This is a genomic window from Streptomyces sp. NBC_01197 (assembly GCF_036010505.1).
Classification (GTDB): Bacteria; Actinomycetota; Actinomycetes; order Streptomycetales; family Streptomycetaceae; genus Streptomyces.
Genome location: NZ_CP108569.1, coordinates 3349030 through 3406700, shown reverse-complemented (window position 1 = coordinate 3406700; position 57671 = coordinate 3349030). Strand labels below are relative to the sequence as shown.

The 57671-nt window shown below is 70.2% G+C and carries 48 protein-coding genes and 1 tRNA gene (2 of these 49 only partly in view); 28 read left to right on the top strand and 21 right to left on the bottom strand.

What is annotated here, in order from left to right; all coding sequences use genetic code 11:
- On the bottom strand, positions 1–1668 hold the 5' portion of the coding sequence (locus tag OG452_RS15470) for a transglycosylase domain-containing protein (protein WP_327296179.1). The gene continues 600 nt to the left of window position 1, outside the view; only the first 1668 of its 2268 coding nucleotides appear in the window; its start codon is at positions 1666–1668; its stop codon lies off the left edge, out of view.
- Between the two features lie 412 nt (positions 1669–2080).
- Between OG452_RS15470 and OG452_RS15465 the strand changes: the two genes are divergently transcribed.
- On the top strand, positions 2081–2428 hold the full coding sequence (locus tag OG452_RS15465) for a WhiB family transcriptional regulator (protein WP_327296178.1): 348 nt from the start codon (positions 2081–2083) through the stop codon (positions 2426–2428).
- Between the two features lie 143 nt (positions 2429–2571).
- Here the strand turns inward: OG452_RS15465 and OG452_RS15460 are convergent, their stop codons facing one another.
- Together OG452_RS15460 and OG452_RS15455 are read right to left on the bottom strand one after the other, a co-directional pair.
- Entirely contained in the window at positions 2572–3984 is a 1413-nt protein-coding gene (locus OG452_RS15460; protein ID WP_327296177.1) for an ArsA-related P-loop ATPase, read from the bottom strand.
- A complete protein-coding gene (locus OG452_RS15455; RefSeq protein WP_327296176.1) occupies positions 3981–4940 on the bottom strand; it encodes an ArsA family ATPase in 960 nt (319 codons plus the stop codon). The genes OG452_RS15460 and OG452_RS15455 overlap by 4 nt, the downstream gene beginning before the upstream one ends.
- Positions 4941–5011: 71 nt before the next feature.
- Between OG452_RS15455 and OG452_RS15450 the strand changes: the two genes are divergently transcribed.
- The 4 genes from OG452_RS15450 (at position 5012) to OG452_RS15435 (ending at position 7653) form a co-directional block, all read left to right on the top strand.
- Positions 5012–5173, top strand: a complete 162-nt coding sequence (locus OG452_RS15450; protein WP_164258849.1) for a DUF4177 domain-containing protein — start codon at positions 5012–5014, stop codon at positions 5171–5173.
- Positions 5170–5637, top strand: coding sequence for a RidA family protein (locus OG452_RS15445; RefSeq protein WP_327296175.1), 468 nt, complete (start codon positions 5170–5172; stop codon positions 5635–5637). The genes OG452_RS15450 and OG452_RS15445 overlap by 4 nt, the downstream gene beginning before the upstream one ends.
- A gap of 161 nt (positions 5638–5798) precedes the next feature.
- A complete protein-coding gene (locus OG452_RS15440; RefSeq protein ID WP_327296174.1) occupies positions 5799–6668 on the top strand; it encodes an NUDIX hydrolase in 870 nt (289 codons plus the stop codon).
- 154 nt (positions 6669–6822) lie between these two features.
- Positions 6823–7653, top strand: a complete 831-nt coding sequence (locus tag OG452_RS15435; protein WP_327296173.1) for an MBL fold metallo-hydrolase — start codon at positions 6823–6825, stop codon at positions 7651–7653.
- 99 nt (positions 7654–7752) lie between these two features.
- Here the strand turns inward: OG452_RS15435 and OG452_RS15430 are convergent, their stop codons facing one another.
- Complete coding sequence (locus tag OG452_RS15430; RefSeq protein ID WP_164258843.1) at positions 7753–8427, bottom strand: Crp/Fnr family transcriptional regulator; 675 nt, start codon at positions 8425–8427, stop codon at positions 7753–7755.
- Positions 8428–8757: 330 nt separating this feature from the next.
- Here OG452_RS15430 and nth point away from each other — a divergent pair, with 330 nt between their 5' ends.
- From nth to OG452_RS15410, 4 genes are all read left to right on the top strand, one after another.
- Complete coding sequence (gene nth, locus OG452_RS15425) at positions 8758–9840, top strand: endonuclease III (RefSeq protein ID WP_327296172.1); 1083 nt, start codon at positions 8758–8760, stop codon at positions 9838–9840.
- A 158-nt stretch (positions 9841–9998) separates the two neighbouring features.
- The gene (locus OG452_RS15420; protein ID WP_327296171.1) at positions 9999–10709 is read left to right on the top strand and encodes an NUDIX hydrolase; all 711 of its coding nucleotides are present in this window, start codon (positions 9999–10001) and stop codon (positions 10707–10709) included.
- Positions 10710–10826: 117 nt separating this feature from the next.
- Complete coding sequence (locus tag OG452_RS15415) at positions 10827–12032, top strand: MarP family serine protease (protein WP_327296170.1); 1206 nt, start codon at positions 10827–10829, stop codon at positions 12030–12032.
- Positions 12033–12210: 178 nt separating this feature from the next.
- A complete protein-coding gene (locus OG452_RS15410; protein WP_327296169.1) occupies positions 12211–13668 on the top strand; it encodes a 6-phospho-beta-glucosidase in 1458 nt (485 codons plus the stop codon).
- A gap of 51 nt (positions 13669–13719) precedes the next feature.
- On the opposite strand, the gene OG452_RS15405 is transcribed toward OG452_RS15410, so the two are convergent.
- The 7 genes from OG452_RS15405 to OG452_RS15375 all read right to left on the bottom strand — a co-directional run bounded on the left by OG452_RS15405 (position 13720) and on the right by OG452_RS15375 (position 23895).
- Positions 13720–13902: a hypothetical protein gene (locus OG452_RS15405; RefSeq protein WP_327296168.1), complete on the bottom strand. Its 183-nt coding sequence runs from the start codon at positions 13900–13902 to the stop codon at positions 13720–13722.
- Between the two features lie 212 nt (positions 13903–14114).
- Entirely contained in the window at positions 14115–15041 is a 927-nt protein-coding gene (locus tag OG452_RS15400) for an alpha/beta fold hydrolase (RefSeq protein ID WP_327296167.1), read from the bottom strand.
- Positions 15038–15556 carry a phage holin family protein gene (locus OG452_RS15395; protein ID WP_327296166.1) on the bottom strand — a complete coding sequence of 173 codons (519 nt, stop codon included), beginning with the start codon at positions 15554–15556 and terminating at the stop codon, positions 15038–15040. The genes OG452_RS15400 and OG452_RS15395 overlap by 4 nt, the downstream gene beginning before the upstream one ends.
- A 186-nt stretch (positions 15557–15742) precedes the next feature.
- Entirely contained in the window at positions 15743–17209 is a 1467-nt protein-coding gene (gene nhaA, locus OG452_RS15390) for a Na+/H+ antiporter NhaA (protein ID WP_442810019.1), read from the bottom strand.
- A gap of 324 nt (positions 17210–17533) precedes the next feature.
- The gene (acs, locus tag OG452_RS15385) at positions 17534–19498 is read right to left on the bottom strand and encodes an acetate--CoA ligase (protein ID WP_327296165.1); all 1965 of its coding nucleotides are present in this window, start codon (positions 19496–19498) and stop codon (positions 17534–17536) included.
- A 323-nt stretch (positions 19499–19821) separates the two neighbouring features.
- On the bottom strand, positions 19822–22530 hold the full coding sequence (locus OG452_RS15380) for a bifunctional SulP family inorganic anion transporter/carbonic anhydrase (protein WP_327296164.1): 2709 nt from the start codon (positions 22528–22530) through the stop codon (positions 19822–19824).
- Between the two features lie 375 nt (positions 22531–22905).
- Complete coding sequence (locus tag OG452_RS15375; protein WP_327296163.1) at positions 22906–23895, bottom strand: ATP-binding protein; 990 nt, start codon at positions 23893–23895, stop codon at positions 22906–22908.
- 102 nt (positions 23896–23997) lie between these two features.
- Between OG452_RS15375 and OG452_RS15370 the strand changes: the two genes are divergently transcribed.
- Entirely contained in the window at positions 23998–24858 is an 861-nt protein-coding gene (locus OG452_RS15370; protein ID WP_327296162.1) for an oxidoreductase, read from the top strand.
- Positions 24859–25253: 395 nt separating this feature from the next.
- Here OG452_RS15370 and OG452_RS15365 read toward each other — a convergent pair whose 3' ends face one another.
- Complete coding sequence (locus tag OG452_RS15365) at positions 25254–26111, bottom strand: HAD family hydrolase (protein ID WP_327296161.1); 858 nt, start codon at positions 26109–26111, stop codon at positions 25254–25256.
- A gap of 487 nt (positions 26112–26598) precedes the next feature.
- On the opposite strand from OG452_RS15365, the gene ssd reads away from it, so the two are divergent.
- The 7 genes from ssd to OG452_RS15330 all read left to right on the top strand — a co-directional run bounded on the left by ssd (position 26599) and on the right by OG452_RS15330 (position 32130).
- Positions 26599–27702: a septum site-determining protein Ssd gene (gene ssd / locus OG452_RS15360; protein WP_327296160.1), complete on the top strand. Its 1104-nt coding sequence runs from the start codon at positions 26599–26601 to the stop codon at positions 27700–27702.
- Complete coding sequence (locus OG452_RS15355) at positions 27699–28889, top strand: TadA family conjugal transfer-associated ATPase (RefSeq protein WP_327296159.1); 1191 nt, start codon at positions 27699–27701, stop codon at positions 28887–28889. The genes ssd and OG452_RS15355 overlap by 4 nt, the downstream gene beginning before the upstream one ends.
- Positions 28850–29731, top strand: a complete 882-nt coding sequence (locus OG452_RS15350; RefSeq protein ID WP_327296158.1) for a type II secretion system F family protein — start codon at positions 28850–28852, stop codon at positions 29729–29731. The genes OG452_RS15355 and OG452_RS15350 overlap by 40 nt, the downstream gene beginning before the upstream one ends.
- Before the next feature lie 23 nt (positions 29732–29754).
- A complete protein-coding gene (locus OG452_RS15345; protein ID WP_327296157.1) occupies positions 29755–30531 on the top strand; it encodes a type II secretion system F family protein in 777 nt (258 codons plus the stop codon).
- 318 nt (positions 30532–30849) lie between these two features.
- Complete coding sequence (locus OG452_RS15340; protein WP_327296156.1) at positions 30850–31038, top strand: DUF4244 domain-containing protein; 189 nt, start codon at positions 30850–30852, stop codon at positions 31036–31038.
- Between the two features lie 34 nt (positions 31039–31072).
- Complete coding sequence (locus OG452_RS15335; protein WP_327296155.1) at positions 31073–31588, top strand: TadE family type IV pilus minor pilin; 516 nt, start codon at positions 31073–31075, stop codon at positions 31586–31588.
- On the top strand, positions 31585–32130 hold the full coding sequence (locus tag OG452_RS15330) for an Rv3654c family TadE-like protein (protein ID WP_327296154.1): 546 nt from the start codon (positions 31585–31587) through the stop codon (positions 32128–32130). Before OG452_RS15335 ends, OG452_RS15330 begins: the two co-directional genes overlap by 4 nt.
- Here the strand turns inward: OG452_RS15330 and OG452_RS15325 are convergent.
- Positions 32030–34549 carry a DEAD/DEAH box helicase gene (locus tag OG452_RS15325; RefSeq protein WP_327296153.1) on the bottom strand — a complete coding sequence of 840 codons (2520 nt, stop codon included), beginning with the start codon at positions 34547–34549 and terminating at the stop codon, positions 32030–32032. The genes OG452_RS15330 and OG452_RS15325 overlap by 101 nt on opposite strands.
- Positions 34550–34628: 79 nt before the next feature.
- Here OG452_RS15325 and OG452_RS15320 point away from each other — a divergent pair, with 79 nt between their 5' ends.
- The 11 genes from OG452_RS15320 to OG452_RS15270 all read left to right on the top strand — a co-directional run bounded on the left by OG452_RS15320 (position 34629) and on the right by OG452_RS15270 (position 51241).
- Positions 34629–34982 carry an STAS domain-containing protein gene (locus tag OG452_RS15320; RefSeq protein ID WP_003967428.1) on the top strand — a complete coding sequence of 118 codons (354 nt, stop codon included), beginning with the start codon at positions 34629–34631 and terminating at the stop codon, positions 34980–34982.
- An 84-nt stretch (positions 34983–35066) separates the two neighbouring features.
- The gene (locus OG452_RS15315) at positions 35067–35519 is read left to right on the top strand and encodes an ATP-binding protein (RefSeq protein WP_327296152.1); all 453 of its coding nucleotides are present in this window, start codon (positions 35067–35069) and stop codon (positions 35517–35519) included.
- Between the two features lie 356 nt (positions 35520–35875).
- Entirely contained in the window at positions 35876–38281 is a 2406-nt protein-coding gene (locus OG452_RS15310) for a sodium-translocating pyrophosphatase (RefSeq protein ID WP_327296151.1), read from the top strand.
- Positions 38282–38536: 255 nt separating this feature from the next.
- Complete coding sequence (locus OG452_RS15305) at positions 38537–39106, top strand: small secreted protein (protein WP_327296150.1); 570 nt, start codon at positions 38537–38539, stop codon at positions 39104–39106.
- Positions 39107–39254: 148 nt separating this feature from the next.
- Complete coding sequence (locus OG452_RS15300) at positions 39255–40766, top strand: DUF7059 domain-containing protein (RefSeq protein ID WP_327296149.1); 1512 nt, start codon at positions 39255–39257, stop codon at positions 40764–40766.
- A gap of 215 nt (positions 40767–40981) precedes the next feature.
- Positions 40982–41179 (top strand): hypothetical protein, encoded by a 198-nt coding sequence (locus tag OG452_RS15295; protein WP_327296148.1) that lies wholly within the window; start codon positions 40982–40984, stop codon positions 41177–41179.
- A 309-nt stretch (positions 41180–41488) separates the two neighbouring features.
- Positions 41489–44356, top strand: coding sequence for a type I DNA topoisomerase (gene topA, locus OG452_RS15290; RefSeq protein WP_327296147.1), 2868 nt, complete (start codon positions 41489–41491; stop codon positions 44354–44356).
- A 213-nt stretch (positions 44357–44569) separates the two neighbouring features.
- The gene (gene tmk / locus OG452_RS15285; RefSeq protein ID WP_327296146.1) at positions 44570–47902 is read left to right on the top strand and encodes a dTMP kinase; all 3333 of its coding nucleotides are present in this window, start codon (positions 44570–44572) and stop codon (positions 47900–47902) included.
- Positions 47903–48150: 248 nt separating this feature from the next.
- Complete coding sequence (locus OG452_RS15280) at positions 48151–49362, top strand: DNA polymerase III subunit delta' (RefSeq protein ID WP_327296145.1); 1212 nt, start codon at positions 48151–48153, stop codon at positions 49360–49362.
- Positions 49363–49501: 139 nt separating this feature from the next.
- A complete protein-coding gene (locus tag OG452_RS15275; RefSeq protein WP_327296144.1) occupies positions 49502–51070 on the top strand; it encodes an alpha/beta hydrolase in 1569 nt (522 codons plus the stop codon).
- A gap of 97 nt (positions 51071–51167) precedes the next feature.
- Positions 51168–51241, top strand: a tRNA-Thr gene (locus OG452_RS15270).
- A gap of 154 nt (positions 51242–51395) precedes the next feature.
- Here the strand turns inward: OG452_RS15270 and OG452_RS15265 are convergent.
- The 8 genes from OG452_RS15265 to OG452_RS15230 all read right to left on the bottom strand — a co-directional run.
- Positions 51396–52289, bottom strand: a complete 894-nt coding sequence (locus OG452_RS15265) for a peptidoglycan-binding protein (RefSeq protein WP_327296143.1) — start codon at positions 52287–52289, stop codon at positions 51396–51398.
- A gap of 101 nt (positions 52290–52390) precedes the next feature.
- The gene (locus tag OG452_RS15260; RefSeq protein WP_327296142.1) at positions 52391–52654 is read right to left on the bottom strand and encodes a hypothetical protein; all 264 of its coding nucleotides are present in this window, start codon (positions 52652–52654) and stop codon (positions 52391–52393) included.
- A complete protein-coding gene (locus OG452_RS35450) occupies positions 52641–53003 on the bottom strand; it encodes a hypothetical protein (RefSeq protein ID WP_405562073.1) in 363 nt (120 codons plus the stop codon). The genes OG452_RS15260 and OG452_RS35450 overlap by 14 nt, the downstream gene beginning before the upstream one ends.
- 125 nt (positions 53004–53128) lie before the next feature.
- Positions 53129–53992, bottom strand: coding sequence for a peptidoglycan-binding protein (locus OG452_RS15250; protein WP_327296141.1), 864 nt, complete (start codon positions 53990–53992; stop codon positions 53129–53131).
- A gap of 47 nt (positions 53993–54039) precedes the next feature.
- Positions 54040–55488: a phage tail protein gene (locus OG452_RS15245; protein ID WP_327296140.1), complete on the bottom strand. Its 1449-nt coding sequence runs from the start codon at positions 55486–55488 to the stop codon at positions 54040–54042.
- A 168-nt stretch (positions 55489–55656) separates the two neighbouring features.
- A complete protein-coding gene (locus tag OG452_RS15240) occupies positions 55657–56397 on the bottom strand; it encodes a hypothetical protein (RefSeq protein WP_327296139.1) in 741 nt (246 codons plus the stop codon).
- Positions 56398–56400: 3 nt separating this feature from the next.
- Positions 56401–57525 carry a hypothetical protein gene (locus tag OG452_RS15235; RefSeq protein WP_327296138.1) on the bottom strand — a complete coding sequence of 375 codons (1125 nt, stop codon included), beginning with the start codon at positions 57523–57525 and terminating at the stop codon, positions 56401–56403.
- Positions 57526–57535: 10 nt separating this feature from the next.
- A protein-coding gene (locus OG452_RS15230; protein ID WP_327296137.1) for a hypothetical protein crosses the window boundary here: on the bottom strand, positions 57536–57671 show its final stretch. The gene runs 1070 nt beyond the window's last position; only the last 136 of its 1206 coding nucleotides appear in the window; its start codon lies off the right edge, out of view — the gene reads right to left on this strand; its stop codon occupies positions 57536–57538.

Below are 57671 nucleotides of genomic sequence, written 5' to 3'. Positions count from 1 at the left end.
GGTCACCGACTCGACGGCGATCGGGGAGCAGTACGTCCCGCGGTTGGCGAAGGTGGCGTACACCGAGGCCATCGCCAGCGGGGTCGACTCCTGGCCACCGAGGGTGGTGGAGGGCACCGCCTGGAGTGGCTTGTTGTTGCCGCGGATGTAACCGACCTTGTTGGCCATGTTGATCGTCTCGCAGAGGCCGGTCTTCTGTTCCAGCTTCGCGAAGTACGTGTTGATCGACTTGCCCAGCGCGCTGGTCATGTCGAAGGTGCCCTTCTCCGAGGTGAGCTCGTTCCCCACGGACCAGGCGCTGCTGTCGGCCGGCTGGTTCTGGCAGTTGCGGAAGCTCGAACCGGGCAGCGAGATGTGCGAGCCCGTCGTGAAACTCTGCGCCGGGCTGATGCCCTTCTCCAGTGCGGCGGCCGCGGTGATGGGCTTGAACGTCGAGCCCACCTGGAAGCCCGCGTACGTACCGCCCATCTTGTTGTCGACGGAGAGGTTCAGCACCGTCTCGTGCTTCGAGGGGTCCAGGCCGTAGGGGCGGGACTGGGCCATCGCCAGGATCTTCCCGGTGCCGGGCTGGACCTGCACCACCGCGTCCGCGATCTTGTCGTCCTTGTTGACCCGGGAGGTGGCCGCGGCATTGGAGGACGCCTGGGCCTTGGGGTCCAGGGTGGTCTTGACGGTCAGACCGCCGACCGACCAGAGCTTCTGGCGCTCCTCCTTGGTCTTGCCGAAGGCCGGGTCCGTCAGGAACACCTTGCGGACGTAGTCGCAGAAGAAGCCCGCGCCCTTGACCGCGGTGATGCACCCGCTCTTGGGCTTGGTCACCTTCAGCTTGATCGGCTCGCCCATCGCCTTGTCGGCCTGGGGCTGCGAGATGGCATGGACGTCGGCCATCCGCTGCAGCACGGTGTTGCGCCGCTTGGTGGCCTCCTCCATGTCATTGATCGGGTCGTAGCGGGTCGGCGACTGCACAAGACCGGCCAGCAGCGCGGACTCACCGATCGTCAGGTCTTTCGCGGACTTGGAGAAGTACCGCTGGGACGCCGCCTCGACGCCGTACGCCTGCTCACCGAAGAAGGTGATGTTGAGGTAGTTCTCCAGGATCTTCTTCTTGCCGAGCGACTTCTCGACCTGGATCGCGTACTTGAGCTCGCGGACCTTGCGGCCGAGGCTCTTCTGCTGGGCCTCGGCGACCTTGGTCGGGTCGTCGCCCGCCTCCTCTACGAAGACGTTCTTGACGTACTGCTGGGTGAGGGTCGACGCGCCCTGGGCCGCGCCGCCCTCCTGCGCGTTGCGGTTGAGCGCGCGCGCCACGCCTTTGACGTCGATCGCGCCGTGCTGGTAGAAGCGCGCGTCCTCGATCGCGACGAGCGCCTTCTGCATGTACGGGGAGATGTCCTGGAGTTTGACCACCGTGCGGTCACGCTCGTAGACCGACGCGATCTGGTTGTTGTCGGCGTCCAGAATCGTGGTCCGCTGGCTGAGAGGCGGCGTCTTGAGGCTGGCGGGGATCTCGTCGAATCCGTTGACGGTGCCCTTGGCCGCGAGCCCCAGCGCTCCGGCTGCCGGCAGCGCGATGCCCGCCAGTACAGCTCCGGAGAGCGCGGCGACACCGAGGAATTTGGCGGCCTGCTGGGTCTTGGTGAGACCCCCGCCGGAGCGCTTCTTTGGCATGAGGGCAGCCTACGTTGTGCAGAAGGAGCACTTTCATTCGCCGGACACGCGGACATGCCTTGGCCTAAGCTGCACCTAACTGTCACAGCAGTGCCCTCCCGTATCAAGCCCCCCGGCGCGATGTCCCCCTTCCCGAATAGGGCGAAGGCGCGTCGGAATATGCCCCATGTGTAACCCGGTGTCCGATGTGGCCTGCATGAACGGTCCTGGTTTGCCGGGCTCGTCGGGAATGTCCCCCGCTCACTCCGTTGGGTGATCTGCCGCGTACGCATAGTCCGTTCGGGCCATTCAAGATTGGGCCCGAAGGGGGTGTTGCGCTGTGCCCACCTTCCGTAACGTCCTCAACTGGCAGCGGTGAATATGCCGCTGCCGCCGTGGGGGAGCCTCGAATTCGGGAGAGGACGGCGCCGGGATGGGCTGGGTAACTGACTGGAGTGCGCAGGCAGCCTGCCGCACTACGGATCCGGACGAACTGTTTGTACAAGGGGCAGCGCAGAACAGGGCCAAGGCGGTGTGCACCGGATGCCCGGTGCGTACGGAGTGCCTGGCCGACGCGCTCGACAACCGCGTCGAATTCGGCGTGTGGGGTGGCATGACCGAGCGGGAGCGGCGCGCACTGTTGCGTCGGCGCCCCACCGTCACCTCGTGGCGTCGATTGCTGGAGACCGCGCGCACCGAGTACGAGCGCAGCACGGGCATCCTGCCCGCGATCGTCGTGGACGACGAAGCGTTCGAGGAGACGTACGCCGCTGTGGGATAGGACCCCGTGGGCGGGCCCCTGTGGGCGGATGCCCGTGGGACAAATGCCTGTGGGTGCAGCGCGTCGTGAGACGCCGAGTGCCCCGGGTGTGCAGGGCGGACTCCCAGGGTGGACACCCAGGGTGGACTCGCAGGGTGGTGGACTCAGGCCGGAGTACGACCGGTCGCGAGGCGATCACCGATGGCCCGGAGCCCTGCCAGGTCATGGACGTCGCCGGGCAGCGCGGCCACCTCGGCCACGGCCACCTCGGGGTGGAGCGCCGTGAAACGGTCGCGGGTGCGCCGCTCACGGGCGAGCACCTGCATGCGTTCGGCGTGCAGTCGGAGCAGGCCGACGGTCAGCGCATCGACCGTCGGCTCCGGCATGGGTTCCGCCGGCTCGGACGTGGCTTCTGGTGTGTCGGCCTCCGCGGATGTCTCAGCAGGCTCGTGGGGCGCCTCGGTCGATGGTTCCAGGGATGTCTCTGCGGATGGCGCTGTGGAGGCCGCCGTAAATGTCGCCGTGAATGTCTCAGAGGTTTCAGGAAGCTCCGGGTGCTCCGCGGTTCCGGGCTCGGGGGAGGGGCCCGTGGAGTCACGAACTGCTTCATTCCCGGCCTCCTGATCCACAATGCCGCTGTCGTCAAGATTTTCCGCGGCGGCCAGCGCCCGCTCCGCCGTGAGCCGCGCGGCCCCGCTGCCGTGCACCCTGTTGAGTACGAGACCGGCCAGCGGCATCCCGTCCGCGGCCAGCCGCTCCACGAAGTACGCGGCCTCCCGCAGCGCATCCCGCTCAGGCGCCGCGACCACGAGGAATGCGGTGCCGGGCGCCTGGAGCAGCCGGTACGTGGCGTCGGCGCGGGTGCGGAAGCCGCCGAACATGGTGTCCATCGCCGTGACGAAGGTCTGCACATCGCGCAGGAACTGACCTCCGAGCACCTTGCCGAGGGTGCCGGTCATCATCGACATCCCGACGTTGAGGAACTTCATCCCGGCCCGGCCGCCGACCTTCGCCGGGGCCATCAGCAGCCGGATGAACTTGCCGTCGAGGAACGACCCGAGCCGCTTCGGCGCGTCCAGGAAGTCGAGCGCCGACCGCGACGGAGGGGTGTCCACGACGATCAGGTCCCACTCGTCGCGGGCCCGCAGCTGGCCCAGCTTCTCCATCGCCATGTACTCCTGCGTACCGGCGAAGCCCGCGGAGAGCGACTGGTAGAAGGGGTTGTTGAGGATGGCGCTGGCCCGCTCGCGGTCCGCGTGCGCCTCGACGATCTCGTCGAAGGTCCGCTTCATGTCCAGCATCATGGCGTGCAGTTCACCGTCGCCGGTGGCCTTGATGCCCGCCACCCGGCGCGGGATGTTGTCGAGCGAGTCGATGCCCATGGACTGGGCGAGCCTGCGCGCCGGATCGATGGTCAGCACCACAGCCCGGCGGCCTCGCTCGGCCGCCCGTACGCCCAGCGCGGCCGCGGTCGTGGTCTTGCCCACGCCGCCTGAGCCGCAGCACACGATGATGCGGGTGGCGGGGTCGTCCAGCAGCGGATCGATGTCGAGCAGGGGAACGCTGTCCAGGGTCATGAGGTGGTGTGCCTCCGCAGTTCCGTCGCCAGCTGATAGAGCCCGGCCAGGTCCATTCCGTCGCCGAGCAGCGGGAGTTCGTAGGCGGGCAGCTCCAGGCCCGCCAGTACGGCACGCTGTTCGCGCTCCAGCTCCACCCGTTCCGCGTGGTCGACGGCCTCGGCGAGCAGCGGGGTCACCAGCTTCGCCGCGCCGCTGACGCCCGCGCGGGTCAGCGCCTTGGCCACCTCCTTGCGGCGGTCGCCCGACACGGTCCGTACGGTCTGCTCGTCCAGGAGCGTGGGGCGGACCATGTTCACGATGACGTTGCCCACCGGGAGGTCGGCCGCGCGCAGTTCGGCGATGCCGTCCACGGTCTCCTGCACCGGCATCTCTTCGAGCAGCGTCACCAAGTGCACTGCCGTCTCCGGTGACTTGAGGACGCGCATCACGGCCTGGGCCTGGTTGTGTATGGGCCCGATCTTCGCGAGACCGGCCACCTCGTCGTTGACGTTGAGGAAGCGGGTGATGCGGCCCGTCGGCGGCGCGTCCATGATGATGTGGTCGTAGGCGAAACGCCCCTGCTTGTTCTTGCGGCGTACGGCCTCGCACGCCTTGCCGGTGAGGAGCACGTCCCGGACGCCGGGCGCGATGGTCGTGGCGAAGTCGATCGCGCCGAGTTTCTTCAGGGCCCGGCCCGCGCTGCCCAGCTTGTAGAACATCTGGAGGTAGTCGAGCAGGGCGCGTTCGGCGTCGATCGCGAGGGCGTACACCTCCCCGCCACCGGGTGCCACGGCGATCTTCCGTTCCTCGTACGGGAACGCCTCCGTCTCGAAGAGCTGGGCGATGCCCTGCCGGCCCTCCACCTCGACGAGCAGAGTGCGCTTGCCCTCCGTCGCGAGGGCAAGCGCCAGCGCGGCGGCGACCGTGGTCTTTCCGGTCCCGCCCTTGCCACTCACGACCTGAAGCCTGCTCACGTATTCGAGCCTAACCAGTCGGGCACGGTGGTACGCCCGAGGCTGTCGGTGACAGCGGCTACAGTCGCCGTATGGCCAAATGGGAATACGCGACTGTGCCGCTGCTGGTGCACGCGACGAAGCAGATTCTGGACACCTGGGGCGAGGACGGCTGGGAGCTCGTCCAGGTCGTGCCCGGACCGAACAACCCCGAGCAGCTCGTGGCGTACCTCAAGCGGGAGAAGTCCGCATGAGCGGGGCCGTCGAAGCCCGCCTGACCGAGCTGGGGCTGACGCTTCCGGATGTGGTACCGCCGCTGGCCGCGTACCAGCCGGCCGTGCAGTCCGGTGTGTACGTGTACACGGCGGGCCAGCTGCCGATGGTGGAGGGCAAGCTTCCGCTGGTCGGGAAGGTCGGCGCGGAGGTCACCGCCGAGGACGCGAGGGATCTGGCTCGTACGTGCGCGCTGAACGCGCTGGCGGCCGTGAAGTCGGTCGCCGGTGATCTGGACCGTATCGAGCGGGTCGTGAAGGTCGTGGGATTCGTGGCGTCGGCCCCGGACTTCACCGGTCAGCCGGGCGTGCTCAACGGTGCCAGCGAGCTGCTGGGCGCGGTCCTGGGCGACCGCGGTGTCCATGCGCGCAGCGCGGTGGGCGTCGCGGTGCTGCCGCTGGACGCACCGGTCGAGGTGGAGATCCAGGTCGAGCTGAAGGCTTGAGGGGCTGAGGCCCGACGGGGTGAGCGGCGGCTGACGGTCTGACGGTTCGGCTCGGGGCTTGTGGACGCGCGGGCTTGTGGGCTTAGGGGCGTGCGGGCGGGCTTGCGGGCGAACCCGCCCACCCCCTCGAACATCGGCGCGAGAGCGGTTAGCCTCCGGCCATGTCCCAAGGTCAGTGGTACCCGCCGGAATGGCCCGACCGTATCCGCGCCCTGGCGGCCGGCGAGCTCACCGCCGTCGCTCCGCGCAGAGCCGCGACCGTCATGCTGCTGCGCGACACCGCGGCCGGTCCCACCGTCCACATGCTGCGCAGACGCGCCTCCATGGCCTTCGCCGGAGGCGCGTACGCGTATCCGGGTGGCGGTGTCGACCCTCGCGACGACGACCGTCCGGTCGGCTGGGCGGGTCCGCCGCGCGACGTATGGGCCGCGCGGCTCGGCGTCGACGCGACATCCGCCCAGGCCATCGTCTGCGCCGCGGTCCGGGAGACGTACGAGGAGGCAGGGGTACTGCTCGCGGGTGAGACCGCGTCCACCGTCGTCGGTGACCTCTCGGGCGACGACTGGGAGGCGGACCGCGCCGCGCTCGTCGGCCGCGATCTCTCCTTCGCCGACTTCCTGGACCGGCGGGGGCTCGTCCTCCGCTCCGACCTGCTGGGCGCGTGGGCCCGCTGGATCACCCCGGAGTTCGAACCGAAGCGGTATGACACCTGGTTCTTCGTGGCCGCGCTGCCCGACGGTCAGCGGACCCGCAACGCCTCGACCGAGGCGGACCACACGGTCTGGGTACGGCCCGAGGAGGCGGCCACCGGGTACGACAAGGGGGAGCTGCTGATGATGCCCCCGACGATCTCGACGCTCCGCTCGCTCCAGCCGTACGCGACGGTGGCCGACACCCTGGCGGGCGCGGCCGCGCGGGAGCTCACCCCGGTGCTGGCGCGGGCCCGGCTGGAGGCCGGTGAGCTGGTGCTGAGCTGGCCGGGTCATGATGAGTTCACCCGGCGGCTTCCGGCGACCGGGACGCCGGAATGACCGGCCTGGCCCCCGAAATGACAGCCCGGGCGACGGCCGGAACGACAGCCGGAGCGAAGATCCGAGTGATGGCCGGAACGACAGCCGGAGCGAAGATCCGAGTGATGGCCGGAGTGGCGGCCCCAGTGACGGCCCGGACGACAGGAGACCCCGCGTGAGTGATGCCGCAGCCCTCCCCGGTCAGCCCAGGGGCGGGGTCCTGTCCGGGCCCGCCACCGCACGGGCGGTCAATGTCCTGGCGCCGAACGCCTCCGCGATGACGCTCGACGGCACCAACACCTGGATCATCGCCGAGCCCGACTCCGACCTGGCCGTCGTCATCGACCCGGGACCGCTCGACGAAAGCCATCTGAAGGCCGTCGTCGCGACGGCGGCGGGCGCGGGCAAGCGCGTCGCGCTGACGCTCCTGACGCACGGCCACCCGGACCACGCGGAGGGCGCTGCGCGGTTCGCCGAGCTGACGCGTACGTCCGTACGGGCACTGGACCCCGCGCTGCGCCTCGGTGACGAGGGACTCGGCGCGGGGGACGTCATCACCACCGGCGGCCTGGAGCTGCGGGTCGTACCGGCGCCGGGCCATACCGCGGACTCGCTCTGCTTCCATCTGCCGGCCGACCGGGCGGTGCTGACGGGCGACACGGTTCTGGGCCGCGGCACGACGGTGGTCGCGCATCCGGACGGCAGGCTCGGCGACTACCTGGACTCGCTGCGGCGGCTGCGCTCGCTGACGGTGGACGACGGGGTGCGGACGGTGCTTCCGGGGCACGGGCCGGTACTGGAGGACGCGCAGGGGGCCGTCGACTTCTACCTCGCGCACCGCGCCCACCGGCTCGCCCAGGTGGAGACGGCCGCCGAGAACGGCTTCACGACGGCTTCGGAGGTCGTCGCGCAGGTGTACGCGGACGTTGACCGGTCGCTCTGGCCCGCGGCCGAGCTGTCGGTGCGGGCGCAGCTGGAGTATCTGCGGGAGCACGGGCTGATCTGAGCGGGTGGTCCGAGGCCGGCTGACGTACGTGAAGGGACGCCCCACTCGCGGTGGGGCGCCCCTTCACGTACGTACAGGCAGGCAGGAACGGGCGCCCGGCTAGCGGGACCGCTTCGCGAGGCGTTCCACGTCCAGCAGGATCACCGCACGGGCCTCCAGCCGCAGCCAGCCGCGGCCCGCGAAGTCCGCGAGGGCCTTGTTGACCGTCTCACGGGAGGCGCCGACCAGCTGGGCCAGCTCTTCCTGGGTGAGGTCGTGGACCACGTGGATGCCCTCCTCCGACTGCACACCGAAGCGGCGCGAGAGGTCGAGGAGCGCGCGGGCGACCCGGCCGGGGACGTCCGAGAAGACCAGGTCGGACATCTGGTCGTTGGTCTTGCGCAGGCGGCGGGCGACCGCGCGCAGCAGCGCGGTGGCCACCTCGGGGCGGACATTCAGCCAGGGCTGGAGGTCGCCGTGGCCCAGGCCGAGCAGCTTGACCTCGGTCAGCGCCGACGCCGTGGCGGTACGCGGGCCCGGGTCGAAGAGGGACAGCTCGCCGATCAGCTCGCCGGGGCCGAGGACCGCCAGCATGTTCTCGCGGCCGTCGGGGGAAGTGCGGTGCAGCTTCACCTTGCCCTCGGTGACCACATAGAGGCGGTCGCCGGGGTCGCCCTCGTGGAAGAGGGCGTCGCCACGGGCGAGCGTCACCTCACTCATCGAGGCGCGCAGCTCAGCGGCCTGCTCATCATCGAGCGCCGCGAAGAGCGGGGCGCGCCGCAGAACGTCGTCCACGAGTTCTCTCCTTGTCGACCTGCTCAGGGAACCGGCTGGTTCCCATCATGCCGGACGGGTCAATCAGTGTGATCAGTCACAAGTTTGACGCACCGGCGCTGCGCCTTGTGCGGGAGGGGGCCGATTGGGTTGGGAATTGGCTGTGACCGGGGCGGATGTCGGTGCCTGGCTCTAGGCTGGCCGGGTGTCCAAAACGCCGGTGAGAGCAGAGGGGCAGGGGGCTGAACGGGTGTCGCCGAGCCGTAATTCTGCTGTGGGCGAACAGTCGCCCAGCCGGGCGAAAAAGGCCGCAAACGTGACGAAACCGGTGAACCGGTGAAGGGGGCCGAGATGGCAGAGGCGGCTGGACCGGCGGAGGAAGCCGCGAAGCAGGTTGCGAGAACGGCCGCGAAGAAGGCTGCGCCAGCGAAAAGGACGGCGCCAGTGAAAAAGACGTCGGCGGTGACGAAGGCCGCGGCGGTGAAGAAGCCTGCGCCCGCCAAGAAGGCTGCGGCCGTGACGAAGCCTGCGCCCGAGGCTGCGCCAGCGAAGAAGGCTGCGCCCGCCAAGAAGGCTGCGGCGGTGAAGAAAGCTGCGCCCGCCAAGAAGGCCAAGGCCGCGGCCGCCAAGAAGGCCGGGCCCGCGCCGGAGGCTGTCAGGATTCCCAGGTCCGAGTCCCACGCCGCCCTGGTCCGCCGGGCGCGCCGGATCAACAGTGAGCTGGCCGAGGTCTACCCGTACGCCCATCCCGAGCTCGACTTCGAGAACCCCTTCGAGCTGCTGATCGCGACGGTCCTCTCCGCCCAGACCACCGACCTCCGGGTCAACCAGACGACGCCCGCGCTCTTCGCGAAGTTCCCGACGCCGGAGGACATGGCGGCGGCGGACCCCGAGGAGCTTGAGCAGATCCTGCGGCCGACCGGGTTCTTCCGGGCGAAGGCGCGGTCGGTCCTGGGGCTGTCCACCGCCATCAGGGACAACTTCGGGGGCGAGGTGCCGGGCCGGCTCGATGACCTGGTGTCGCTGCCCGGAGTCGGGCGGAAAACGGCAAATGTCGTACTTGGTAATGCTTTCGGAGTCCCTGGAATTACCGTGGACACCCATTTCGGGCGGCTGGTGCGCCGCTGGAAGTGGACCGAGCAGCAGGACCCGGAGAAGGTCGAGGCGGAGATCTGCGCGCTCTTCCCCAAGAGCGACTGGACGATGCTCTCGCACCGGGTTGTCTTCCACGGCCGCCGGATCTGCCACGCCCGTAAACCGGCCTGCGGCGCCTGCCCGATCGCCCCGCTCTGTCCTTCGTACGGTGAGGGCGAGACGGACCCGGAGAAGGCGCGGAAGCTGCTGAAGTACGAGAAGGGCGGGCAGCCCGGCCAGCGGCTGAAGCCCCCGGCGGACTATCCCGGGCAGCCGGCCCCGCCGTTGGCGGCCGGGTGACGGCGGCCCGCACCGGCCCGCAGGGCCGAGCCCGTACCGGCCCGCAGGGCCAGGACCACCCCGCCGTCCGCGTGCGGGACAGCACCCGAAGTGCGGAACCACCCGTTGGTGCGGAACGATCAGGCCGGCCGCAGGCGTTGGAAGGGGCGGGGGTGCCGATGACGCGCGCTGGAGAGACACACACGGACCGGACTCAGGAGAGTCCGGTCACCGTGACGCAGTCCGGGCTGCCCGGATGGCTGGCGCCCGTGGCGCGCGCGGCCGATACGGTGCGCCCCGAGCAGCTCAGCCGGTTCCTGCCGCCAGAGAGCGGCAGCGGACGGCAGTCCGCCGTGCTGATCCTCTTCGGCGAGGGCCCGGCCGGGCCCGAGCTGCTGCTGATGGAGCGGGCCTCCAGCCTGCGCTCCCACGCGGGACAGCCCTCCTTCCCCGGCGGCTCCCTCGACCCCGGTGACGGAGATCCGCAGACCACCGGTCCGCTGCGGGCGGCGCTGCGGGAGGCCCAGGAGGAGACCGGCCTCGAACCCTCGGGCGTGCAGCTCTTCGGTGTGCTGCCCCGGCTCTACATCCCGGTGAGCGGCTTCGTCGTGACGCCGGTGCTCGGCTGGTGGCGCGAGCCCACTCCCGTACGGGCCGTGGACAGCGGTGAGACGGCCCGGGTCTTCACGGTTCCCGTGGCGGATCTCACGGATCCCGCCAACCGGGTGACGACTGTCCACCCGCGCGGTCACCAGGGCCCCGCTTTTCTGGTCGAATCCGCCCTGGTCTGGGGTTTCACGGCCGGAGTGATCGACCGGATTCTGCACTTCGCGGGCTGGGAACGCCCATGGGACCGCTCCAGACAGGTCCCGCTCGACTGGCGCGCATGACAGGGTGGCCGACGTACTGGGCCACTCGGGCGACGCCGCGAACCAATGCGGCTCCCCGACGGGCCGCACCACTGGCCGGCGGACCGTGCCCGGCGACGAAAAGCGAGGCTCCCGACGGTGAACGTGCTGGACATCCTGCTGCTGCTGGCCGCTGTGTGGTTCGCGGTCATCGGCTACCGCCAGGGTTTCGTCGTCGGCATCCTGTCGGTGATCGGCTTCCTCGGGGGCGGCATCGTCGCCGTCTACGTACTGCCCATCATCTGGGACGAGCTCACGGAGAAGTCCGAAGTCTCCACGACGGCCACAGTCGTGGCGGTCATCATCGTGATCGTGTGCGCCTCGGTAGGCCAGGCCCTCACCACTCACCTGGGCAACAAACTGCGCCGCTTCATCACCTGGTCACCCGCGCGCGCCCTCGATGCCACCGGCGGCGCCCTGGTGAACGTGGTGGCCATGCTGCTGGTCGCCTGGCTGATCGGATCCGCACTGGCCGGTACGACGCTGCCCACCCTCGGCAAGGAGGTCCGCACCTCCAAGGTGCTCATCGGGGTCTCCCGCGTGGTGCCGTCCCAGGCCGGCACCTGGTTCACGGACTTCACATCCGTCCTCGCGCAGAACGGCTTCCCCCAGGTCTTCAGCCCGTTCGCCAATGAACCGATCAACAACGTCAAGGCGCCCGACCCGGCGCTGGCCAGCAGTCCCGTCGTGACGAGCGTCAGGAAGTCCATCGTCAAGGTCGTGGGCACGGCGACCGGGTGCAGCAAGGTCCTGGAGGGTTCCGGTTTCGTCTTCGGTGACCACAGGGTGATGACCAACGCCCACGTCGTCGGCGGCGTCAGCGAACCGACCGTGCAGATCGGCGGCGAGGGCAAGCTGTACGACGCGAAGGTCGTGCTCTACGACTGGTCGCGCGACATCGCCGTCCTGGACGTGCCTGCCTTGCACGCGCCCGCGCTGAAGTTCACCGACACCCACCATGGCGCCCACAGCAACGACAGCGCGATCGTCGCCGGCTTCCCCGAGAACGGCGGGTACGACGTCCGCTCCGCCCGCGTCCGCGCCCGCATCAACGCCAGCGGCCCGGACATCTACCACCGCGGGACGGTCACCCGCGACGTCTACTCCCTCTACACGACCGTCCGCCAGGGCAACTCCGGCGGCCCCCTGCTGACCCCCAACGGCAAGGTGTACGGGGTGGTCTTCGCCAAATCGCTCGACGACAGCAAGACCGGGTACGCGCTCTCGGCCGACGAGATCCGCCAGGACATCGCCAAGGGCCGCACCGCGAGCCAGCAGGTGGACACCCAGGGGTGCGCGTTGTGACGAGAGCCGGGGGGCCGGATGCGGGGCTGGACACGGACCAGGACACGGGCCGGTCATGTGGCCGGCTGGGTACGGCGCCGTACCCAGGGCCGCCGTACCCATGGCCGTACCCAGAGCCGCACACAGCGACGTACACAGCGGGAAAGGCGTACACGGTGAGGACGGCGGGAGGCGCACGGTGAGGCTCACGATTCTCGGCGGCGGTGGATTCCGGGTGCCACTGGTGTACGGGGCGCTGCTGCGCGACCACGCGGCGGGACGCGTCACCCACCTCACGCTCCACGACCTCGACGCCGCCAGGCTGGCGGCCGTGGCACGTGTCCTCGCCGACCAGGCGGCGGACGTACCGGATGCGCCCGAGGTCCGTACCACCACTGACCTCGACGACGCCATCCGCGGCGCCGACTTCGTCTTCTCCGCGATCCGGGTCGGCGGGCTCGCGGGCCGCGCGGCCGACGAGCGGGTGGCGCTGGCTGAGGGCGTCCTCGGCCAGGAGACCGTGGGCGCGGGCGGTATCGCGTACGGACTCCGTACGGTCCCGGTGGCCGTCGACATCGCCCGCAGGGTCGCCCGGCTCGCCCCGGACGCCTGGGTCATCAACTTCACCAACCCGGCGGGTCTCGTCACCGAGGCGATGACTGCCCACCTCGGCCGCCGGGTCGTCGGGATCTGCGACTCGCCGGTCGGTCTCGGCCGCAGGGTCGCCCGGGCCCTCGGCGCGGACCCCGGGTCGGCGCGGCTCGACTACGTGGGGCTGAACCACCTGGGCTGGCTGCGCGGTCTGTACGTCGACGAACAGGACGTGCTGCCCCGGCTGTTCGACGACGAGCGGCTGCTGACCTCCTTCGAGGAGGGCAGGCTCTTCGGGGCGGAGTGGCTGCGTTCGATCCGCTCGGTCCCCAACGAGTATCTGCACTACTACTACTTCAACCGCGAGACGGTCGCCGCCTACCAGCAGGCGGGGCAGACACGCGGTGCCTTCCTGCACGACCAGCAGGCGCGGTTCTACGACGAGATGGCGCACCCCTCGACGCCCGCGCTCGCGGCCTGGGACCGCACGCGTGCCGAGCGCGAGGCGACGTACATGGCGGAGAACCGCGAGGCCGCGGGGGCGGGCGAACGGGAAGCCGACGACCTGGAGTCGGGCGGGTACGAGAACGTCGCACTGGCCCTGATGCGGGCCATCGCGCGTGACGAGAGCGCCACACTGATCCTCAACGTCCCCAATGGCAACGCAGTTGGCGGCAGCGTCGCACTCGGCGGCACTGCACTTGACAGCAGCGCACCCGATGGCGACGCCCCCGATGGGAGCGCCCTCCATGGGAACGCCTCCGCCGACGGTCGTACCCTCGCCGTGCTCGACGAGGCCGCCGTCATCGAAGTCCCGTGCCGGGTCGACGCCAACGGACCGCGCCCGCTGCCGGTTTCGCAGCTGACGGGCCATGAGGCTGCCCTTGTGTCAGCGGTGAAGGCGGTGGAGCGCTCCGTACTGGAGGCGGCGGAGAGCGGATCGGCGCGGGCCGCGGTGCGGGCATTCGCCCTGCATCCGCTGGTCGACTCCGTGAATGTGGCGGGAAGGCTGCTCGACGGCTACCGGGAGGTGCATCCGGGCCTCCGCTACCTCACGAAGAGCTGAGCGACAGTGCTTTCTCCATGCCTGCTCCGGGACTTCTCACGGCCTGACTTCTCACGGCCTGGAGTGGCGTAACCGCGCCGATACCCAGCGGGCCCGGCGGCGGATGATACGCGGAATACCGAGACGTGGATCGTCGTCCTCCCGGTCGTGTGATCCGCCCCTCTCGTACGTGCTCAGGCCCGTGGCCGAGCGGCGGTTGCGTGCTGCGTCACCGTAGTCGTGCGTCCAGCCCATACCACCGTGTTTGCCCGTGCCTCATGGTCGGTAATCGCGTCCCACGGGGCCAATTGGCCTATGCGTCAGGCATTTGGCTGTTCGTAGGACAAGCGTTCCCGTCCGGTCGCGGGACATGCGCGGCCGGCCCAGTGAACCGCGCCGGAACGCCTCTTGGCAGTACGCGCCCTTCTTGGCAGCACGCCCCCTGACAGCCGTTGAGGCCCCGGCGGTCAGCGGTCGGGCTCGGGGTCCTTCAGCCAGTTGATGAGCTCCGCCGAGAACGCCTCCGGGTCCTCCTCCTGGGGGAAGTGCCCCAGCCCGTCGAACAGCCGCCAGCGGTACGGGGCTTCGACGTACTGCCCCGACCCCGCCGCGCTGCGGGTACGCATCACCGGGTCGAGTGACCCGTGCAGATGCAGCGTCGGCACCCGCACCGGACGCTTCATCCGACGATTGAACTGAATGCCGTCGGGCCGCGCCAGTGACCGCACCATCCAGCGGTACGGCTCGACGGAGCAGTGAGCCGTGGACGGGATCGACATCGCACGCCGGTACATCTCCACGGCGTCGTCATCCGGCCGGACGGGCCCGGACCAGTCGCGTACCAGCTCACCGACCAGCGCCGCGTCGTCGGCGACGAGCTGCCGCTCCGGCAGCCACGGCCGCTGGAAGCCCCAGACGTACGAACCGGCACGGGACTGCGAGAAGTCGGAGAGCATCGCCGAGCGCCAGCGGCGCGGGTGCGGCATCGAGGACACGGCGAGCCTGCGCACCAGCTTGGGCCGCATCACGGCCGCCGTCCACGCCAGATATCCGCCCAGATCGTGTCCGACGAGCGCGGCGTCGGGCTCCCCGAGGGAGCGGATCACTCCGGTGACGTCGAGGGCCAGGTTGGCGGGGTCGTACCCCCTGGGCGTCCGGTCGCTGCCACCCACGCCACGCAGATCCATCGCGACAGCCCGGAACCCGGCGTCGGCGAGCGCGGTCAGCTGATGACGCCAGGTCCACCAGAACTGCGGAAAGCCGTGCAACAGCAGCACCAGTGGTCCGTCACCGGCCTCCGCGATGTGGAAACGCGCGCCGTTGGCGGCGACGTCGCGGTGGGTCCAGGGCCCGTCGATCCGTACAGCGGAGCCCATTTCGGCAGAAGCGGTCATGCCGACGAGCGTCCCACAGCCGGCGGCTCGCCGTTGACCGTGACGGCGGCATCCGCGGGCACCAGCACGGCCGCCTTGCCGAGGGACGGGCGGGGGTGCGGCCTGACGCCCTGGATGACAGCCGCCGTCTCCTTGGCGGACGCGACGACCTTCTGCGGGCCCTTGCCCTTCTTGGCCTTCTTGAAGAAGACCATCCCGATCAGCGCGAGGGCCCCGGCCACCAGCACATTCGCAGCGAAGGACAACACGAAGCAGATTGCCAGGTTCCAGTGGCTCCAGGTCCGGATGCCGTAGGCGAGAGCGAAGCTCAGCATCGGCAGGGAGAAGAGGAGCACGATCCCGGCCGCCGAGAACGCGGCGCTGCCGACGGCGCCCCGCTTGACGTCCTGGCGGAGCTCGGCCTTGGCCAGGGCGATTTCGTCGTGCACCAGTGCGGACATCTCGGCGGTCGCCGAGGCGACCAGCTGACCGAGACTGCGGTCGGCGGTGCCGGCCGGGCTGCTGGGGTGGCTCATCGCTGAATCCCTCTTCTCTTGCGCGAGCGTTCGCCTGTACGAGCGGTCATCCGCGCGGGCATCGTCATGGTCATCGTCATGTCAACGTCGTGGGCATCCGTCGTGGACATCTCTCGTGGACATCCCTCGTGGGCGTCGCGGTGGGCGTCGTCACGAACGGTCTGTCCGGAACGATCTGACTTCAGATCATGCCGGACCGTCCTCGTCCTTGCTTGCTGCCCCCGCCCGTTCGGCGAGACGGCGGTGCTCGGCCGCCTTCCCCTCAAGAATCTCAGCCATGCGCAGATGATGCGCGGGTTCGTCCTCCTCGTAGATGTCGGGGATCCCGTCGTGGTCCTCGTCGCGCTCCTCCTCCTCGCACAGGGCCCGGTACCGGCGGTCGCGCAGTCTGAGCAGTACGGACGAGAGCGCGGCGGCGATCACCGAGCCCAGCAGCACCGATGCCTTGATCTCGGCGGTCGTCGTCGGGTCCCCGCCGAATGCCAGCTCCCCGATGAGGAGCGAGACGGTGAAGCCGATCCCGGCGAGGCAGGCCACCGCGAACACATCGGCCCAGGCCAGGTCCTTGTTCAGCTCGGCCTTGGTGAAGCGGGCGGTCAGCCGCGTACCGCCGAAGATGCCGATCGCCTTGCCGACCACCAGACCCAGGACAACCCCCAGCGTCTCCGGCCTGCTGAACACGTCGGCGATCGCCCCGCCGGACACCGAGACCCCGGCGGAGAACAGCGCGAACAGCGGTACGGCGAGGCCCGCCGAGAACGGCCGCACCAAGTGCTCGATGTGCTCTCCAGGAGAGTGCCGCTCACCCTCGCGGCGGGTGCAACGGAGCATCAGACCCATGGCGACACCGGCGATGGTGGCGTGTACGCCGCTGTTGTACATCAGCCCCCAGATGACCAGACCGAGCGGGACGTAGATGTACCAGCCGTGTACGTCGAAGCGCAGCAGCAGCCAGAAGACGGCCAGGCCGGCCACCGCGCCGCCGAGCGCCGCGAGGTTGATGTCGCTGGTGAAGAACACCGCGATGATCAGGATCGCGAAGAGGTCGTCGACGACGGCCAGTGTGAGCAGGAAGGCGCGCAGAGCGGAGGGGAGCGAGGTCCCGATGACCGCGAGGACGGCGAGCGCGAAGGCGATGTCGGTGGCGGTCGGTACCGCCCAGCCGCCCAGCGAACCGCCGCCGACGACGTTGACCAGCGTGTACACCAGGGCCGGTACCGCCATCCCGCACACCGCCGCGATGACCGGCAGGGCGGCGGCCTTCGGATCGCGCAGCTCGCCCGCGACCATCTCGCGTTTCAGCTCGATCCCGGCGACGAAGAAGAAAACCGCGATCAGCCCGTCGGCCGCCCAGTGCTGGACCGAGAGATGCAGACCGACGGCGCCGGGCCCCAGATGGAAGTGGCTCACAGTGTCGTAACTGCTGCTCATCGGGGTGTTCGCCCAGACGAGTGCGGCAATGGCGGCGACGAGGAGGAGCAGGCCCCCGACCGTCTCGGCGCGCAGCGCGTCAGTGAGATAGGTCCGTTCGGGGAGCGGAAGCCGCCCCAGGAACGACGTGGGCCACGAGCGCTGCGACTCGGCGGGCTCCTGCGACTCGTGCTGAGGCTGCGACTCGGGCTGGGGCTGGGGCTTAGGGGTGGGCGCGGCCACGCGGGGGACCTCCGGTCAGATGGACAGCACAGAACACATGCCGACCAGACTTCCCGGCGCACCCGTTTACCTACTTCGTATGCCTCTACGTTATCCGAGGCGGGGCGGGCCCGGAGGCGGGCCTGTTTCCAGCTGCGGCGCGGCTCAGCGGGTTGGCAGGGCGCACCGGTGATCGTCTCTCCGCCACCTTACGGACAGAACGCCGGACAGGCATATCAAGCCCGTCCGGCGTTCCGCCGCCCCGCACCACGCGGGTCCTGCTGCTGTGCTGCTGTCCTGCTCCCGGGCCGTATCCGTTGAGTTGAACTCCGAACCCGGGCCCAGTCAGTCCTCGCTGGAGGCGCTCGGCAGCTTCGTCTGGATCAGACCCATCACCGAGGCGTCGGTGAGCGTGGAGACGTCACCCAGCTCGCGGTCCTCCGCGATGTCACGCAGCAGACGCCGCATGATCTTCCCGGACCGGGTCTTGGGCAGCTCGGCCACCGGCAGGACCCGCTTCGGCTTGGCGATCGGCCCGAGCACCGCGCCCACGTGGTTGCGCAGCTCCGTCGAGAGGTCCGCCGACTCCTCCACCGTGCCCCGCAGGATCACGAAGGCGACGATCGACTGACCCGTCGTCTCGTCGGCAGCGCCCACGACCGCCGCCTCGGCGACGGCCGGGTGCGAGACGAGGGCCGACTCGACCTCGGTGGTCGAGATGTTGTGCCCGGACACCAGCATCACGTCGTCGACCCGGCCGAGCAGCCAGAGATCGCCGTCCGTGTCCTTCTTCGCACCGTCACCCGCGAAGTACTTGCCCTCAAAACGTGACCAGTACGTGTCGATGAAGCGCTGGTCGTCGCCCCAGACGGTGCGGAGCATCGAGGGCCACGGCTCGGTGATGACCAGATAGCCGCCGCCTCCGTCCGGCACCTCGCGCGCCTCGTCGTCGACGACCGTCGCGGAGATGCCCGGCAGCGCGCGCTGCGCGGACCCCGGCTTGGTCGCCGTCACTCCGGGCAGTGGCGAGATCATCATCGCGCCGGTCTCGGTCTGCCACCAGGTGTCCACGATCGGGCACTTGTCGGCGCCGATGTTCTTCCGGTACCACATCCAGGCCTCGGGGTTGATCGGCTCACCGACCGACCCGAGGACCCGCAGCGACGACAGGTCGAACTTGGCGGGGATGTCGTCCCCCCACTTCATGAACGTACGGATCGCGGTCGGCGCCGTGTAGAGGATCGAGACGCCGTACTTCTGGACGATCTCCCAGAACCGGCCCTGGTGCGGGGTGTCCGGGGTGCCCTCGTAGATCACCTGGGTCGCGCCGTTGGCCAGCGGCCCGTACACGATGTACGAGTGGCCGGTCACCCAGCCGATGTCGGCCGTGCACCAGTAGACGTCCGTCTCCGGCTTCAGGTCGAAGACCGCGTGGTGGGTGTACGCCGCCTGGGTGAGATAGCCGCCGGACGTGTGCAGGATGCCCTTCGGCTTACCCGTCGTGCCCGAGGTGTAGAGGATGAACAGCGGGTGCTCGGCGTCGAACGGCTCGGGGGTGTGCTCGGTGGACTGGCGCCCCACGAACTCGTCCCACCAGAGGTCCCGGCCCTCGGTCCACGCAGTGTCCTGGCCCGTACGCCGCACGACGAGCACGTGCTCGACCTGCGGGCACTTCGCCACGGCCTCGTCGATCGCGGGCTTGAGCGCGGACGGCTTGCCGCGCCGGTAACCGCCGTCTGCGGTGATGACGAGCTTGGCGTCGGCGTCCTGGATACGGGAGGCGACGGCGTCCGCGGAGAAGCCGCCGAACACCACCGAGTGCGCGGCACCGACCCGGGCGCAGGCGAGCATCGCCACCACCGCTTCGGCGACCATCGGCAGGTAGACGGCGACCCGGTCGCCCTTCACGACACCCAGCTCGGCGAGGGCGTTCGCGGCCTGCGACACCTCGTCCTTGAGCTGCGCGTAGGTGATCGACCGGCTGTCGCCGGGCTCACCTTCGAAGTGGATGGCGACGCGGTCGCCGTTGCCGGCCTCGACGTGCCGGTCCACGCAGTTGTACGCGACGTTGAGTTCACCGTCGGCGAACCACTTCGCGAACGGCGGATTCGACCAGTCGAGGGTCTCGGTGGGCTCGGTGGCCCAGGTCAGCCGCCGGGCCTGCTCGGCCCAGAATCCCAGCCGGTCCGCTGCCGCCTGTTCGTACGCCGCCGCTGTGACGTTGGCGTTCGCGGCCAGCTCGGTGGGCGGCGCGAAGCGTCGCTCCTCCTTGAGCAGGTTGGAGAGCGAGGAGCGTTCGTTATCCGCCATGAGACACCCATCCGTGGTGTAGACCAATTCGCAGATTCGATTGTCCCGGCGCCCCCCGGAACGGGTCAACCCCCATCGATCCTATGCAGCCCACAGCCAACCACGACAACATGCAGCGCCCCCGGGTCTTGCATCCGGTGGCGTTGAAAGGCTGACGCCTCGTCGCGGGATCAACTGGCCGTGACCGCCCGGCTCGCCGGGACGGACGAGACGCCCGAGGAGCCTGACCGCGGCGCCCACTTCCCCGGATGCGGGGATTACGCGTGTCTGTGGGCCGCATGGATTGGGAGGAGAACCAGTGGCCCATCACACACAGAAACCCGTCAGGCGGGACCCACCGGGGCGAAGACGCCGTCCAGCTCATGCGAGTCGGTGAGCAGATACGCCTGAGCCTCGCCGACGTGGAAGTACATGCCGTGCAGCTCCAGCGTGCCTTCCGCGAGCCGGCGCGCCACCGATTCATGAGCCCTCAAATGCTCCAGTTGCTGGATCACGTTGGTCAGGCAGAGCTGCTCCACCGCGTCGGCCGGCATCCTCCCGGAGATCCGCGCCCAGGGGTGATGGCGGCTCAGTATCCGGTCCAGGCTGGGCTGCCCATGCCGCAACCAACGCCGCAGGGGCGTGCTCGCCGCGGTGGCGCCGACATCTGGTGCGTTATCTGTGGCGGCTGTGATGTCTGTGACATCTGCCGTGTCTGTGGCGGCTGTGGCGTCTGTGATGCGTGCAGGGTCTGTGACGCCCGTATTGCCTGCGTCGTTCGCATCGTTCAGGAGAGCGGTCATGGCCCCGCAGCCGGAGTGCCCGCAGACGGTGATCGACTCGACCCTCAGGATCTCGACCGCGTACTCGATCGCAGCCGCCACCGAGTCGTCGGCGGCCTCCGCGCCGGGCAGTGGTACGAAATTGCCCACGTTCCGTACCGTGAACAGATCCCCGGGTCCGCTCGACGTGATCATGCTGGTCACCAGCCGGGAATCGGCGCAGGTGAGAAAGAGCTGCGAAGGCTGCTGGCCCTCGCGGGCGAGACGTGCCAGTTCGTCCCGCACCAGGGGAGCGGTGTCACGCTGGAACGAGCTCAGGCCTCTGGCCAGTTGACGGCTCCCCGGGCGCTGGGACACGGCGGACGCGGCAGATACAGCGGGCGCGGCCGGCGGGACCGGCGTGGCGGAGACATCGGGCGCGGCGGCGGATGAACCGTAACGGACTGCGGGGAAGTGGAGTTCATGAGCGCGGGCGGTGCTGGCGTGGGGCGTCGTCTTCTCCGGCGTGCTGGCTGGATGTACTGCGGTACGCGGCGCCGCCGAGCAGGACATTGTACCGGGAAGGATGGCCACGGGGCCGGGGCCGTGGCCGGGCGAGCCGGTCACGGGGGCTGGGCCGCCGGTGCCCGCCGAGCTGAGCGCGCGGTCGTCACAGTGGTGGTTGCGCCAGGGTGTCCAGGGGCGGCAGCAGGTGGGGGCTGTGGATGCGGGCTCGACGATCCGGCCGCCTGCCCGGCCTGTGACGTCGACCGTGCCGCCCTGGACGACATGCGCTTCCTGCCAGTGCTGGAGCGTCTCGTAAGCCGCGTGGTCCATGAATGAGCCGTCCAGCTCCACCACCGCGTTCGCCCCGGACGGGATCTGCCCGAGTGTCCGGCTCAGGCGGGGCACGGCCAGAAATGTCAACTGCCCTCGTGCCCGCAGCCGGTGGGTACCACTGTCCTCGTGGAGAGTAATCCGGGTCCTGGCCAGCCGGTGCAGGGCCACTCCGACCGCGACGGCGATTCCGACCGTGACCCCCTCAAGTACACCAAAGCCCACGACACCGGCGACCGTGGCCCCGTACGCCAGGAACTCCCGGTGCCGGTGGACGTTGCGGATGTGCGCGTAACTCACCATCTTGAGGCCGACCACCATCACGAGAGCGGCCAGCGCGGCCAGCGGCATCCACTCCAGGACACCGACCAGCAGTCCTGCGGCGAGCAGTATCCACACGCCGTGCAGCACGGTGGAGGCGCGGCCAGTGGCTCCCGCCCGGACATTCGCGGTGCCGCGCACCGCTCCGCCGGAAACCGGCAGGCCACCGAGCAGCCCGGACACGGTGTTGGCGATGCCCTGACCGCGCAGTTCACGGTCGAGGTCGGCACGTCTGACGGTGGCCCCGGGGCGGTCAGCGGCCAGTTTGTCCACGGCCACCGCCGAAAGCAGCGACTCGAGACTCGCAACCAGCATCACGGTGAACACGGCGCCGAGCAGACCGAGCACCGGACCGTGCGGCGGTTCGGGCAGGGCGTGTGCCCCCCAGGACGGAAGATCGACGCGCGCGATCCCGGGGGCGGCGACGGCAGCCAGCGCGGTGGCCGCCGCGACCGAGGCAAGGGCGGCGGGGATTCTGCGCAGCGCGTGTCCCGTACGACCGGGGATCCGCGGCCACAGCACCAGCACGGCGATGGTGAGCAGGCCGATCAGCGGTGCGGCCGGTGCGACGCGGGCGAATTGCCCGGGCAGGGCAAGGGCATTGGCGACGGCCGAGCTCTGGGGAGTGCCGCCGAGCACAATATGGAGTTGGGCGAGCGCGATGGCTACACCGATGCCGGCGAGAGTGCCGTGCACGATGGCGGGGGAGACGGCGAGTGCGCTGCGGGCGGTGCGCAGCGAGCCCAGGATCAGCTGGAGCAGGCCCGCGCCGACGGTGATGGCGCAGGTCGTGCGCCAGCCGTAGTCCTGGATGAGCCCGGCCGTCACTACGGTCAGCCCGGCTGAGGGGCCGCTGACCTGGAGCGCGGAGCCCCCGAGCACTCCGGCGACGATGCCGCCGACGGCTGCTGCGAGCAGTCCGGCTTCGAGGGGGGCGCCAATGGCGACGGCGAGCCCCAGGGACATGGGCACCGCGATCAGGAAGACGGTGATCGAGGCGGACAGATCGGCACCCGAGATCCGGAAGCGGGCGCCGTCTCCACTCGGGGATGGCCCGTGCGATGGGCGGACGCGAGTGCGAGTGGATGAGGAGTCGGAAGGGATCTCAGTACGGGTGGGGACGCAGGCAGGCATGGTTCCCGTCTCCTCCGGGGTGGCGTGGTCACGGGACAAGGGGGATGCGGCCGTGGGTCACGGTGTGCGGTGTGCAGCGGTGGGATTACCAACTCTCGGTAAATAGATCGTAATTCAGAGTAAAGGCCACGAACGGACATTCGGTGCAAATGGTCGATTGATTCACTCGATCCGGTGATGTGGCAGCTTGGCCGTACGTCAGTTCGGAGAACTGCCGGAGTGTCAGAGCGAACAAGCCCGAACCCACGAGGCGCCGGGAAGGCGCCGGGCATGGGTCAGGGAGGGATCGGGCCGAGCTGTTCGCCCGCCCCGACCCCTCCCTGGTCCGTCCGGTCGTCTCCGGTTCATCCGCGGTGGGAGCTATCCCCGGGAGTTTCAGGAAGCGGCGCTGACCTCGGCGTGCTGCTCGCTGAGGATGAAGGCGGGGTCGACCTGGGATGCCAGATCGGTGCCCGTCCTCTCGTTCCCCCAGCTCTCGGCGTTCTTCAGATGGAAGTGCACCATCTGACGGGTGTAGCGCTCCCAGTCGCGGTGTGCGTAGCTGTCCTCCGCGGCGTTCTGAAGGGTCTGTAGTGCCAGCCGGTTTTCCGCTTCCAGCATGTCGAAGCGCGGCGGGCGGCCCTTCTCCATCGCGCGGACCCAGTCGGAGTTTCCGACGGTGACGAGCAGATCGTCGCCAGTCTCGGCACGCAGGAACTCCAGATCGTCCGCGTCGCGCACCTTGTTGCCGACGACCTTCAGTGCGACGCCGAAGTCCCGTGCGTAGTCCTTGTACTGGCGGTAGACGGAGACTCCCTTGCGAGTCGGCTCGGCCACCACGAATGTCATGTCGAAGCGGGTGAACATACCGGAGGCGAAGGAGTCCGAGCCGGCTGTCATGTCGACGACGACGAACTCCTCGGGCTCGTCGACCAGATGATTCAGGCAGAGCTCGACTGCGCCGACCTTGGAGTGGTAGCAGGCGACGCCGAGATCCGACTCGGTGAACGGCCCCGTCGCCATCAGCCTGATTTCGCCATCGTCCAGTGCGACGGGCCGGGCGCACGCGTCGTACACCGGATTGTCCTCGCGGATCCGGAGCAGCCGTGAGCCGGCGCCCGGCGGAGTCGTCTTGATCATCGTCTCGGCGGAGGCGATCCGGGGGTTGGAGCCGCGCAGATACTCCTTGATCAGCGGAAGGTGCGCGCCCATCGCGGGCAGCGCGGCGGACTCCGTGTCGTCGAGACCGAGCGCGGCACCGAGGTGCTGGTTGATGTCGGCGTCCACAGCGAGGACGGGTGCCTCGTTGGCGGTCAGGTGGCGGATGAAGAGAGAGGACAGCGTGGTCTTGCCGCTGCCGCCCTTCCCTACGAAAGCGATCTTCATGTTCACAAAGGGTAGCGGTGCGAATGCGGTGCGTGGGCGCGGTGAGTGAAGAAGACCACTCCAAGGTGGGGCGGCTGCTATGGACGCGTAGCCTCGCTTCCTATGACTGCGTTCTCCCGGAAGGCGGCCGCCGGAGCCCCGGTGACTCCTCCAGATCACTCAGATCCTCTCGCCGCACTGGGCCAGCTGCCGGGTGTCGGCGCCGCTGTCGACTCCGTACGCAAAGCCGTCGACCGGGTCTACGGGCACCGTGTCATGAGACGTCGCAGCACTGAGATCACGGGCGAAGCCGCGCTGCGTGCCTCGCGCGGGTCGGCTGCCCTGTCGGGTGCGGACTGGGCGCTGGAGGAGGTGCGCCGGCGGACCGACTTCGGCGGCGACCCGGAGGCCCTCACTGTCGGCGCCGCCCTCCGGCTGTCCGCTGAGGCGGGTCAACTGCTGTCGATCTGGCGGCAGTCACCGCTGCGTGTGCTGGCCCGGCTGCATCTGGTGGCGGCTGCGGACTCCGGTGACACGGTCGGCCGTCCGCGGCTGGCGGGAGAGAAGGCCGACGAGCCGCTGATCGAGCTCCCACTGCCGGGGGCCGATGAGGTGTCCGCCCGGCTTGAGGGCCTTTCGCAGCTGGTCATCGCGGGGAGTGCGGCTCCGGCGCTGGTGACGGCGGCCGTGGTGCACGGCGAGCTGCTCGCGCTGCGTCCCTTCACTTCGTACAACGGCCTGGTCGCGCGGGCTGCCGAGCGCGTCGTGCTGATCAACAGCGGTCTCGACCCCAAGTCCATCTGCCCGGCGGAGGTCGGTCACGCGGAGCTGGGGCGCGCGGCGTACGTGGCGGCGCTGGACGGCTATGCGTCGGGGACCCCGGAGGGTATGGCGGCGTGGATCGTGCACTGCGGTCGCGCGGTCGAGCTGGGCGTCCGGGAGTCGACAGCCGTATGTGAGGCGCTACAGCGCGGGGCGGCGTAGCAGGACCATTTTGTCTGGTCATCCGCGGCAGGGTCCGGGCCGAGGTCTGGCCGGCCGGGTCGGGCTGGGACCGGCCGACTGCTGACGGTCCTGACTCGTTCCACGAAAATGCGGCGGCACCGAAAGGTGCCGCCGCTGGCACGTCCACCGGGTTACCAAGCGTCCTCGAATATTTGCCCATCAGGCCGGGAGCTTCGCCCGTCACCTGGTGCGGCTGGCCCGTAATCGACGGGTCGACGTCGCGTGGGTACTCAGTTTTCGCGCTCGGTCCGTGGGGCCTTCTGCGCTTTCAGGTCTTCCTCTCGGATGTCCTTGGTCTCGCGGGCCGTCGACTCCTTTGTACTCCTCTTCGCGGGGCGAGGGGAACCCTCTGCTCCACTTCTTTACTTTTGGGCTCAAACTCGGGCAAAGGGTCCGCGCCGGACACTGCTCCGGCCGCCCCTGTTCACGTACCAGACGAGACCGGCCGTGGCTGCCGCGGCGCCGACCGCTGCTGCGGCGACCAGTGCGGGCCGCGGCGGCATCCGCAGGGCGGGCAGCCGCTGCTTCAGTCGCACCGGCCGGTTGAAGACGAGAATCGGCCACTCGCGGGCGCCTGCTTCGCGGCGCAGCGCCCGGTCGGGGTTGACCGCGTGGGGGTGGCCGACCGACTCCAGCATGGGCACGTCGGTCACCGAGTCGCTGTACGCGTAGCAGCGCGCCAGGTCGTATCCCTCGGAGGCGGCGAGTTCCTTTACGGCTTCGGCCTTGGTGGGGCCGTAGGCGTAGTACTCCACCTCGCCGGTGAAGCACCCGTCGGCGCCCACCACCATGCGGGTGGCGACGACCCGGTCGGCGCCGAGAAGCTCACCGATCGGCTCGACCACCTCGGCGCCCGAGGTGGAGACGATCACCACATCGCGCCCGGCGGTGTGGTGCTCCTCGATGAGAGAAGCGGCCTCGTCGTAAATGATCGGGTCGATCAGATCGTGCAGGGTCTCGGCGACGATCTGCTTGACCTGTCGGACGTTCCAGCCCTTGCAGAGGGCGGAGAGATACTCGCGCATCCGCTCCATCTGGTCGTGGTCCGCGCCACCTGCCAGGAATACGAACTGAGCGTACGCCGTACGCAGTACAGCCCTGCGGTTGATCAGGCCGCCTTGATAGAAGGACTTGCTGAAGGTCAGTGTCGACGACTTGGCGATGACCGTCTTGTCGAGGTCAAAGAAGGCGGCGGTACGGGGCGACGAGTGGTTTTCCACAGCTCTGAGCATAGGTGCCCGCCATTCGGCTTACGCGGCGGCGCGTGGGTTTGCCTGAGAAGGCTCTCGGGTACACCATGGAAGTCACGGATCGTTCGCGACCGTGTTATCCCCGTCCGGCTCCTCCCCCCCCCGAGTCGGACGTGGGGACGACCCCAGCTCTCCCCCCCGGCTGGGGTCGTCGCATGTCCGGACACGTTTTCGGGTGTCCCCTCCGCGTCAGCAGCGGCTCTTCAGTCATCTGCGGCACTCTCCTCCGGTCGGCTGCGAGGGTCCTCAACACTGAATACGCGTGACGCTCTGTAGTCGTTGCACTCCTCTCCGGAAGTCACCGAAAAGAGTGGGGGAGATATTCACAACCGGTGAGTTGTCCACAGTTTTCGAGCAAGATCCACTTAATTTCCCGGATCCCCGCACGGTGATTCCCATCGCGAAGTCAGCGGCCGTTCGCCGCGACTTCGAGGCAACGAAGGAATCACTGTCAGAGGGAGGCGGGATCTTGGCTGGATCCATCACACCTGATCGGCTGCCGACGGCCGGGAAGCGGCGGGGCGGACCGCTCATCGTCACCGAGGACGCCGTGCTCCTCGACGACCTGCTGCGGCTGTGCGCCGCGGCCGGCGCCGAGCCGGAGGTCCATCACGGCGTGCCCGAGCACAAGGGCGGCTGGGAGAGCGCGCCGCTGATCCTCGTCGGGGACGACGCGGCGGCCAGGGTGCGCGGGGGCGCCCGCAGGCCAGGGGTGTACCTCGTGGGAAAGGACCAGGACGACCCCGATGTCTGGCAGCGGGCCGTCGAGATCGGAGCGGAGTACGTGCTGCGGCTGCCGGACGCCGAGAGCTGGCTCGTCGAGCGGATCGCGGACGTGGCCGAAGGGGCGGGGGACCAGGCGCTCACCGTCGGGGTGATCGGCGGCCGGGGCGGGGCCGGGGCATCCACGCTGGCGTGCGCGCTGGCGGTCACCGCGGCCCGGAGCGGGCAGCGCACCGTGCTCATCGACGGGGACCCACTGGGCGGAGGCCTCGATGTGCTGCTCGGAGGCGAACATGCGCAGGGCAGACGGTGGCCGGATTTCGCCCGTTCCAAGGGGCGGGTGGCCGGCAGCGCGCTGGAGGAGTCCCTGCCGGAGATGCACGGGCTCCGTGTCCTCAGCTGGGACCGGACGGACTCCGTGATGATCGCGCCGGAGGCCATGCGCGCCGTTCTGGCGGCCGCGCGCAGGGGCGGCGGAGTGGTCGTCGTGGATCTGCCCCGGCGGGTCGACGAGGGCGTCGCGGAGGCGCTCGCCCAGCTCGATCTCGGGCTCCTGGTGGTCCCGGGGGAACTCCGGGCGGTCGCTGCCGCAGCCAGGGTGGCCTCCATGGCCGGCATGGTCCTCCAGGACCTGCGGGCGGTGGTTCGCGGGCCCTACGCGCCAGGGCTGGACGAGGAGTGGGTGGCTCGGGCACTGGAGCTGCCCCTCGCGGGTGAACTGCCCTCCGAGGAAGGGCTGCTCGCGGCGGAGAGCGGCGGCGCTCCGCCGGGCAGCCGGGCCCGGGGGCCACTGGCCAGGTTCTGTACGGCCTTCTGGGCGCAGGCACTGTCGGGCCGGGGTGTCTCGTGATCACGACACCCGTGTCCGTCGGGTCACCGTCTCCCGCCGGTACGCCGCCGCTGCTCGAGGCCGTACGCCAGCGGCTCGCGGAGAGCGGGGCCGAGCCCACACCGGCACGGGTGGCAGCCGCACTGCGCGCCCAGGGGCGGCTGCTGGGGGACGCGGAAGTGCTGGGACATGCCGAGGAACTGCGGTCCGAACTCGTGGGCTCGGGAAGGCTGGAGGCTCTGCTCGCCGATCCGGCGGTGACCGATGTGCTGGTGGCCGCGCCCGACCGGGTCTGGGTGGACCGGGGGGCTGGACTGGAACTGACCGATGTGGCCTTCCCGGACACGGCTGCGGTGCGCCGCCTGGCACAGCGGCTCGCCGCCGTGGCCGGGCGGCGGCTCGACGATGCCAGGCCCTGGGTGGACGCACGCCTGCCGGACGGGACACGGATGCATGCGGTGCTCGAACCAGTGGCCGTCGGGTCGACGTGCCTCTCGCTGCGGGTGGTGCGGCCGAAGGCTTTCTCCCTGGAGGAGCTGGTGGCGGCGGGCACGGTCCCGCCGGGCGGCGGCCAGGTGCTGCGGGCGTTGATCGACGCCCGGCTGTCCTTCCTGGTCAGCGGTGGCACCGGCTCGGGCAAGACCACGCTCCTGTCGTCTCTGCTGAGCATGGTGGGGCCTGCCGAGCGGATTGTGCTGGCAGAGGACTCCTCCGAACTGCGCCCGGAGCACCCGCATGTGGTCCGGCTGGAGTCGCGTCCGCCGAACCAGGAGGGCGCGGGCCGGGTGACCTTGCGGGATCTGGTGCGCCAGGCCCTGCGGATGCGGCCCGACCGTTTGGTGGTGGGGGAGGTGCGCGGGGCCGAGGTCACCGAGCTGCTGGCCGCGCTGAACACCGGACACGAAGGAGGCTGCGGGACTGTACACGCGAATGCCGCGTGCGACGTTCCGGCCCGCCTTGAGGCACTCGGGACGGCCGCCGGGCTCGACCGGGCCGCCCTGCACAGTCAGTTGGCGGCGGCGCTTGCGGTTGTGGTGCATCTCGTACGGGATCGGAGCGGACGGCGCAGGGTCGCCGAGGTTCATGCGCTGGAGCGGGACGCGACGGGGCTGGTGGTGACGGTGCCCGCGCTGCGCTGGGGCCCGGAGGGCTTCACCGAGGGGCCCGGATGGCCCAGGCTGCGGACCATGATCGGGGGCGCGTCGTGACGGCTCTGGTCTTTCTGGCCGTGCTCTGTGCGGGTACGGCCTTGTGGATGCTGGGCGAGCGGGAGCGGGGACTGCGCAGGGGGCGGCTGCTGTTCGCGGGCGGTTCGGGGAAGAGCGTTACACCGTGGGGCGATGCGCTCCGCGACCGGGTGCGTGAGCGTCTGCGGCCGGAGTGGCTCTGTCCGGTGGCGGCCGGAGCTGTGGCGGTACTGGGCGGATCGGTGCTGCCGCTCCTGCTGGGGGTACTTGCCGTGCCGTTCCTCGGCCGGCGGTTGCGGGCCGTGGCTGCGGCGCGGGACCGGCTGGCGCGAACCGACGCGGTGATCGCGCTGTGCGGAGCGGTGGCTGCCGAACTGCGGGCCGGGAAGCAGCCAGGAGAGGCGTTGCTGGCTGCCGGGCGGGGGTCGGGGGCCCTGGGTGCGGCCGAGGCCGCGGTACTGGCGGCGGCGCGGTTCGGCGGGGACGTGCCCGAGGCGCTGCGGCGTGCGGCGCGGGAGCCAGGAGCGGGTGGCCTGCGCGGTGCGGCCGCTTGTTGGCGGGTGTCGGTGGACGGGGGCGCCGGCCTCGCGGCCGGCCTCGAAGGGCTGGAGGGCGCGCTGCGCGCCGAGCGCGACCAACGAGCCGGTCTCCGGGCGGAACTGGCAGGCGCGCGGTCGACGGTGCTGGTCCTCGCGTTGCTTCCGGCAGGCGGCCTGCTGCTGGGCACTGCCCTCGGGGCCGATCCGCTGTGGACCCTGCTGCACACTCCGGCGGGGCTGTGCTGCCTGTTCGCGGGCGGGGTGCTGGAGAGCGCGGGGTTCTTCTGGGCAGGGCGGATCGTACGGGCCGGTGAGGACGTATGACCGGAGGCGCGGGAGGTGGCGTCATGACGGGCGAGGTTGTCCACAGGCTGGGGGCGGTGCTGTGCGCCGTGGCGGCAGTAGCCCGGCTGGCCCTTGCCTGGACCGGGCGACGACACGACCGGCTGTCACGCAAGCGGGCCGCCGCCCTGCTGGCCGCGGCACCGGGGAGGGCGGTTCGGCGCCCCGAGTACCGGGCGTGGGCCGCCCGGTGGGGCGCTCCGCTGGCCGCTGTGGCCACTGGTTGCGTCCTGGTGGGTGGGTGGGCCGGATGCGCGCTCGGGCTTGCGGCCGGGTACGGGGTGCGGCGCTGGCAGCGAGGGCGTTCGTCGTCCGGGGCCGACGAGGCCCTGGCGAAGTCCGCCGCACATGAACTGCCGCTCGCCTCCGAACTCCTGGCGGCGTGTATCGCGGCCGGCGCAGGACCCCGTGAGGCGGCCGAGGCGGTAGGGGAATCGCTGGGCGGACCGGTGGGTGACGCCCTGGCCCGCGCGGCGGCGGAGCTGCGGCTCGGCAGTGAACCCGCCGAGGCCTGGGGGCGGTTCGGCGCGATACCGGGGGCTACGGCCCTGGCCCGCTGCCTGGAGCGGGCCGCGTCGACCGGGGCCCCGGCTGCCGATTCGGTTGCCCGGCTCGCGGCAGGTCTCAGAGCGGGCCGGGCCAGAGCCGCCAAGGACAGGGCAGGCCGGGCGGGCGTTCTGATCACCGGGCCGGTTGGCCTCTGCTTCCTGCCCGCGTTCCTGGCAGTCGGGGTGGTGCCCGTGGTGATCAGCCTGGCGGGCCACCTCCTGAAGGCCAGCTGACGAACTCAGCCGAGAACAGGGGGCAGTCGCTGGAACAACTCGATCAACTCGGTTCACTCGATCAACTCAAACAAGCGGGATGACTGGAATGAAGCGATTCAGCCGAATCGATCCATGGGCTGAATCGTCCGAGTGGCACAAATCGCGAAAGAGGCGTGCGAGCCGGGTGAGCCAATGCCGGCCGCGCGAACAGCATCGGAAAGCACGGGGGTTGACATGGTGAACGAACGGAATCTAGCGACCGGGACGAATAAGTCGAGCGGTGCGGGCGGGCCGGGGGAGCACGGCGGTCCGGGTGATTCAGGAGCGTGGAGGTGGATGCGGGCCCGGTGGCATCTGCTGAGGTTCGGGGCCGGCAGGGACGTGGGGATGTCCACGTCCGAGTACGCGATGGGCACCATCGCGGCGTGCGCCTTCGCGGCGGTGCTCTACAAGGTGGTCACCAGCGGGCCTGTTGCTGCGGCGCTTCAATCCGTGGTTGAGAAGGCGCTCCATGCGACGTTCTGACACTGGTGAGAAGGGGGCCGGCAGGGGGCCGGTCATGAGGAGGTCGGCTTGTAAGGGCCCGGACGACGACCGGGGTTCCGTCTCGGCCGAGGCTGCGGTGGTGATTCCGGCGCTGGTGCTGTTCACGATGGCGTTGGTCTGGGCTCTGACCGCAGCAGCCGCCCAGATCCAGTGCGTAGATGCGGCGCGGATCGGTGCTCGGGCGGCTGCCCGGTCGGAGCCGAGGGCGGCTGCGCTCGCCGCTGCCCGTTCGGCAGCCCCGCGCGGTGCACGCGTCACAGTGGGCCGTGCGGGGGAGCTGTGGCGGGTCCGGGTGGAGGCGCCGACGCCGGGACCAGGCCCACTGACGCTGACGCTCAACGCGGAGGCGGCAGCGCTCGACGAGGGTGAGGTGAGCGGCCCCAGCGACTCCGATGTCCCCAGCGGCCCCAACGGCCCCAACGGTCCCAACGGCCCCAGCGGCCCCAGCGGCCCCAGCGGCCCCGGCAACGCCGGGACGGCGAACGGCGAAACGCGGGCGCCGCCAGACGGCTCGGCGGTGCGGGCATGAGGAGGTTCGGGGGACGTCTCAACGACCGCGGCTCGGCGACGGTGTGGGTTGCCATAGCGATGACCTCCCTCTGCGTGGTCTTCGCGGCCCTGCTCGCGATGGGCCAGGGCGTGGCGGCCCGTCATCGTGCTGGTGGTGCCGCCGATCTGGCAGCCCTCGCAGCCGCGGACCGGGCGCTGCAGGGGCAGGGAACGGCGTGCGCTGCGGCGGTGAGGGTGACCGGGGCACAGGGGGCCCGGGTGGTGAGGTGCGCGGTGAGGGGTGAGATCGCCGATGTGACGGCCGAGGCGCGGTTCGGGCCGTATGCGCCGAAGGTCAGAGCACGGGCCGGTCCACCGGACGCGCCGGGTCAGGCCGGCGCGCTTCCAGACCCGGCATCTACGCCTCAGCCTCCGCCTCGGCGTCCGCAGCTTCCACCTCCGTCGCCTATGCCTCCGTCGCCTAGAACTCCGCCGTCGGGCGGTCCCCTCCCTCCTCCGCCTCCGGATGGCTCCCCCGTTCGGGTGAATCGCTGGCAGGAGCTTCCCGGAGAAGTTCCGTGAGGAGGCGTACGGCGCCTCGTTTGTGGAGCGGGTCGTTGCCGTTGCCGCATTTCGGGGACTGGATGCAGGAGGGGCAGCCCGCCTCGCACTCGCAGGAGGCGATCGCTTCCCGGGTCGCGGTGAGCCATGCGCGAGCCGTGTGGAAAGCCCGTTCGGCGAAGCCGGCCCCGCCGGGGTGGCCGTCGTACACAAAGACCGTCGGCAGCAGGGTGTCCGGGTGCAACGGGATGGAGACGCCTCCGATGTCCCAGCGGTCGCAGGTGGCGAAGAGGGGCAACAAGCCGATGGAGGCGTGTTCGGCGGCGTGCAGGGCGCCCGCCAGCTGTTCCGGATTGATCCGCGCGGCATCGAGCTGGTCCTCGGTGACCGTCCACCACACGGCTCGGGTGCGCAGGGTGCGGGGCGGCAGGTCGAGCTTGGTCTCGCCGAGCACCTCCCCGGTGATGAGCCTGCGCCGCAGAAAGGAGACGACCTGGTTGGTGACCTCGACGGACCCGTAGCAGAGACGCCCGGTGCCCCAGGGGATTTCGGTGTCGGTCTCCAGGACGGCGATGGCGGTGGTGTCCCGTGCGGTGGTCGAGTACGGCGGGCCGGCCTCCTCGACCAGGGCTACGGAATCCTCCAGATCCAGGTGTTTCACCACATAGGTGCGTCCCTGGTGGAGGTGGACGGCGCCGTCGTGGACGGTGGTGTGCGATGAGGCTTCGTCGACGGTGCCGAGCAGCCGTCCGGTGCCCGCCTCGACGATCTGGACGGGCCGTCCGCCCTCGCCCCGGATGTCGGTGAGGTCGGCTGCCCTCTCCCGCCGGGTCCAGTACCAGGACGTTCCCCGGCGGCGCAGCAGTTTCGCCGTCTCCAGCTGTGGCATCAGCCCAGCGGCCGCCGGGCCGAAGAGTTCCAGATCGGACGCGGTCAGCGGTAGTTCCGCCGCGGCCGCGCACAGGTGGGGGGCGAGAACGTACGGGTTGTCCGGGTCCAGGACGGTGGACTCCACCGGCTGCCGGAAGAGGGCTTCGGGGTGATGGACGAGATAGGTGTCCAGCGGATCGTCACGGGCCACCAGGACGGCAAGGGCGCCGCCGCCGGTGCGGCCGGCGCGCCCCGCCTGCTGCCACAGGGACGCCCGGGTGCCCGGGTAGCCGGCGATGACGACGGCGTCCAGCCCCGAGACGTCGATGCCGAGTTCCAGGGCGGTGGTGGCAGCGAGGCCGAGCAGTTCGCCGGAGTGCAGGGCGGCCTCGATGGCGCGCCGCTCCTCCGGGAGATAGCCGCCACGGTAGGCGGCGACCCGGGAGACCAGCGAGCGGTCCACCTCGGCGAGACGTTCCTGAGCGATGACGGAGATGAGCTCCGCGCCGCGCCGGGACCGTACGAAGGCGACCGAGCGGACACCCTGGACAGTGAGATCGGTGAGGAGGTCGGCCGTCTCGGCAGTGGCTGTACGGCGCACGGGGGCGCCCTGCTCGCCGTGGAGTTCGGTGAGCGGGGGCTCCCAGAGGGCGAAGACCAGTTCGCCACGGGGAGAGGCGTCGTCGGCCACCTCCTGCACGGGAAGGCCGGTGAGGCGGCCTGCGGTCACGGCGGGCTCCGCCGCGGTGGCGGACGCGAGCAGGAAGACGGGATCGGAGCCGTAACGGGCGCAGAGGCGGCGCAGTCTGCGTACCACTTGGGCCACATGCGAACCGAAGACGCCCCGATAGGTGTGGCACTCGTCGATGACCACGTACCGCAGTGCGCGCAGGAAGGATGCCCAGCGCGGGTGGGACGGCAGGATCCCGCGGTGCAGCATGTCCGGATTGGTGAGGACGTAGTTGGCGAACTGACGTACCCATTCGCGTTCTTCGACGGGTGTGTCCCCGTCGTACACGGCCGGTCTGATGCCGTGGCCGAGCGGTGCGGCGAGCTCTCGGAAGGAGCGCCGCTGGTCGGCGGCCAGGGCCTTGGTGGGAGCGAGGTAGAGGGCTGTGGCGCCCCGTCCGTTGGGTGCCTCCGACCCGTCGAGGAGAGCCGAGAGCACCGGCGCGAGGTAGGCGAGTGACTTGCCCGAAGCGGTGCCCGTGGCGATGATCACAGACTCGCCGTCGAGCGCGTGCTCGGCAGCTGTGGCCTGATGGGCCCATGGATGTTCGATGCCACGTGCCCGAATGGCGGCAATCACTTCAGGCCGGATGCGATCGGGCCAGACGGCATGGCGCCCCGCGCGCGGGGGCAGGTGCTCCGTATGAGTGATGCGCGAAGCCCGACTCTGCCCTGCGGAGAGACGCTCGAGTATCTGCCGTGGACCGGGTCGTGCGCCCGTGTCCCCGGGGGGTCGCCCGGTGCGGTGATTCTTGGCCATCGGTACCGAGTGTGTCACTGGCATGACGGACAATGGGCTCAAGGCGTCGTGCACGCCTGCTGGTAAGTGATTGAATGCCATCGCGGCTGGCGATCCGTTCCCTGGCTCCGCCGGGGAGACCACGTGGGCGGCCGCTCGATAGCAAGGTGCTGGAGGATCCGTGGACCTGTCCCTGTCGACTCGCAATGTGTCCGGGCCTGGTGGCGACCGTACGGTCGTCGAGGTCGGTGGCGAGATTGATGTATATACCGCGCCCAAGCTGCGCGAGCAGTTGGTCGAGTTGGTGAACGACGGCAGTTACCACTTGGTCGTCGACATGGAGGGCGTGGACTTCCTCGACTCCACCGGACTCGGCGTGCTCGTAGGCGGCCTGAAGCGCGTGCGTGCCCATGAGGGCTCGCTGCGCCTGGTCTGCAACCAGGAGCGCATTCTCAAGATCTTCCGTATCACCGGTCTGACCAAGGTGTTCCCGATCCACACCACGGTCGATGAAGCTGTCGCGGCAACCGACTGACGGCTCCGGAGGAAGAACGCAGGGGTACCGGGCTCCCAGCCCGGTCCCCCCGAGAAGCACGCCCGTACGTCTGAGGGGGATCGCATGGCCACCGTTGAACTCCGTTTCAGCGCCCAGCCCGAACATGTGAGGACGGCTCGCCTGGTGGCGGCCGCCGTGGCACGCCGGGCCGGGGTCGATGAGGCTGTGCTGGACGAAGTGAGACTCGCGGTCGGCGAGGCGTGTTCCCGTGCGGTGGGTCTCCACCGCGGCAACGGCGTTGCGGCCCCCGTCCGTGTCGTACTGATCGAGGAGGAGAAGTCCTTCTCGATCGAGGTCGGGGATGAGGTGCCCAGTACGGGTGGTGCGGCCTCCGCGGGTTCCGGGGCGCACGACGCTCCGGCCGTGGAGGGCGCCGAGCCGTCCGGTGACGGCGAGGACGAGATGGGCCTCGCGGTCATCAGCGGTCTCGTAGACGATGTGGAGGTCACCTCCGGCGAGTACGGGGGAGTCATCCGCATGACGTGGCCGACGGCATCGGCAACGGCACTGCCCTGACCGGCGTCCTGCCCTGACCGGGATCCTGCCCTGAACACCGACGGATCCTGCTCCGGTCAGGAGCCGACCCGGATCACTGACCGGCCGGATCCCGACTGCTGATTTCTCCGTTCGGATCTCTGAATCCCTTTACCGGCCCTGTTGAGCAGGGCCTTTTTTGTTTTCTTGATCCTTGATTCGTATTGCGTGCCGCAGCATGCATCCCATTGAATGCCTCTGCCCCATTACTTTTCCTTTGCGTCTGTGGGCAGGTTTATTCAGGCAAGGGTCAATTCGGTTTCCCGCGCACTGTTTTGATCAGGATCCGCTCCCTACAATCCGTCCACATCTTGAGCTCTGAGCGTCAAGGAGGACGAATGGCGGGGCTCCTCAACCCACAGCAGTCCGAACACTCCATATCCCTCGCAGCCGCGGCCCTCACCGACGGCAACCGGATCATCGTGATCGTCATCGCCGTGGTGGCGCTGGCGGCCCTGCTCGTCGCCCAACTGCTGGTACGTCAGGTGCTGGCCGCCGGCGAGGGCACCGAATCCATGAAACAGATCGCGGCAGCCGTGCAGGAAGGCGCGAATGCCTATCTGGGCAGGCAGTTGCGCACACTCGGGATCTTCGCCGTCGTCGTGTTCTTCCTGCTCTTCCTGCTGCCGGCCGACGACTGGTCCCAGCGCGCGGGGCGTTCCGCCTTCTTCCTGGTCGGCGCGCTTTTCTCGGCGGTCACCGGATACATCGGTATGCGGCTCGCCGTAAGAGCGAATGTGCGCGTGGCTGCAGCGGCCCGGGAAGCAACTCCCGGGGAAGGTGAGCCGGAAAAGGATCTCACCGCCGTCTCACACAAAGCAATGAAGATCGCTTTCCGTACGGGCGGCGTGGTCGGCATGTGCACGGTAGGCCTCGGTCTGCTCGGTGCTTCCTGCGTCGTCCTCGTCTATGCGGCCAACGCGCCCAAGGTGCTGGAGGGATTCGGTCTCGGCGCTGCGCTGATCGCCATGTTCATGAGGGTCGGTGGCGGCATCTTCACCAAGGCCGCCGACGTCGGCGCCGATCTGGTCGGCAAGGTGGAGCAGGGCATCCCGGAGGACGACCCGCGGAACGCCGCGACCATCGCGGACAACGTGGGTGACAACGTCGGCGACTGCGCCGGCATGGCCGCCGACCTCTTCGAGTCGTACGCCGTCACCCTTGTCGCGGCCCTCATCCTCGGCAAAGCCGCCTTCGGGAATTCCGGGCTCGCCTTCCCCCTGATCGTCCCGGCGATCGGCGTGGTCACCGCCATGATCGGCATCTTCGCGGTCGCCCCGCGACGCTCCGACCGAAGCGGGATGTCCGCCATCAACCGCGGATTCTTCATCTCCGCGGTGATCTCCCTGGTCCTGGTGGCCGTGGCGGTCTACAGCTATCTGCCCGGTTCGTACGGTGACCTGCGCGGTGTCACCGACGCGGCCATCCGGGCGCACAGCGGCGACCCGAGGACCCTCGCCCTGGTGGCCGTCGCAATCGGTATCGTCCTGGCCGCCCTCATCCAGCAGCTGACCGGGTACTTCACGGAGACCAGCCGCCGTCCGGTCCGGGACATCGGCAACTCCTCGCTCACCGGCGCCGCGACGGTGGTGCTCGCAGGTGTCGCCATCGGGCTCGAATCCGCCGTCTACACCGGGCTGCTCATCGGGCTCGGTGTGTACGGCGCGTTCCTGCTCGGCGGTACGTCGATCATGCTCGCGCTCTTCGCGGTGGCCCTGGCGGGCACCGGGCTGCTCACCACCGTCGGTGTCATCGTCGCCATGGACACCTTCGGCCCGGTCTCCGACAACGCGCAGGGCATCGCGGAGATGTCAGGCGATGTCGAGGGCGCGGGCGCCCAGGTGCTCACCGACCTGGACGCGGTCGGCAACACCACCAAGGCGATCACCAAGGGCATCGCCATCGCGACGGCGGTGCTCGCGGCCTCGGCGCTCTTCGGTTCGTACCGTGACGCCCTTGCCACCGCGGTCGACGACGTACACGCCAAGGCGGGCGAACTCGGTCTGAGCATGGACATTTCCCAGCCCAACAATCTGGTGGGCCTGATGTTCGGCGCCGCGGTCGTCTTCCTCTTCTCCGGACTGGCCGTCAACGCGGTCTCGCGGTCGGCCGGATCCGTGGTCTACGAGGTCAGGCGGCAGTTCCGCGAGCATCCGGGGATCATGAACTATACCGAGAAACCCGAGTACGGCCGGGTGGTCGACATCTGCACCAAGGACGCCCTGCGCGAGCTGACCACGCCGGGTCTCCTCGCGGTGATGGCGCCCATCGCGGTCGGTTTCACCCTCGGTGTGGGGGCGCTCGGCTCGTTCCTGGCGGGTGCGATCGGGGCCGGCACCCTGATGGCCGTGTTCCTCGCCAACTCGGGTGGCGCGTGGGACAACGCGAAGAAGCTCGTCGAGGACGGCCACCACGGCGGCAAGGGCAGTGACGCTCATGCGGCGACCGTCATCGGCGACACGGTCGGCGATCCGTTCAAGGACACGGCGGGCCCGGCGATCAACCCGCTGCTCAAGGTGATGAACCTGGTGGCGCTGCTGATCGCGCCCGCGGTGGTGAGGTTCAGCTACGGCGACAACGCCAGCGCTCCGGTGCGTGCCGTGGTGGCGACGGTCGCCATCCTGGTCATCGTCGGCGCGGTGTACGTGTCGAAGCGGCGAGGCATCTCCGTGGGTGGCGAGGGCGGAGCGGAAGAGGCCGGCGAAGTGGCAGGCCCGGCGGTGGTCGCCCAGGACGGCCCGTAGGGCACGCAGTAGGACAGGTCACAGGCCGGTCCGTTGCGGTAATGCCCCATCAGGCGGGGGGTGGGCAGGCCGCGCTGACGGCCTGTCGGCCTCCTGCCGTACGACCGTCGCAGGGCCGTGCCCGTGAGCCTTGTCTCTCCCATTCGTCTTGGTGCAAATGGCCTCAAGACGCTAAAAAACGGTCTTACGATACGCGAATGTCGCCCACTTGGCGTGTAAGTTCCGGGGCCGAGAGCCTTGGAAGGGACCAATCCGGTGAACAAGAAGCTTGCTGCCGCACTGTCCGGCGGTGCGGTACTGGTACTGGCGTTGTCGGGCTGCAGCGACAACAGCAGCAACAAGACGAACGACTGGGCCAAGTCGCTCTGCGGCGACATCGGGCCTCAGCTGACGAAGATCAACAAGGCCAACCAGCAGATCACCGCCGTGGCGGCGGACGGCAAGCCCGCGGACATCCAGAAGGCCGACTCGGCCGCGTTCCAGGATCTGTCCTCGGCCGACGCGGCCATTGCCGCCGACCTCAAGAAGGCCGGCCCGCCGCCGGTCAGCAACGGGAAGCAGATCCAGCAGAACGCCATCACCGAGCTGAACGCCAACTCGAAGGCGTACGCGGACCTGAAGAAGCAGGTCGACGCGTTGAACGTCAAGGACCAGCAGAAGTTCTCCGACGGCCTCAAGAGCGTCGGCGAGAACATGAAGAAGATCAACGAGACCGCCTACAAGAAGCTCTTCTCCGGCGAGACGGGCAAGGCTCTGCTCAGCCAGGACGCGTGCAAGGTCGCGACGTCCTCGCCGTCCCCCACCGTCGCGCCCTCCAAGGCGTAACCCAGCGGGGACTGACGACCGGCCGGCAACCGCCGATGACGGGAACTCCGACTGCCGTCGGGCGCCTGTCACCGGCGGTTTCCGGCTGTCCGCGTGTCCGCGGGCGCTCGGTGCGGGCGTTGTCAGTGGGAGCAGCCACAATGGGCGGGTGAGTACGACCAGTCTCCCCGCGCCCGACCACTCGCCCCTGATCCGCGAGGCTCTGCTCGCCGCCGCCTTCACCGCGGACGGCCTGCTCGACCTGCTCGGCGCACCCGCGTACGCCGCGCTGGCCCGCAGCGAGACGGTGCCCGCCCTGCGTGCCACGCGCGGCGGGACACCGCTGGAGACGCTGGTGCGACTCTTCCTGCTGCAGCAGCCCGTTCCGGCAGGGCAGGCGGCGGCCGCGCTGCCGTTGGAGGAGTGCGTCGCCGACGGCTGGGTGGCGCGTACGGACGACGGCGTACGGGCGACGGTGGACGTCAGGCCGTACGGAGGCCCGGAGGGGCAGGACTGGTTCATCGTCTCGGACCCGGGGTGCGGGGTCGGCGGCGCAGGCGGTATCGGCAGCCATGACGAAGGCGTCGTGCTGGGGGTCGGCGGGGCGTCCACCACGCTCGCCGGGATCACCGTTCGTACGCCAGTCGGGCGAGCGCTCGACCTCGGTACCGGATCCGGTATCCAGGCGCTGCACGCCGCGCAGCACGCCACGGGTGTGACGGCCACCGACCTCAACCCGCGGGCCCTCGGCTTCACCAGGCTCACCCTCGCGCTCTCCGGGGCGCCCGCGGCGGATCTCCGTGAGGGCTCGCTCTTCGAGCCGGTGGCGGACGAGACGTACGACCTGATCGTCTCCAACCCGCCCTTCGTCATCTCGCCCGGAGCCAGGCTGACCTACCGCGACGGCGGGATGGGCGGGGACGACCTCTGCCGCTCGCTCGTCTCGGAGGCGGGCGCGCGTCTGAACGCCGGGGGGTACGCGCAGTTCCTGGCCAACTGGCAGCATGTGGAGGGTGAGGAGTGGCAGGACCGGCTGCGCTCCTGGGTGCCGCGCGGCTGCGACGCGTGGATCGTGCAGCGCGAGGTGCAGGACATCACGCAGTACGCGGAGCTGTGGCTGCGGGACAGCGGCGACCACCGTATGGACCCTGACGCCTACACCGAGCGGTACGAGGCGTGGCTCGACGAGTTCGACGCCCGCCGGACCAAGGCTGTCGGCTTCGGCTGGATCACGCTGTACAAGTCGGGTTCCGACCGTCCGTCGATCCTCGTGGAGGAGTGGCCGCATCCAGTCGAGCAGCCGCTCGGCGAGACCGTACGGGCGCACTTCCAGCGCCGGGACTATCTGCGCGACCACGATGACGCCGCCCTGTTGGCCGGCCACTTCAGACTCGCGCCCGAGGTCGTGCAGGAGCAGGTGGGCATGCCGGGCGCCGAGGATCCCGAGCATGTGATCCTCCGGCAGAACCGCGGCATGCGCAGGGCCACCAAGGTCGACACAGTGGGCGCGGGCTTCGCGGGAGTGTGTGACGGGACGCTCTCCGCCGGGCAGATCCTGGATGCCATCGCCCAGTTGCTCGGCGAGGACCCGGTGGTGCTCAGGGACCGCACCCCGCAGTCCATCAGGACGCTGGTCGAGGAGGGCTTCCTCGACCCGGTGGGCCCGCCCGCGTCGGCCTGACGTCCGCCGGATCCCGCTGAGCCCCACTGAGCCCCACGCGTCCGCGCCCACCTCCCACGGGCCCGAGCTCACCTCCGGCGCGTCCGCGCGCACCTCCCCACGCGTCCGCGCTCACCATTCACCTGTCGTCCGTGATTCACCGGTCGTTCGCGCCGGTGTCGTCCCGGGGTGCCAGCCTCACCGTCCTGGAACTCGGGGGACGGGATGGTACGGACATGGAGAGCGCGCCCGCGGTCTTCGCCGGAACGACATTCGCACTGTTCGGGGGCGCGCTGCTGCTGTGGACCGGGGCGCGGACCCGCCGTGGTGCGCCAGTGGCGGCGGGGGTGAATCCCACGCACGCCCTCGCTCTGGCGGTGGCGTTCGGTGTGGTCTCCGTCGGCCTGGGAGTGTGGTGCTTCACCCGCCTCTGACCCGCCTCGGAGGCCGCGGCCGGAACGGCCCCCCGGCAGCGCCTCCGGAATCGGTCGTACCGATGCATGGGCGCACTCATCGGCCCACCCGCCCAGGCGTCGGTGGGAGCTCCGCAAAGGCGCCCTGGAGGGGTGCGAGCGAAGCCCCGGGTAGGGCAGTGGGCCGATCCGGGCGGCAGAAATGCCGGTAGTCGGGTTACCGTTCCAGTGGCCGTTGCGGGCTTTTGCCGTTTGACACGGGGACGGGATGTACCGTCACACTCCGCAGCGAGCATGACCACCGAGTGCCGACCGGAGAGAAGAGCCACGTTGTCCCCGACCAGCGAGACCGCACACGGCGGCCGCCGACTCGTCATTGTCGAGTCGCCCGCCAAGGCGAAGACGATCAAGGGCTACCTCGGCCCGGGTTATGTCGTCGAGGCGAGCGTCGGGCACATCCGCGACCTGCCGAACGGTGCCGCTGAGGTACCCGACAAGTACACCGGTGAGGTGCGCCGGCTCGGAGTGGACGTCGACAACGACTTCCAGCCCATCTATGTCGTCAATGCCGACAAGAAGGCGCAGGTCAGGAAGCTCAAGGATCTCCTCGCGGAGTCCGACGAACTCTTCCTCGCCACCGATGAGGACCGCGAGGGCGAAGCCATCGCGTGGCACCTCCAGGAGGTCCTGAAGCCCAAGGTCCCGGTCCACCGGATGGTCTTCCACGAGATCACCAAGGAAGCGATCAGGGCGGCCGTCGCCAACCCGCGCGAACTCAACAAGCGCATGGTCGACGCCCAGGAAACCCGCCGGATCCTCGACCGTCTCTACGGCTACGAGGTCTCCCCGGTCCTGTGGAAGAAGGTCATGCCGCGCCTCTCGGCCGGCCGCGTGCAGTCCGTCGCCACCCGCCTCGTGGTCGAGCGGGAACGCGAGCGCATCGCTTTTCGTTCTGCTGAGTACTGGGACCTCACCGGTACGTTCTCCACCGGCCGACAGGGCGACCTCTCCGACCCGTCGACCCTCGTCGCCCGGCTGAACTCGGTGGACGGCCGCCGGGTCGCCCAGGGCCGTGACTTCAACTCCACGGGACAACTCAAGAGCGACGTCCTGCACCTCGACGAGGCCAATGCCCGCGCGCTCGCCGCCGCGCTGGCCGACTCGGCCTTCGCCGTGCGCTCGGTCGAGTCCAAGCCGTACCGCCGCTCGCCGTACGCCCCGTTCCGTACGACGACCCTGCAGCAGGAGGCCAGCCGCAAGCTGGGCTTCGGTGCGAAGTCGACCATGCAGGTGGCCCAGAAGCTGTATGAGAACGGCTTCATCACCTATATGCGTACGGACTCCACGACCCTCTCGGACACCGCGATCGGCGCGGCCCGCGCCCAGGTCACGCAGTTGTACGGCAGCGACTATCTGCCGGACAAGCCGCGCACGTACGCCGGCAAGGTCAAGAACGCGCAGGAGGCGCACGAGGCGATCCGTCCCTCGGGCGACCGGTTCCGCACGCCTGCCGAGACCGGTCTCTCCGGTGACCAGTTCCGGCTGTACGAGCTCATCTGGAAGCGGACCGTCGCCTCCCAGATGAAGGACGCGGTCGGCAACTCCGTCACCGTGAAGATCGCGGGCACCTCGTCCGACGGCCGGGTCGCCGAGTTCTCGGCCTCCGGCAAGACGATCACCTTCCACGGCTTCATGAAGGCGTACGTCGAAGGTGCCGACGACCCGAATGCCGAGCTGGACGACCGCGAGCGCAGGCTGCCGCAGGTGGCCGAGGGCGACGCGCTCTCCGCCCAGGAGATGACCGTCGACGGCCACTCCACCAAGCCGCCGGCCCGCTACACCGAGGCGTCGCTGGTCAAGGAGCTGGAAGAGCGCGAGATCGGCCGTCCCTCGACCTACGCGTCGATCATCGGCACGATCCTCGACCGCGGCTACGTCTTCAAGAAGGGCACCGCGCTGGTCCCCTCCTTCCTCTCCTTCGCCGTGGTCAACCTGCTGGAGAAGCACTTCGGGCGGCTCGTCGACTACGACTTCACCGCACGGATGGAGGACGACCTCGACGGCATCGCGCGGGGTGAGTCCAAGTCCGTGCCGTGGCTGAAGCGGTTCTACTTCGGTGAGGGTGACGCGGGCACCGGCCCGGCGGCCTCCGCCGGGAACGGCGACGGCGACCACCTCGGCGGGCTCAAGGAGCTCGTCACCGATTTGGGGGCCATCGACGCCCGGGAGATCTCGTCCTTCCCGGTCGGCGAGGGCATCGTACTGCGGGTCGGCCGGTACGGCCCGTACATCGAGCGCGGCGAGAAGGACTCCGAGAACCACCAGCGCGCCGACGTCCCCGACGACATGGCGCCCGACGAGCTGACCGTCGAGTACGCCGAGGAACTGCTCGCCAAGCCGAGCGGCGACTTCGAGCTGGGAACCGACCCCGAGTCGGGCCACCAGATCGTCGCGAAGGACGGCCGCTACGGCCCGTATGTCACGGAGATCCTTCCCGAGGGCACCCCGAAGACCGGCAAGAACGCGGTGAAGCCGCGGACCGCCTCGCTCTTCAAGTCGATGTCCCTCGACACGGTCACGCTGGCCGAAGCCCTCAAGCTGATGTCGCTGCCCCGGGTGGTCGGCACGGACGCCGAGGGCGTCGAGATCACCGCGCAGAACGGCCGGTACGGCCCGTACCTCAAGAAGGGCACCGACTCGCGCTCTCTGGAGACCGAGGACCAGCTCTTCGACATCACGCTCGACGAGGCGCTGGCGATCTACGCCCAGCCCAAGCAGCGCGGGCGTGCTGCCGCCAAGCCGCCGCTCAAGGAGCTGGGCACGGACCCGGTCAGCGAGCGTCCTGTCGTCGTGAAGGACGGCAGGTTCGGCGCGTACGTCACGGACGGCGAGACGAACGCGACGCTGCGGACCGGCGACAGCGTCGAGGACATCACTCCCGAGCGCGGTTACGAACTGCTCGCCGAGAAGCGTGCCAAGGGTCCGGTGAAGAAGAAGACCGCCAAGAAGGCTCCCGCCAAGAAGACGGCGGCGAAGAAGACGGCGGCCAAGAAGACCACCACCGCCGCGAAGAAGACCGCAGCGAAGAAGACCACTGCGGGCAAGACCACGACGGCGGCGAAGAAGGCTCCGGCCAAGAAGACGCCTGCCAAGAAGGCCACGCAGAAGACGGGCGCCACGCCCTCCGGCGACGAGTAGAAATGAATGGCCGGAGTCTCCGGTGGTCCCTCCCTCTGATCCGGTGAACCGGTGTGCTGTGCACCGGAGTCCGGGCTCACCGCGGTCCGGGTGGGCGGTGGCCCGGTGAACCGAACGGCCGGTACGGCGCGTGCGGAATGGGCGCGGCGTACCGGCCGCCCAAATGTTCGGGGGGCCCGGCGTAGATTTGACCCTTCCGGATAGGCTGGTCGGATGACGCGAGCCGAGCAGCCAAGGGTCGTGAGCCCTACCTCCGACGAACTAGCCGCAGACTCACGCGAGCGCGCCGTCCGAGCCCTGTTGCGCATCCCCCCGCTCCGGCGGTTGTGGAGCGCCCAGCTCGTCGGCAATATCGGCGATGCCCTCGCCCTTCTCGTGCTGCTGCTTCTCTCGTTGCAGGCAGCGGTCTCGCAGGAATCCTTCGGGGGCGGGTACCGCGGTGCCGCCTTCGCCGTAGCCGCCGTATTCGGCGCACGGGCCCTTGCCACCTTGCTCTTCGGCGCCGTACTGCTCGGTCCGGTGGCCGCGCTGACGGCGCCGAACGGGCCGCTCGACCGGCGCTGGACCATGATCGGTGCGGACGGCCTGCGGGTCGCGCTGCTGATCATCGCCCCGCTGTGGGTCAACTGGACTCCGGCCAACGCGCCTGCGGCGCTCCTGGCCACGGTCTTCGTGGCGGGCGTCGCCGAACGTTTCTGGTCGGTCGCCAAGGAGAGCACCGCGCCCGCGCTGCTGCCGAAGCCGCCGCCCGAGAGCGTCGCGGTGCGGGGCCTGCCCGACCACCTCGAAGCGCTGCGCAGGCTCTCACTGCGTACGGCCTTCCTCGCCATTCCGGCGGCCGCCGCCGCACTGCTGGTCGCCACGCTGATCAGCAAGCTGCTGGGATCGGGCATCGACTGGTTCTCGCTGCACCAGGCGGCGCTCGGTTCCTATGCCGCGGCCGGTCTCTTCGCCGCGTCCGTTTCGACGCTGTACTTCCTCGAACTGCCCGACGGCCAGACGCCGCGCGCCCGTTCCCCGCTGGAGGGGCTGCGCCGTCCGGCGGGCGCCAATGGCCCCGACAAGGGCCGCACGGGCACTGTTCCGCTGCTCGTCCTGGCGGCCGCCGCGGTCGCCGGAGCCATCGCTTCCGCCGTTGCCGTCGCCGTACTGGACGCCACCGACCTGGGCGGCGGGCCGGTCGCCTTCGCGCTGCTCGTCCTCGTCCTGACCGCGGGCACGGCCGCCGGTATCCGTACGGCCCCCAAGACCCTTCCCGGTCTTTCCCGTCGCAGGCTGCTCGCCCTGGCGATCATGCTGACCGGTGCGGCGCTGCTGGTGATGGGCCTGGTCCCGGACACCGCGACCGTCGTCCTGATCGCCGCACTCGCCGGCTGGTCGGCCGGTGTCGCGGCGAACACCACGCACACGCTGATCGACCAGGAGACCGAGGACAGCAGGCGGGCCCGGACCACCGAGCACCTCCAGGCGGTCGTACGGGTCGCCGTCGCGCTGGGCGCGATCGTGGCCCCACTGGTCGCCGCCCTGATCGGTCCGCACCACCTCGGCAACGGCGGTTTCGTCTTCGCCCACGGCGGTGCCGCCTTCACTCTGATGCTGGTCGGTGCGCTGCTGCTGCCGGTGGCCGCGCTCGTCCTGGTCAAGGCGGACGACCGCACGGGCGTACCGCTGCGCCACGATCTGCGCGACGCGCTGCGCGGCGGCGCCGACCCGGTCCAGGCCCCCGCGCCGACCGGCTTCTTCCTCGCCCTCGAAGGCGGCGACGGGGCCGGCAAGTCCACCCAGGTCGAGGCGCTCGCGGAGTGGATCCGCGCCAAGGGCCACGAGGTCGTCGTCACCCGCGAACCGGGCGCGACGCCGGTCGGCAAGCGGCTGCGTTCGATCCTGCTGGACGTCGCGTCGGCCGGTCTCTCCAACCGCGCGGAGGCGCTGCTGTACGCGGCCGACCGCGCCGAGCACGTCGATTCGGTCGTCCTGCCCGCCCTGGAGCGCGGCGCGATCGTCATCTCCGACCGCTACATCGACTCGTCGGTGGCCTACCAGGGTGCGGGCCGCGAACTGGCGCCCACGGAGATCGGTCGTATCAACCGCTGGGCGACCGGCGGCCTCGTACCGCATCTGACGGTGCTGCTCGACGTCTCGCCGGAGGCCGCGCGTGAGCGCTTCACGGAGGCACCCGACCGGCTGGAGTCGGAGCCCGCGGAGTTCCACCAGCGGGTACGGGCCGGGTTCCTGACGCTCGCCGCCGCGGACCCCGGCCGCTACCTGGTGGTGGACGGGGCGCAGGAACCGGAAGAGATCACCACGGTCGTACGCCACCGTCTCGACCAGCTGCTCCCGCTCTCCGAAGCCGAGATCAAGGCCCAGGAGGAGGCGCGGAAGGCCGCCGAGGAAGAGGCCCGCAGGAAGGCCGAGGAGGAAGCGGCCCGCAAGGCGGAGGAGGAGCGGCTGGAGCGCGAGCGCCAGGCGCAGCTCGCGAAGCTCCGGGCCGAGGAGGAGGAGCGCAAGCGCCGCGAACTCGAAGAGGCGCGGCGGCGCGAGGAGGAGCGCCAGGCCGAGGAAGCGCGCCGTCAGGCCGAGGAGGCCAGGCGGCTCGCCGAGGAGGAGCGGGCCCGCCGCGAGGCCGAGGAGCAGGCGCGGGAGCAGGAGCAGGAGCGACTCCGCAAGCAGAAGGAAGAAGAGGCGCGGCTCCGCGCGGAGGCCGAGGAGCGCCGCAAGGAGAAGCAGCGCAAGGCCGAGCAGGCGCTGCTCCGGGCCGAGGAGGCCCGCAGGCAGGCCGAGGCGGAGGCCGCCGAGGCGGCAAAGGCGGCAGCGGCTTCGGCCGACAACGAGACGACTGTCGAGACACGGGTGGTGGGCGCCAACGAGGTGACCCAGCCGGTCGAGGTGCGGCCCGCGCCGCCGTCGTCGTCCGACTCGGACGAGACGACGGTCATGCCGAAGATCGCGGAGACTCCGGGAGAATCCGGAGCATCTGGTTCATCCGGTACGTCTGGTTCATCCGGTACGTCCGGCACATCTGGTTCCTCCGGCAGCTCGGGCTCTTCGCGAGCTGAACGGTCCGCTCGGCCGTCGCAGGCCTCTCAGCCTTCGCGGTCGGAGGGCTCTGGTCAGACGGAGGGTCCCGGGCGGTCCGCCCGGTCCGCCGGTCCTTCGTGGGCCGCGAGGCCGTCGGAGCCGACGGGCGGGTCCGGTGCGGGGTCCACTTCCGGTTCCGGGGTCGCGGGTTCCACCGGGGATTCGGAGGAGACGACCGTTCTGCCGCAGGCGCACCTGCACGGCGCCACCCCCGCGGACCGGGTGCCGCCCGGGTACTTCCGGGACGAGCACCCCGCGCAGTCGCACCCGACGCCGCCGGAGAACGCGAACGAGCGCACCCGCGAACTGCCACAGATCGATCCGGACCGACCGCGGCGCCGCTCGGACTGGGCGGAGGAGACTCCGCTGGACGATCTGCCCTCGCTGGCGGACGAGCTGCTGGGCTCGGACCGTGAGGGCGACGACTACGACAACAGGGGCAGAGGCCGGGGCAAGGGCCGCAGCTGACTGATCCCGCGGGCCCGGAGGACATCACTGTCCTCCGGGCCCGCGGTGCTGTCGCCGACCGCCGGGAAGTCAGAGGTCCATGGGACGGGACCGTACTGTCAGACCCCTGCGCCACAATGGAAACCGCACAACACGACGGCAGGAACCGCGGCACCACGGCGCGGAAATCGGCCCAGAGGGACCGGCAAAGCAGACCAAGCAGAGCCAGAGCAAGAAGAGTAAGAGCAAGAAAAGAGGGGGGCGACCGCATGCCCGTATGGGACGACCTCGTCGGCCAGGACCGCGTCCAGACGCAGCTCGCCGCCGCCGCCCGTGACGCCGACGCGCTCGTCACCGCCAGCACCGAGCGCACCTCCACCGAAGCCATGTCGAAGTCGGCCATGACACACGCCTGGCTGTTCACGGGCCCGCCCGGATCCGGCCGGTCCACCACGGCCCGTGCCTTCGCTGCGGCTCTCCAGTGCGTCAGCCCGGACCGCGCGCTCGGCGGAGTCCCCGGCTGCGGCTTCTGCGAGGGCTGCCACACGGCCCTCGTCGGTACGCACGCGGATGTCGAGGTCGTCCGCACGGACCAGCTCTCCATCGGCGTGAAGGAGACCCGCGAGCTGGTCCGCCGCGCTCAGCTCTCGCCCGCGGTCGGCCGCTGGCAGGTCATCGTCATGGAGGACGCGGACCGCCTCACCGAGGGCGCGGGGAACGTACTGCTGAAGGCCGTCGAGGAGCCCGCCCCCCGTACGGTGTGGCTGCTCTGCGCGCCGTCCCTGGAGGACGTGCTGCCGACCATCCGCTCGCGCTGCCGCAATCTCACCCTGCGCACACCACCCGTGGAGGCGGTGGCCGACATCCTGGTCAGACGGGACGGCATCGAGCCACAGGCGGCCATGGACGCGGCCCGCGCGACGCAGGGTCATATCGGCAGGGCGCGCCGCCTCGCCACCGACGAGCGCGCCCGGGCCCGGCGCGCCGCCGTGCTCAGGATGCCGCTGCGCGTCGGGGAGATCGGCGGCTGTCTCAAGTCGGCGCAGGAGCTGATCGACGCCGCGACCGAGGACGCCAAGGAGGTCGCGGAGGGGACGGACACCAAGGAGACCGAGGACCTGAAGGCGGCGCTCGGTGCGTCGGCCGGCGGGCGGATGCCCCGGGGCACGGCAGGGGCGATGAAGGAGCTGGCCGACCGGCAGAAGCGCCGCTCGACCCGTACCCAGCGCGACACGCTCGACCTCGCGCTGACCGATCTGATCGGCTTCTACCGGGACGTGCTGGCGCTCCAGCTGCGCTCCAGAGTGGCCATCGCCAATGAGGACGTCAGGGACTCGCTGGACCGGATCGCGCTGAGCTCCAGCCCGGAGAGCACCCTGCGCAGGATCGAGGCGATCACCGCCTGCCGCCAGGCGCTCGACCGGAACGTGGGACCGCTGCTCGCGGTCGAGGCGATGGCGGTGTCACTGCGCGCGGGCTGACGGACGGTGCGGCACGGGCTGATACGGCTGAGCCAGGCGAGCGGGGCCGACCCCGCCGGGACGGTGGGCGTGGATTGACAGCTCACTCGTACGGGCGGGAAAAGAGGGGCTTCCGCCGGGGCCGGACTAGGCTCCGGGAATGGACTTCAGGCGTCTGCTCTCCACTCCGGTCACCGTGCTGGCCATGGCCGGTCTGCTTGTTTCGGGCTGTTCGCCGGGGGGCTCGGCCTCCACCGCGTCGCAAGGCGGCGCATCGGCGTCCGGCGCCGGCCAGGCCGGGGCTGAGACGTCCACACCGGCGGCGGATCTCAGCAAGTACTACAGCCAGAAACTGACATGGCGCTCCTGCGGCGCCCCCGGATTCCAGTGCTCCACGATGAAGGTGCCGCTCGACTACGCCAAGCCATCGGACGGCGACATCAAGCTTGCCGTCTCCCGCAAGAAGGCCACAGGCCCCGGAAAGCGGATCGGCTCCCTGCTGGTCAACCCGGGCGGGCCGGGGGGCTCGGCGATCGACTACCTCCAGGGGTACGCGGGAATCGGCTACCCCGCTGCGGTCCGTGCCCGCTACGACATGGTGGCCATGGACCCGCGCGGCGTGGCCCGCAGCCAGCCCGTCGAATGTCTTACGGGCAAGCAGATGGACGCCTACACGGAGGTCGACCAGACCCCGGACAACTCGGGGGAGACCAAGAAGCTCACCACATCACTCAAGGACTTCGCGCAGGGCTGCGAGAAGCACTCGGCCAAGATCCTTCCGCATGTGTCCACGGTCGACGCCGCCCGTGACATGGACATCCTGCGCGGAATCCTCGCGGACAAGAAGCTGAACTACGTGGGCGCCTCGTACGGCACCTTCCTCGGCGCGACGTACGCGGGGCTCTTCCCGAAGCGGGTCGGCCGGCTGGTCCTGGACGGTGCGATGGACCCGTCGCTTTCGTCGCTGCAGATGAACCGCGACCAGACCGCAGGCTTCGAGACCGCCTTCAAGTCCTTCGCCGCCGACTGCATCAAGCACAAGGACTGCCCGCTCGGCACCACCTCCACCGCCGACGCCTCACACCGGCTGGAGGCCTTCTTCCGCCGCCTGGACGCCAAGCCGGTGCCCACCGGCCAGAGCCGCAAACTGGGGGAGTCACTCGCCACGACCGGAGTGATCTCGGCCATGTACGACGAGACGTCCTGGCCCCAACTGCGCACCGCGCTCACCCACGCGATGGCAGGCGACGGTGCGGGCCTGCTCGCCCTGTCCGACTCGTACTACGAGCGCGACGGCAAGGGCAAGTACGCGAACCTGATGTTCGCCAACTCCGCCGTGAACTGCCTGGACCTGCCCCCCGCCTTCAACGGCCCGACAGCCGTCACCAAGGCGCTGCCGTCCTTCGAGAAGGCGTCCCCGGTCTTCGGCAGGGGCTTCGCCTGGGCAGCCCTGAACTGCTCGTACTGGCCGCTGCACGCCACCGGCACTGCCCACCGCATCACGGCGAAGGGCGCGGCCCCGATCGTGGTGGTCGGAACGATCCGCGACCCGGCGACCCCGTACAAGTGGGCGAAGTCCCTGGCGGCCCAGCTCGACTCCGGCACGCTGCTCACCTACAACGGCGACGGCCACACCGCGTACGGCCGCGGCAGCGACTGCATCGACACGGCGATCAACAGGTACCTCCTGGACGGCACCCCGCCGAAGAACGGCAAGGAGTGCTCCTGACCTGCACGGAGTGGCCCGCCCGGGGGCTGTCCGGAGCACCCCCGGAAACTGTGTAGACTTGGCGTCGCTGCTGACCGCACCATGGTCAGGACGGCGTGCCGCCTTAGCTCAGTTGGCCAGAGCAACGCACTCGTAATGCGTAGGTCTCGGGTTCGAATCCCGAAGGCGGCCCTGTAAAAGCCCCAGGACTCACTCGCCGTGACCTGGGGCTTTTGCTTTTCTCGGGGGTGGGTGGCTTCGGGCTCTGCGGTCGTCTGCCCGGACCGAGGGCCCGGCCCCTGCCGTGCTCCGCCCGGGCTCTCACGGCCCGCTCATGGCTGGCTGCTCACGAGGACACCGGGACCCGCAGGGCCTTCCAGGAGGTGGCGCCCGGCCAGCCGTCCGCGTCGGTGCCGGTGTAGCCGAGCCTGCGCTGCCACTTGGCATACGAGGCGCGGTCCGCGTCGGTCCACTGGGGGCCCGGGCCCGAACGGTAGGCGGAGCAGCCCTCGGCCGCCAGACGCCTGCCCATCGCGGTCACGATGGCTGACTTCGGACTCTTCTTGAACCAGTCGGCGCCCGGGAACAGCTGGTAGGCAGTGCCTGGGCCGGAGGAGCCCGATGTGGGGGGTCCCGGGGAAGCGCCGGACGCCAGGCGGGAGCCGATCCGGGTGCGCAGGGAGGCCATCGTGAAACCGACCGGGTCGATCTTGGTGTTGGTCCACTCCTTGTGCCCGATCACAGAGGCGGCGCTCCAGCCGTGGGCCCGGCAGATCGCTGCGGATGCCTTCGTGATGGCAGTGAGCTGCGCTTCCGGCCAGGGGTCCTTGCCGTTGCCGAGGTTCTCGCACTCGAAGCCGTAGAAGTGCGTGTTGCCGTCGGTGCTCTGCTGGTTGGGGGCCGGCAGGGTGTGTCTCTCGGCGACGACGGCGGTCAGCACGCCGTTGTCGCCAAGCCCCGCGTGGTTGGCGCGGCCGTTGCCGACCAGGTGGACGGGGCCGTCCTTGGCGATGACGCCGTGGCAGAGCGGTCCCGGCAGGTCGGACCGGCCGTTGTAGCAGAGTGCCACGGTGGCGCTGGTGCCCGAGGTGACGGTGTGGTGGATCATCACGCCGTTCACCGGGCCCCAGGGGCCCTTCGAGTTGCGGTTGTGGGTGCGCCAGCCGGCATGTTCGACGACGGTGACGCCTTCCTTCTTCAGAGCCGCGACGAGAGCGTCGGCGGAGAGCGGAGTGGCCATCGGGAATCCTCCAGAGGGGCGGGAAAGTATCGCGGGAAGAGGGGGCGCGCGGGGGGCCGCCGCCGCCCTGGAGGACGGTGGCGGCCCGCGGCGGCGGCCGGTCAGCGCGCCAGAACCTCCCACAGAGTGAGGGTGGCGACCGCGACACCGGTGAAGGCTCCGACGCTGGCCAGTGGCCAGCGGGCGCGTTCCAGGGCGTCGAGACGGCTTTCGTGGTCGGCGAGTTGCCGGTCGGTCTGGTCGCTGCGCTGCACCAGCAGTGCCAGGGAACCGTCGGCGCGGGCGAAACCCGCCTCCATGGTTCCCCTGAGCCGTTCCAGTTCGCGGGCGATGGCGACCGGGTCGTTCGCGTCAGTCGACGACATGAGCGGCCGGTGCGGGCGCCGGTGCGGTGCTGGTGTCGGTGGTGTCGGTGGTGTCCAACGTGTCCGGCTGCGGCGCGTCCGGCCCCGGCGTGTGCCGGTCGGGGGCTCCGGTGTCCCGGGCCCCGGGCACCGGAACGCTGTCGCACGTCGTCAGCCACGCCGGGAGCAGGGACTGTACCGAGGGAACGGCCATCATGCGGGACAGCAGGCCCGCGACGGTGAGGGCCGCTCCCACCCAGGGCAGCGAGCGGGGCAGGGTCCCGCTGTTGACGAGGGCGGGGAGTGCGATGGCGATCCCCACGGCGGTCTGGACGACCGTGCGCAGGGCGCGGATGGTGGTCTGGGTCATGCGAGCGCCTTTCGCGCGTTGGTGCGGCCGGGCGGAGCGCGGTGGTACGGAGAAGCGCCCCGCCCGGCAGTGAGCAGGTGATGTACGGGTCTGCAAGGGCCCGGCGGTGTACGGGACTTCAGGCGTCAGGCCGTGTACGGGACCTGCAGGGCGTTCCACGAGGTGGCGCCCGGCCAGCCGTCCGCGTCGGTACCGGTGTAGCCGAGTTTCTGCTGCCACTTGGCGTACGAGGCGCGGTCGGCCTCGCCCCACTGCGGGCCCGGGCCGGTGGTGTAGGCGGAGCAGCCCTCGGCGACCAGCCGGCCGCCCATCGCGGCCACGATCGTGGAGTGGGGCGCAGAGGTGAACCAGGCGTTGCCCGGGAACGGCTGATAGCGCGTGGCGCCCGCACCCGGCGAGCCGGCCAGCAGGGCGGCCACTCGGTTGCGCATCGACGCCATGCTGAAGCCCTTCGGGTCGATCTTCCGGCTGGTCCACTCCAGATGGCCGATGACCGAGGGGGCGTGCCAGCCGTGCGCACGGCAGATCGCGGCCGACACCCGGGCGATGGCCTCCAGCTGCGCCTCCGGCCACGGGTCGGAGCCGTCCCCGAGGTTGACGCATTCGAAGCCGTAGAACCGGGCGTTGCCGTCGGTGTTGTCCTCGTCCGGCGTCGGCAGCGCGGTCTCGTTGATGACGGCGGTCAGTACGTCGGCATCGCCCGAACCGGCGTGGTTGGCACGGCCGTTGCCGACCAGGTGGACGGTGCCGTCCTTGGCGATGACGCCGTGGCAGAGCGGGCCCGGCAGTTCGGAGTCGCCGTCGTAGCAGAGGGCTACCGAGCTGTCGGTGCCGGAGGTGACGGTGTGGTGGATGATGACGCCGTTGACGGGGCCCCAGGCGCCCATCGCGTTGCGGTTGTGGTTGCGCCAGTCGCCGTATTCGACGATCCGGACGCCTTCGGCGGTCAGGGCGCCGACCAGGCTGTCGGCGGTGAGCGGGGTGGCCATGACGGTCGCTCCTTGTGGTGGGAGTCGGACAGGAATTGGGAGACAGGTCAGGAGACGGCGGCCCAGATGGCGTTGGCGTCCGCGACGATGGTTGAGGGGGTGAACGAGGCGGGCAGTGAGGTCTGTCCGGTAGCGGCGAGCCGCGCGTGCCGGACGAACGCCCCGGGCATCCGTGCGCTGCCGCCCGGGTAGTTGCCGACGCTGGCGCCCACCATGAAGGCGGGGCCGTTGGTCTTCGGGTCGGGCCCGTTGACCAGCAGCGCCACCCAGTAGTTGCCCGCGGCGGCGGCGTAGGCCGTGGTCAGTTTCAGGACGACGGTGGTGCCCCCGGTCGTGGGGATCAGCTTGTCGAGGGTTCCGGTGACGCCGACCCGGGTGCCGGAGCTGTTGTACAGACCGGCGTACGACGTGGCGGCGAGGGTGCCGCCCGCGTAACCGGGCACGTAGAAGACCACGTTGGTGATGGTCGCGCCGGTCGTCAGCGGTACGCCGGCCAGGTAGACGGTGCCGTTGATGCAGTACTGGGGGCTGGTCACGGAGGACGCCGCCGGGTCGTACGCCCAGGACTTGAAGCCCAGCGCGGCCGGCGTCCAGGTCCCGGACGAGGCCACGCGGTCCACGTAGGAGCGGCGCACCAGCTGGTCGGCGCCGGCCGGGTCGGCGGTGACCGTGGGAACCGTGGAGAACGTCTTGGCGCCGTCGATGGTCTGGCTGCCGGTGAGCAGGACGGCCTGGTCGGCGGAGACGGCGGACAGATCGGCGGCCGTCAGGGTGACCGTGCCGGTCTGCCCGTTGACGGAGAGGACGGGCGCGGCGCCGATCGCCACGTACCGGGCGTCGCCGGCGGCCTGGGTCAGTGCGCCCAGGTCGGCGGCGGTCAGGGTGACTGCGCCGGTCTCCCCGTTGACGGAGGCCACGCCATCGCCGGTGCCGTCCGGCAGCTGGGCCGGCGGAACCTTTCCGTCGGCGTCGAGTTGGGCGACTCCGCCGGCCTGCCCGGCCGCTGACGTAGCCAGCGCACCGACCTCGGCGGCGGTCAGGATGATGTCCGCCTCGGTGTGGCCGTTGACCGAGCGGACCGGGCCGGCCGGCCCCACGGGACCCGGCTCGCCCTGCGGCCCGGCGGGCCCCGGCACGGTGACGTACTGGGCGCCGGCCGGGTCGGCGGGGGCGATGTCGGCGAGGTCGACTTCCGGCACGGTGGCCGACAGGGCGATGTGGTACGTACGGGCCCTGCCGACCCCGTTGAGCCGCTCGGTGACGGTGTACGTCCAGCCGAACGGGTTCCAGCCCTCGGCGTCGGTGGCCGGGAGCACCACATCGAGACGGCCCTCGGTGTCGAGGTTCGCGGTGGCAGGGCCGCCGACGAAGAGGTCGGCCTCGGAGTGGGTGAGCAGCGCCGGCGGCTGGAACTCGACGCTGCCGCTCAGCGGGTGGCCGTCGAGGGAGAGGTACTGGGCGGTGAGCCGGACGGTCGGGATGGATTCGGGCAGCACGGAAACTCCGGTGGGTCGGGGGGACTGGGAGGTCGGGGGGTACGGGAAGGGCCAGGCGCAGTGGGGGGTTCGGGGTGTACGGGAACGAGCCGGGCCGGCCGTCTCCGTCGGGGCGGGGCGGCCGGCCCCGGGAAATGGGGCAGCGGGACGGAGGGACGGCAACTCGGCCTAGGACTGCACCCCGTACAGCCCGCGCGGCAGGCAGGCGACGGTGCCGGAGGCCGGCGCCTTCGCCTGGATCTCGAAGGTCAGCTCGTCGCCGAAGGAGGCGGGGAGGTCCTCCACCAGGGTCACGGTCAGCGTCACCGCCTGCCCGGCGGTCCCGGCGAGGGGCTGTTCCGCCCCGACCACCTCACCGTTGACCAGCAGCCGGACAGCCGATCCCACGGTCCCGAAGACATCGATCGCGCAGTACACCTTGGGGTGCTGCGCGAAGCCGGGGCCCGCGTAGAGCGTTGTCCAGTCGGTGGCGCCGGTGGTCTCCCAGCCCGCCGTGCCCACCGGCACCGGGGTGGGGAACGGCAGGTAGGGGCGGGCCAGGCCGCCGGCCGAGTCGGTGGCCAGGACTGTGTCGCCCTTGTGGTCGAGGACCCGCAGCGCCTGCACCGGGGAGTTCGCCGGGTCGGCCGTGACCAGGGAGAGGGCCAGCGACCCGTCGTCGCGCCGCAGTTCGAGCCCCTGCTGGTACTGCTGGGTCTCGCTGTCCCGGTCCGGCTGCACCCGGCCGGCCAGCAGCAGATCCTCGCCCAGCGAGGTCCGCACGCGGACCCGGCCCTGGTCGCCGACCACGATGTCGCCGTTGCCGACCTGGTTCATCGCCGGACTGCTGTTGGCGCTCGCCATCAGCCCGCGGATACGGCGCTCGATGTCCCGGATACGGTCCAGGAGATCGGTGGGGATGGTGGCCATGTCTCATACCCCTTCCAGATAGAGGGTGGCCGTCTCGGCCTTGGCGCGCTGCGGCGGCTCCACCGCGATGCCGACGATCCGGTACCGCTCGTCCCGCGGCTCCTGGTGCCACAGGTCGCGGAGCCGCAGCCGGATGCCCGCGCCCAGCAGCGCCGGACTGATCCGGCCGTCGAGACGCACGGTGATCTCCGGGATCACCTCCGGCATCCGCTGACGGGCCAGTTCCGCCCCGGCCAGGGAGCGCAGCGTGGCCTCGTCGGTGACCCCGCTGTGGTCCGACGTGGACTCCAGACGCGGCCAGCCGTCCGCCAGGTCCCCGGGCGACTCCACGGAGACAGTGAGCGGCCGGGACTCCTCCGACTGGTCCGTGTTGGGCGAGTCGCCGCGCGCCACCCACACATCGGCCTGCACGGTCGAGTCGGCCGGCAGGCTGTAGGTGATGACCTGGCCGGGGTGGCCCAGGACGATGTCGAAGGAGCTGCTGGTGATGGTCGGGTGGCCTAGCTGGAGCCGCTTGGCGCGACGCCCCTCGGCGTCCCGGTAGCAGTGCACCCGCCACTCGAAGCCGTCGGCGAGCTGAGCCTGTTGGTCCAGCAGCTCACGGATCCGGGTGAGTGAGGAGTAGGCGAGGGCGCAGTCCCGTGCCACCCCGGACATCTCGTGCCCGAGCTGGATCCCGATGTCACCGCCCGGCTGCTCCTGGGCATGCGCCACCAGCAGCCGGGCGATCTCGAACTGGTCCAGCGCCGTGTAGGAGACGTCCTGCGCGAGAATGCGGTGGTCGAGGTACGAGTCGAAGGTGCCGGCCTGGAACTCCGCCTGGACTCGCCCGCGTTCGTCGCTGGACGGGGTGCAGGTCCACAGCACCCCGCCCCACCAGATGTCACCGTCGCGCTCCAGCCAGACCGCGGTGCGGCCCGGCACGAGCGCTGCGCGGGCCCGGCTCGCCAGCGCGGCGTCCGGCAGCGGCACCTTCGCCGACAGCGATCCCGACTTGCCGATGTAGTCGTCGAACTTGGTCTCCGTCAGCGGCAGTACGTCCACCACCCGGTCGGTGCGCAGATCGCAGAAGACCGCCCGGTAGACGGGGGTGAGGGGGGTGTACGCCGTACGGGGCGAACTCGTCACGCTGCCCTCCTCAGAGCATCGGGTCGACGCGGACGAACCGGTTGTCGAACCAGTGGTTGTTGGTCGTGGCGCTGGAGGAGTACGCCGAGACAGCGGTGTACTGGGCTCCCGCCACCAGGCCGGTGACCGGGAATACGGTGCTCACC

Coding starts and splice junctions, on each gene's coding strand:
- OG452_RS15465 (WP_327296178.1), top strand. CDS start 2,081: ATGGGCTGGGTAACTGACTGGAGTGCGCAGGCAGCCTGCCGCACTACG.
- OG452_RS15460 (WP_327296177.1), bottom strand. CDS start 3,984: ATGACCCTGGACAGCGTTCCCCTGCTCGACATCGATCCGCTGCTGGAC.
- OG452_RS15450 (WP_164258849.1), top strand. CDS start 5,012: ATGGCCAAATGGGAATACGCGACTGTGCCGCTGCTGGTGCACGCGACG.
- OG452_RS15445 (WP_327296175.1), top strand. CDS start 5,170: ATGAGCGGGGCCGTCGAAGCCCGCCTGACCGAGCTGGGGCTGACGCTT.
- OG452_RS15440 (WP_327296174.1), top strand. CDS start 5,799: ATGTCCCAAGGTCAGTGGTACCCGCCGGAATGGCCCGACCGTATCCGC.
- nth (WP_327296172.1), top strand. CDS start 8,758: ATGGCAGAGGCGGCTGGACCGGCGGAGGAAGCCGCGAAGCAGGTTGCG.
- OG452_RS15420 (WP_327296171.1), top strand. CDS start 9,999: ATGACGCGCGCTGGAGAGACACACACGGACCGGACTCAGGAGAGTCCG.
- OG452_RS15405 (WP_327296168.1), bottom strand. CDS start 13,902: ATGGGCTGGACGCACGACTACGGTGACGCAGCACGCAACCGCCGCTCG.
- OG452_RS15400 (WP_327296167.1), bottom strand. CDS start 15,041: ATGACCGCTTCTGCCGAAATGGGCTCCGCTGTACGGATCGACGGGCCC.
- OG452_RS15395 (WP_327296166.1), bottom strand. CDS start 15,556: ATGAGCCACCCCAGCAGCCCGGCCGGCACCGCCGACCGCAGTCTCGGT.
- acs (WP_327296165.1), bottom strand. CDS start 19,498: ATGGCGGATAACGAACGCTCCTCGCTCTCCAACCTGCTCAAGGAGGAG.
- OG452_RS15380 (WP_327296164.1), bottom strand. CDS start 22,530: ATGCCTGCCTGCGTCCCCACCCGTACTGAGATCCCTTCCGACTCCTCA.
- OG452_RS15375 (WP_327296163.1), bottom strand. CDS start 23,895: ATGAAGATCGCTTTCGTAGGGAAGGGCGGCAGCGGCAAGACCACGCTG.
- OG452_RS15370 (WP_327296162.1), top strand. CDS start 23,998: ATGACTGCGTTCTCCCGGAAGGCGGCCGCCGGAGCCCCGGTGACTCCT.
- OG452_RS15365 (WP_327296161.1), bottom strand. CDS start 26,111: ATGCTCAGAGCTGTGGAAAACCACTCGTCGCCCCGTACCGCCGCCTTC.
- OG452_RS15350 (WP_327296158.1), top strand. CDS start 28,850: ATGGCCCAGGCTGCGGACCATGATCGGGGGCGCGTCGTGACGGCTCTG.
- OG452_RS15345 (WP_327296157.1), top strand. CDS start 29,755: ATGACGGGCGAGGTTGTCCACAGGCTGGGGGCGGTGCTGTGCGCCGTG.
- OG452_RS15340 (WP_327296156.1), top strand. CDS start 30,850: ATGCGGGCCCGGTGGCATCTGCTGAGGTTCGGGGCCGGCAGGGACGTG.
- OG452_RS15335 (WP_327296155.1), top strand. CDS start 31,073: ATGAGGAGGTCGGCTTGTAAGGGCCCGGACGACGACCGGGGTTCCGTC.
- OG452_RS15330 (WP_327296154.1), top strand. CDS start 31,585: ATGAGGAGGTTCGGGGGACGTCTCAACGACCGCGGCTCGGCGACGGTG.
- OG452_RS15325 (WP_327296153.1), bottom strand. CDS start 34,549: ATGGCATTCAATCACTTACCAGCAGGCGTGCACGACGCCTTGAGCCCA.
- OG452_RS15315 (WP_327296152.1), top strand. CDS start 35,067: ATGGCCACCGTTGAACTCCGTTTCAGCGCCCAGCCCGAACATGTGAGG.
- OG452_RS15310 (WP_327296151.1), top strand. CDS start 35,876: ATGGCGGGGCTCCTCAACCCACAGCAGTCCGAACACTCCATATCCCTC.
- OG452_RS15295 (WP_327296148.1), top strand. CDS start 40,982: ATGGAGAGCGCGCCCGCGGTCTTCGCCGGAACGACATTCGCACTGTTC.
- tmk (WP_327296146.1), top strand. CDS start 44,570: ATGACGCGAGCCGAGCAGCCAAGGGTCGTGAGCCCTACCTCCGACGAA.
- OG452_RS15280 (WP_327296145.1), top strand. CDS start 48,151: ATGCCCGTATGGGACGACCTCGTCGGCCAGGACCGCGTCCAGACGCAG.
- OG452_RS15275 (WP_327296144.1), top strand. CDS start 49,502: ATGGACTTCAGGCGTCTGCTCTCCACTCCGGTCACCGTGCTGGCCATG.
- OG452_RS15265 (WP_327296143.1), bottom strand. CDS start 52,289: ATGGCCACTCCGCTCTCCGCCGACGCTCTCGTCGCGGCTCTGAAGAAG.
- OG452_RS15260 (WP_327296142.1), bottom strand. CDS start 52,654: ATGTCGTCGACTGACGCGAACGACCCGGTCGCCATCGCCCGCGAACTG.
- OG452_RS35450 (WP_405562073.1), bottom strand. CDS start 53,003: ATGACCCAGACCACCATCCGCGCCCTGCGCACGGTCGTCCAGACCGCC.
- OG452_RS15250 (WP_327296141.1), bottom strand. CDS start 53,992: ATGGCCACCCCGCTCACCGCCGACAGCCTGGTCGGCGCCCTGACCGCC.
- OG452_RS15240 (WP_327296139.1), bottom strand. CDS start 56,397: ATGGCCACCATCCCCACCGATCTCCTGGACCGTATCCGGGACATCGAG.